The 54,354-nt window shown below is 71.7% G+C and carries 58 protein-coding genes and 2 riboswitches (1 of these 60 only partly in view); of the genes, 24 read left to right on the top strand and 34 right to left on the bottom strand.

The genetic code is table 11. The annotated features are described in order from the left end of the window. A protein-coding gene (locus ABD978_RS22935) for an RDD family protein (protein ID WP_345358034.1) crosses the window boundary here: on the top strand, positions 1–286 show its final stretch. It extends 458 nt beyond the left edge of the window; 286 of the gene's 744 nt are visible here — the last part of the coding sequence; its start codon lies beyond the left edge, outside the window; its stop codon occupies positions 284–286. A 33-nt stretch (positions 287–319) separates the two neighbouring features. Here the strand turns inward: ABD978_RS22935 and ABD978_RS22930 are convergent, their stop codons facing one another. The 6 genes from ABD978_RS22930 to ABD978_RS22905 form a co-directional block, all read right to left on the bottom strand. Continuing rightward, a complete protein-coding gene (locus tag ABD978_RS22930; RefSeq protein ID WP_345358031.1) occupies positions 320–1,027 on the bottom strand; it encodes an endonuclease/exonuclease/phosphatase family protein in 708 nt (235 codons plus the stop codon). A 25-nt stretch (positions 1,028–1,052) separates the two neighbouring features. Continuing rightward, positions 1,053–2,000, bottom strand: a complete 948-nt coding sequence (locus ABD978_RS22925) for an ROK family glucokinase (RefSeq protein ID WP_345358028.1) — start codon at positions 1,998–2,000, stop codon at positions 1,053–1,055. Positions 2,001–2,016: 16 nt separating this feature from the next. Beyond that, positions 2,017–2,367, bottom strand: coding sequence for a hypothetical protein (locus ABD978_RS22920; RefSeq protein WP_345358025.1), 351 nt, complete (start codon positions 2,365–2,367; stop codon positions 2,017–2,019). 118 nt (positions 2,368–2,485) lie between these two features. Beyond that, positions 2,486–2,920 (bottom strand): SRPBCC family protein, encoded by a 435-nt coding sequence (locus ABD978_RS22915; RefSeq protein ID WP_345358022.1) that lies wholly within the window; start codon positions 2,918–2,920, stop codon positions 2,486–2,488. A gap of 74 nt (positions 2,921–2,994) precedes the next feature. Next, a complete protein-coding gene (locus ABD978_RS22910; RefSeq protein ID WP_345358019.1) occupies positions 2,995–3,762 on the bottom strand; it encodes a metallophosphoesterase family protein in 768 nt (255 codons plus the stop codon). A gap of 110 nt (positions 3,763–3,872) precedes the next feature. Further along, positions 3,873–4,562, bottom strand: coding sequence for a copper homeostasis protein CutC (locus ABD978_RS22905; protein WP_345358016.1), 690 nt, complete (start codon positions 4,560–4,562; stop codon positions 3,873–3,875). Between the two features lie 290 nt (positions 4,563–4,852). Between ABD978_RS22905 and ABD978_RS22900 the strand changes: the two genes are divergently transcribed. Further along, entirely contained in the window at positions 4,853–6,613 is a 1,761-nt protein-coding gene (locus ABD978_RS22900; RefSeq protein ID WP_345358013.1) for an AMP-dependent synthetase/ligase, read from the top strand. A 21-nt stretch (positions 6,614–6,634) separates the two neighbouring features. Here the strand turns inward: ABD978_RS22900 and ABD978_RS22895 are convergent, their stop codons facing one another. Continuing rightward, positions 6,635–7,213 carry a TetR/AcrR family transcriptional regulator gene (locus ABD978_RS22895; protein WP_345358010.1) on the bottom strand — a complete coding sequence of 193 codons (579 nt, stop codon included), beginning with the start codon at positions 7,211–7,213 and terminating at the stop codon, positions 6,635–6,637. Positions 7,214–7,287: 74 nt separating this feature from the next. Here ABD978_RS22895 and ABD978_RS22890 point away from each other — a divergent pair, with 74 nt between their 5' ends. After that, positions 7,288–8,484, top strand: a complete 1,197-nt coding sequence (locus tag ABD978_RS22890; protein ID WP_345358007.1) for an MFS transporter — start codon at positions 7,288–7,290, stop codon at positions 8,482–8,484. A gap of 59 nt (positions 8,485–8,543) precedes the next feature. Here ABD978_RS22890 and ABD978_RS22885 read toward each other — a convergent pair whose 3' ends face one another. Continuing rightward, positions 8,544–9,512 (bottom strand): helix-turn-helix domain-containing protein, encoded by a 969-nt coding sequence (locus tag ABD978_RS22885; protein ID WP_345358004.1) that lies wholly within the window; start codon positions 9,510–9,512, stop codon positions 8,544–8,546. Positions 9,513–9,584: 72 nt separating this feature from the next. On the opposite strand from ABD978_RS22885, the gene ABD978_RS22880 reads away from it, so the two are divergent. After that, the gene (locus ABD978_RS22880; RefSeq protein WP_425550745.1) at positions 9,585–10,043 is read left to right on the top strand and encodes a rhodanese-like domain-containing protein; all 459 of its coding nucleotides are present in this window, start codon (positions 9,585–9,587) and stop codon (positions 10,041–10,043) included. On the opposite strand, the gene ABD978_RS22875 is transcribed toward ABD978_RS22880, so the two are convergent. Next, the gene (locus ABD978_RS22875; protein WP_345358001.1) at positions 10,040–11,170 is read right to left on the bottom strand and encodes a glycosyltransferase family 4 protein; all 1,131 of its coding nucleotides are present in this window, start codon (positions 11,168–11,170) and stop codon (positions 10,040–10,042) included. The genes ABD978_RS22880 and ABD978_RS22875 overlap by 4 nt on opposite strands. 179 nt (positions 11,171–11,349) lie before the next feature. Here ABD978_RS22875 and ABD978_RS22870 point away from each other — a divergent pair, with 179 nt between their 5' ends. Next, a complete protein-coding gene (locus tag ABD978_RS22870) occupies positions 11,350–12,009 on the top strand; it encodes an acetate uptake transporter (protein WP_345357998.1) in 660 nt (219 codons plus the stop codon). Between the two features lie 80 nt (positions 12,010–12,089). Here the strand turns inward: ABD978_RS22870 and ABD978_RS22865 are convergent, their stop codons facing one another. The 7 genes from ABD978_RS22865 to ABD978_RS22835 form a co-directional block, all read right to left on the bottom strand. After that, a complete protein-coding gene (locus ABD978_RS22865) occupies positions 12,090–13,484 on the bottom strand; it encodes a M48 family metallopeptidase (protein ID WP_345357995.1) in 1,395 nt (464 codons plus the stop codon). After that, positions 13,481–14,821 (bottom strand): gluzincin family metallopeptidase, encoded by a 1,341-nt coding sequence (locus tag ABD978_RS22860; RefSeq protein WP_345357992.1) that lies wholly within the window; start codon positions 14,819–14,821, stop codon positions 13,481–13,483. The genes ABD978_RS22865 and ABD978_RS22860 overlap by 4 nt, the downstream gene beginning before the upstream one ends. A gap of 126 nt (positions 14,822–14,947) precedes the next feature. After that, positions 14,948–15,451: a C40 family peptidase gene (locus ABD978_RS22855; protein ID WP_345357989.1), complete on the bottom strand. Its 504-nt coding sequence runs from the start codon at positions 15,449–15,451 to the stop codon at positions 14,948–14,950. 57 nt (positions 15,452–15,508) lie between these two features. After that, a riboswitch (cyclic di-AMP (ydaO/yuaA leader) is annotated at positions 15,509–15,678 on the bottom strand. 283 nt (positions 15,679–15,961) lie between these two features. Further along, a complete protein-coding gene (locus ABD978_RS22850; protein WP_345357986.1) occupies positions 15,962–16,939 on the bottom strand; it encodes a C40 family peptidase in 978 nt (325 codons plus the stop codon). Between the two features lie 33 nt (positions 16,940–16,972). Further along, positions 16,973–17,980 carry a C40 family peptidase gene (locus tag ABD978_RS22845; protein WP_345357983.1) on the bottom strand — a complete coding sequence of 336 codons (1,008 nt, stop codon included), beginning with the start codon at positions 17,978–17,980 and terminating at the stop codon, positions 16,973–16,975. Between the two features lie 58 nt (positions 17,981–18,038). Then, a riboswitch (cyclic di-AMP (ydaO/yuaA leader) is annotated at positions 18,039–18,170 on the bottom strand. A gap of 186 nt (positions 18,171–18,356) precedes the next feature. Next, on the bottom strand, positions 18,357–18,548 hold the full coding sequence (locus ABD978_RS22840; protein ID WP_345357980.1) for a hypothetical protein: 192 nt from the start codon (positions 18,546–18,548) through the stop codon (positions 18,357–18,359). 96 nt (positions 18,549–18,644) lie between these two features. Then, positions 18,645–19,922, bottom strand: coding sequence for an NYN domain-containing protein (locus ABD978_RS22835; RefSeq protein ID WP_345357977.1), 1,278 nt, complete (start codon positions 19,920–19,922; stop codon positions 18,645–18,647). A 277-nt stretch (positions 19,923–20,199) separates the two neighbouring features. Between ABD978_RS22835 and ABD978_RS22830 the strand changes: the two genes are divergently transcribed. The 3 genes from ABD978_RS22830 to ABD978_RS22820 all read left to right on the top strand — a co-directional run bounded on the left by ABD978_RS22830 (position 20,200) and on the right by ABD978_RS22820 (position 23,061). After that, complete coding sequence (locus ABD978_RS22830; RefSeq protein WP_345357974.1) at positions 20,200–21,951, top strand: DEDD exonuclease domain-containing protein; 1,752 nt, start codon at positions 20,200–20,202, stop codon at positions 21,949–21,951. A gap of 8 nt (positions 21,952–21,959) precedes the next feature. Next, positions 21,960–22,709 carry a rhomboid family intramembrane serine protease gene (locus tag ABD978_RS22825; RefSeq protein WP_345357971.1) on the top strand — a complete coding sequence of 250 codons (750 nt, stop codon included), beginning with the start codon at positions 21,960–21,962 and terminating at the stop codon, positions 22,707–22,709. 64 nt (positions 22,710–22,773) lie between these two features. Then, positions 22,774–23,061 carry an Lrp/AsnC family transcriptional regulator gene (locus ABD978_RS22820; protein ID WP_345357968.1) on the top strand — a complete coding sequence of 96 codons (288 nt, stop codon included), beginning with the start codon at positions 22,774–22,776 and terminating at the stop codon, positions 23,059–23,061. A 173-nt stretch (positions 23,062–23,234) separates the two neighbouring features. On the opposite strand, the gene qcrB is transcribed toward ABD978_RS22820, so the two are convergent. The 4 genes from qcrB to ctaE are packed head-to-tail and all read right to left on the bottom strand — an operon-like array spanning position 23,235 to position 27,512. Further along, the gene (gene qcrB / locus ABD978_RS22815; RefSeq protein WP_345357965.1) at positions 23,235–24,911 is read right to left on the bottom strand and encodes a cytochrome bc1 complex cytochrome b subunit; all 1,677 of its coding nucleotides are present in this window, start codon (positions 24,909–24,911) and stop codon (positions 23,235–23,237) included. A 49-nt stretch (positions 24,912–24,960) separates the two neighbouring features. Further along, positions 24,961–26,025: a cytochrome bc1 complex Rieske iron-sulfur subunit gene (gene qcrA, locus ABD978_RS22810; protein ID WP_345357962.1), complete on the bottom strand. Its 1,065-nt coding sequence runs from the start codon at positions 26,023–26,025 to the stop codon at positions 24,961–24,963. Then, the gene (gene qcrC, locus ABD978_RS22805; RefSeq protein ID WP_345357959.1) at positions 26,018–26,830 is read right to left on the bottom strand and encodes a cytochrome bc1 complex diheme cytochrome c subunit; all 813 of its coding nucleotides are present in this window, start codon (positions 26,828–26,830) and stop codon (positions 26,018–26,020) included. Before qcrC ends, qcrA begins: the two co-directional genes overlap by 8 nt. A 22-nt stretch (positions 26,831–26,852) precedes the next feature. Further along, positions 26,853–27,512: an aa3-type cytochrome oxidase subunit III gene (gene ctaE / locus ABD978_RS22800; RefSeq protein ID WP_345357956.1), complete on the bottom strand. Its 660-nt coding sequence runs from the start codon at positions 27,510–27,512 to the stop codon at positions 26,853–26,855. A gap of 166 nt (positions 27,513–27,678) precedes the next feature. Here ctaE and ABD978_RS22795 point away from each other — a divergent pair, with 166 nt between their 5' ends. Next, a complete protein-coding gene (locus tag ABD978_RS22795) occupies positions 27,679–28,116 on the top strand; it encodes a hypothetical protein (RefSeq protein ID WP_345357953.1) in 438 nt (145 codons plus the stop codon). 43 nt (positions 28,117–28,159) lie between these two features. Next, a complete protein-coding gene (trpD, locus tag ABD978_RS22790) occupies positions 28,160–29,209 on the top strand; it encodes an anthranilate phosphoribosyltransferase (protein WP_345357950.1) in 1,050 nt (349 codons plus the stop codon). Between the two features lie 286 nt (positions 29,210–29,495). Here trpD and ABD978_RS22785 read toward each other — a convergent pair whose 3' ends face one another. The 3 genes from ABD978_RS22785 to ctaC are packed head-to-tail and all read right to left on the bottom strand — an operon-like array spanning position 29,496 to position 32,369. Continuing rightward, positions 29,496–29,891, bottom strand: a complete 396-nt coding sequence (locus ABD978_RS22785) for a cytochrome c oxidase subunit 4 (RefSeq protein ID WP_345357947.1) — start codon at positions 29,889–29,891, stop codon at positions 29,496–29,498. 1 nt (position 29,892) lies between these two features. Further along, entirely contained in the window at positions 29,893–31,569 is a 1,677-nt protein-coding gene (gene ctaD / locus ABD978_RS22780) for an aa3-type cytochrome oxidase subunit I (protein WP_345357944.1), read from the bottom strand. Continuing rightward, positions 31,566–32,369 carry an aa3-type cytochrome oxidase subunit II gene (ctaC, locus tag ABD978_RS22775; protein WP_345357941.1) on the bottom strand — a complete coding sequence of 268 codons (804 nt, stop codon included), beginning with the start codon at positions 32,367–32,369 and terminating at the stop codon, positions 31,566–31,568. The genes ctaD and ctaC overlap by 4 nt, the downstream gene beginning before the upstream one ends. 153 nt (positions 32,370–32,522) lie before the next feature. Between ctaC and ABD978_RS22770 the strand changes: the two genes are divergently transcribed. Together ABD978_RS22770 and ABD978_RS22765 are read left to right on the top strand one after the other, a co-directional pair. Beyond that, complete coding sequence (locus ABD978_RS22770; RefSeq protein WP_345357938.1) at positions 32,523–33,659, top strand: cysteine desulfurase family protein; 1,137 nt, start codon at positions 32,523–32,525, stop codon at positions 33,657–33,659. A 61-nt stretch (positions 33,660–33,720) separates the two neighbouring features. Next, a complete protein-coding gene (locus tag ABD978_RS22765) occupies positions 33,721–33,972 on the top strand; it encodes a sulfurtransferase TusA family protein (RefSeq protein ID WP_345358423.1) in 252 nt (83 codons plus the stop codon). A gap of 105 nt (positions 33,973–34,077) precedes the next feature. Here ABD978_RS22765 and ABD978_RS22760 read toward each other — a convergent pair whose 3' ends face one another. Both ABD978_RS22760 and ABD978_RS22755 read right to left on the bottom strand, forming a co-directional pair. After that, positions 34,078–35,043 carry a carbohydrate kinase family protein gene (locus tag ABD978_RS22760; protein WP_345357935.1) on the bottom strand — a complete coding sequence of 322 codons (966 nt, stop codon included), beginning with the start codon at positions 35,041–35,043 and terminating at the stop codon, positions 34,078–34,080. Between the two features lie 166 nt (positions 35,044–35,209). Continuing rightward, positions 35,210–35,563 carry a HesB/IscA family protein gene (locus ABD978_RS22755; protein WP_345357932.1) on the bottom strand — a complete coding sequence of 118 codons (354 nt, stop codon included), beginning with the start codon at positions 35,561–35,563 and terminating at the stop codon, positions 35,210–35,212. Between the two features lie 196 nt (positions 35,564–35,759). Between ABD978_RS22755 and nadA the strand changes: the two genes are divergently transcribed. Further along, the gene (nadA, locus tag ABD978_RS22750) at positions 35,760–36,911 is read left to right on the top strand and encodes a quinolinate synthase NadA (RefSeq protein WP_345357928.1); all 1,152 of its coding nucleotides are present in this window, start codon (positions 35,760–35,762) and stop codon (positions 36,909–36,911) included. A gap of 63 nt (positions 36,912–36,974) precedes the next feature. On the opposite strand, the gene ABD978_RS22745 is transcribed toward nadA, so the two are convergent. The 8 genes from ABD978_RS22745 to ABD978_RS22710 form a co-directional block, all read right to left on the bottom strand. Further along, positions 36,975–37,550 (bottom strand): Fic/DOC family protein, encoded by a 576-nt coding sequence (locus tag ABD978_RS22745; RefSeq protein WP_345357925.1) that lies wholly within the window; start codon positions 37,548–37,550, stop codon positions 36,975–36,977. Beyond that, entirely contained in the window at positions 37,547–37,885 is a 339-nt protein-coding gene (locus ABD978_RS22740) for an antitoxin VbhA family protein (RefSeq protein ID WP_345357922.1), read from the bottom strand. The genes ABD978_RS22745 and ABD978_RS22740 overlap by 4 nt, the downstream gene beginning before the upstream one ends. Before the next feature lie 42 nt (positions 37,886–37,927). Beyond that, on the bottom strand, positions 37,928–38,695 hold the full coding sequence (locus ABD978_RS22735; RefSeq protein ID WP_345357919.1) for an ABC transporter permease: 768 nt from the start codon (positions 38,693–38,695) through the stop codon (positions 37,928–37,930). Positions 38,696–38,776: 81 nt separating this feature from the next. Beyond that, positions 38,777–39,448: an ABC transporter ATP-binding protein gene (locus tag ABD978_RS22730; protein ID WP_345357916.1), complete on the bottom strand. Its 672-nt coding sequence runs from the start codon at positions 39,446–39,448 to the stop codon at positions 38,777–38,779. Next, positions 39,445–40,014 carry a PspA-associated protein PspAB gene (gene pspAB, locus ABD978_RS22725; RefSeq protein ID WP_345357913.1) on the bottom strand — a complete coding sequence of 190 codons (570 nt, stop codon included), beginning with the start codon at positions 40,012–40,014 and terminating at the stop codon, positions 39,445–39,447. The genes ABD978_RS22730 and pspAB overlap by 4 nt, the downstream gene beginning before the upstream one ends. Positions 40,015–40,016: 2 nt before the next feature. Next, on the bottom strand, positions 40,017–40,943 hold the full coding sequence (gene htpX, locus ABD978_RS22720) for a zinc metalloprotease HtpX (RefSeq protein ID WP_345357910.1): 927 nt from the start codon (positions 40,941–40,943) through the stop codon (positions 40,017–40,019). 77 nt (positions 40,944–41,020) lie between these two features. Beyond that, entirely contained in the window at positions 41,021–41,299 is a 279-nt protein-coding gene (gene pspAA / locus ABD978_RS22715) for a PspA-associated protein PspAA (RefSeq protein ID WP_345357907.1), read from the bottom strand. Continuing rightward, positions 41,296–42,111 (bottom strand): PspA/IM30 family protein, encoded by an 816-nt coding sequence (locus tag ABD978_RS22710; protein ID WP_345357904.1) that lies wholly within the window; start codon positions 42,109–42,111, stop codon positions 41,296–41,298. Before ABD978_RS22710 ends, pspAA begins: the two co-directional genes overlap by 4 nt. Before the next feature lie 121 nt (positions 42,112–42,232). Between ABD978_RS22710 and ABD978_RS22705 the strand changes: the two genes are divergently transcribed. Together ABD978_RS22705 and ABD978_RS22700 are read left to right on the top strand one after the other, a co-directional pair. After that, positions 42,233–42,820, top strand: a complete 588-nt coding sequence (locus ABD978_RS22705) for a DUF3043 domain-containing protein (RefSeq protein WP_345357901.1) — start codon at positions 42,233–42,235, stop codon at positions 42,818–42,820. A 22-nt stretch (positions 42,821–42,842) separates the two neighbouring features. Then, positions 42,843–43,844, top strand: a complete 1,002-nt coding sequence (locus tag ABD978_RS22700; protein WP_345357898.1) for an aldo/keto reductase family protein — start codon at positions 42,843–42,845, stop codon at positions 43,842–43,844. Positions 43,845–44,020: 176 nt separating this feature from the next. Here the strand turns inward: ABD978_RS22700 and ABD978_RS22695 are convergent, their stop codons facing one another. Continuing rightward, positions 44,021–44,233: a hypothetical protein gene (locus ABD978_RS22695; protein WP_345357895.1), complete on the bottom strand. Its 213-nt coding sequence runs from the start codon at positions 44,231–44,233 to the stop codon at positions 44,021–44,023. Positions 44,234–44,603: 370 nt separating this feature from the next. On the opposite strand from ABD978_RS22695, the gene ABD978_RS22690 reads away from it, so the two are divergent. The 9 genes from ABD978_RS22690 to ABD978_RS22650 all read left to right on the top strand — a co-directional run. Continuing rightward, complete coding sequence (locus ABD978_RS22690) at positions 44,604–45,239, top strand: SCO2322 family protein (protein WP_345357892.1); 636 nt, start codon at positions 44,604–44,606, stop codon at positions 45,237–45,239. Continuing rightward, positions 45,236–46,288, top strand: coding sequence for an energy-coupling factor transporter transmembrane component T family protein (locus tag ABD978_RS22685; RefSeq protein ID WP_345357889.1), 1,053 nt, complete (start codon positions 45,236–45,238; stop codon positions 46,286–46,288). The genes ABD978_RS22690 and ABD978_RS22685 overlap by 4 nt, the downstream gene beginning before the upstream one ends. After that, the gene (locus ABD978_RS22680; RefSeq protein WP_345357886.1) at positions 46,285–47,886 is read left to right on the top strand and encodes an ABC transporter ATP-binding protein; all 1,602 of its coding nucleotides are present in this window, start codon (positions 46,285–46,287) and stop codon (positions 47,884–47,886) included. Before ABD978_RS22685 ends, ABD978_RS22680 begins: the two co-directional genes overlap by 4 nt. A 64-nt stretch (positions 47,887–47,950) precedes the next feature. Continuing rightward, positions 47,951–48,742, top strand: coding sequence for an ECF transporter S component (locus ABD978_RS22675; RefSeq protein WP_345357883.1), 792 nt, complete (start codon positions 47,951–47,953; stop codon positions 48,740–48,742). Positions 48,743–48,754: 12 nt separating this feature from the next. Continuing rightward, on the top strand, positions 48,755–49,699 hold the full coding sequence (locus ABD978_RS22670; RefSeq protein WP_345357880.1) for a bifunctional adenosylcobinamide kinase/adenosylcobinamide-phosphate guanylyltransferase: 945 nt from the start codon (positions 48,755–48,757) through the stop codon (positions 49,697–49,699). A 60-nt stretch (positions 49,700–49,759) separates the two neighbouring features. Further along, positions 49,760–50,542, top strand: a complete 783-nt coding sequence (gene cobS, locus ABD978_RS22665) for an adenosylcobinamide-GDP ribazoletransferase (protein ID WP_345357878.1) — start codon at positions 49,760–49,762, stop codon at positions 50,540–50,542. 281 nt (positions 50,543–50,823) lie between these two features. Continuing rightward, positions 50,824–52,308, top strand: a complete 1,485-nt coding sequence (locus tag ABD978_RS22660) for a leucyl aminopeptidase (RefSeq protein WP_345357875.1) — start codon at positions 50,824–50,826, stop codon at positions 52,306–52,308. Between the two features lie 219 nt (positions 52,309–52,527). Then, positions 52,528–53,901, top strand: coding sequence for a dihydrolipoyl dehydrogenase (lpdA, locus tag ABD978_RS22655; protein WP_345357872.1), 1,374 nt, complete (start codon positions 52,528–52,530; stop codon positions 53,899–53,901). 48 nt (positions 53,902–53,949) lie between these two features. Beyond that, a partial coding sequence (locus tag ABD978_RS22650; protein WP_345357869.1) for a biotin/lipoyl-containing protein occupies positions 53,950–54,354 on the top strand: 405 nt, incomplete at its 3' end.

The following is a 54,354-nucleotide window of genomic DNA, read 5'->3' as shown; positions in this document are numbered from 1 at the left end:
CGCCGCGTGGGGCAGGACCCTGGGCAAGCGATGGCTGGGCCTGCGCGTCGTGCGGGCGACGCCGCCCGGCGCCCCGCTGTCCACCGGGAAGGCGTACCTGCGCGCGGCGGTCTATCCGCCCGGATTCGCCGCCCTCCAGATCGTGCCGATGGTGGGCCTGCTGAGCATGCTCAACGTGCTGTGGCAGTTCTGGGACCCGCCCCTCCACCAGTGCCTGCACGACAAGATCGTCGGCACCGTGGTCATCGACGACCGGGCGGCGCGGCGCGCTCTCGCCGGCGGATGATCGGTCCGCGGCCGGTCCGGCGCGGAGCGGGCGTCAGCCGACGCGCAGTTCGGCGAGGACGGGACGGTGGTCGGTGGCGGCCGGGTAGTCGGTGAGCAGTTCGGGGTCGTCGGGTACGCCGCAGCGCAGGACCTCGATGCCGTGGTCGGCGAAGACGCCGTCGATCCGGCGCGTCGGGTTCGCGGCGCTGAACGTCTCCCGGAGCCCGTACGGCGCGGTCGCGCCCGCGTCCTGGAAGCGCTCGGCGAGCAGGTCCCAGGCCGCGCCCCCGGACTCCTCGTTGACGTCCCCGGCCACCACGACCGGCGCGCCGGTCTCCGCGCGGACGCGGTCGAGCTCCTCGATGATCTCCGCGGCGTGGCGGCGGCGCGGCTCGGCGGCGAGGTCGAGGTGGACGCTCGCTGCGACCAGCCGGACGCCGCCGACCTCGAACAGCGCCAGCGCGAGGCCACGCTGGTGCATGTCGGGTACGGGCGACAGCAGGCGGTGCCGTCCGTGCAGGGCGGTGGCCCGCGCTCCGGCGTACAGCTGCAGCCCGGCGACGCGGCCGCGCCGCAGCGCCACCGGGACGAGCGCGGCACGCCGGGCGAGCCACCTCCGCCGGTACCGCCAGAGCTGGAAGCGCGGAGCCTCCTGCACGCAGAGGATGTCCGGCCGCAGCCGCCGGACGACGCGGACGAGCGCCGCCCGGTCGTCCCGCATCGACCGGATGTTGTAGCTGACCAGTCGAACGGTGGGCATCCAGGAGGTCCGGTGGCTCGCTGTCCTAGCGGGAGCGCGCGAGGTCGGCGGCGCCGACGATGCCGGCGTCCGGGCCGAGCTCGGCGATCCTGATGTCGGCGAACGCGCGGTGGCCCCGGCCGGTGAGGGCGTTCTCGAAGGCCTCCCGCGTCGGCCCGAGCAGCAGGTCGCCCGCCTCCGACAGGCCGCCGCCGATGACGAACGCCCCGGGGTCGAGGATGGCCGCCAGGTCGGCGAGGCCCTGCCCGACCCAGCGGGCGATCGTGCGGAAGCACTCCAGCGCCGCGCTGTCGCCCTCGCGTGCCGCCTCGGTGATCTCCGGGCCGCTGATGCCCTCGGGCCTGCCGTCGCCCAGCTCGAGCAGCCGGCCGGCGAGCGCCGGGGACACCCGGGCGATCTCGCGGGCCTCGGCGACCAGGGCGTTGCCGGAGGCGTACTGCTCCCAGCAGCCGCGGTTGCCGCAGCCGCAGCGCCGGCCGTCGGGGACGACCCGGTAGTGCCCGAACTCCGCCCCGATGCCGAAGCGGCCGCGGTACAGCTCGCCGTTCAGGATCAGGCCGCCGCCGATGCCCGTGCCGAGGGCGACGAGGATCATGTGGTCCTCGCCGCGGCCGGCGCCGAACTTCGCCTCGCCCCAGGCGATGGCGTTCGCGTCGTTCTCCACGACGACCGGGAGGCCGACCTCGCCCTCGACCTTCTTCTTGATGGGCTCGTCGCGCCAGGCGAGGTTCGGGGCGAAGAGCACCGTGGCGCGACTCTCGTCCACGAACCCGGCGGCGCCGAGACCGACCGCCTCGACCTCGCCGAAGCGGCTCTTGAGGAGCTCGACGACCTCCGCGATCACCCGGGCCGTCTCGTGCGGGCTCGTGGACGGCGTCGGCCGACGCACCTTCTCCAGAATCCGCCCACGGTCGTCGACCACTCCGGCGGCGACCTTCGTACCGCCGACATCCACACCAATGGTCAGCGTCATGGACGCTTCTCCTCCGTCAACCCGTCGCCGTGCCGGCGCCCGCCGGGTCGTCGCCCGCCGCGCGGGGGCGCGGCCGCGTGCGCTCGAACCCTGCCATCGCCTCACGGACCGCCGAGTAGAGCTGCTCACCCGCCGCCATCACGTGGGAGAGGACCTCCGGACCGGACTCGCGAGACGCCGCGATCGCCCGGCACACCGGGCAGTAGCGGCACTCGGGCGCGCCGGTCGCGAAGTGGTCGCCCCACGCTTCGCTGGTGGCCTGGCTCCATACGTCGTCCTTCGACCCGCCGCCGGCGTTGAACCGCCGACGGAGCGTGTCGACGAGGCGCACGGCCTCGTACAGCACGGATGGTGGCTGCTCACTCATTGGTCATCATCTACCTATCGTCCGGCGTGAAACCGTACCGTCTCGGAGGGTGCGCGCGCGCCACGGGGTGGCCCGCGGCGGCCGGGGCCGCGCCCGCTCTCGGTGCCCGTCGCATCGGCTATCCCTCGACACGTCGTTTCAGCCCTTTGAGGGCCGTGTCGATGATGCGCTTCTCCGCCTTCCGCTTGACCATACCGATCATGGGAACGCGCACGTCCACGGCGAGCTCGTACGTCACCTCGGTGTCGCCGCCGCGCTCGGCGAGGCGGTAGGCGCCGGTCATGCCGGTGAGCATGGTGCCGCGCTCCGCGAGGTGCCAGTGCACCGCTTCGTCGTCGTCCCAGTCATAGGCCAGGACGTAGGTGTCCTTGATCGGCCCAGCCTCCAGCGTGATCCGCACCTGTTCGGCGCGGCCGTCGTCTCCGGCGGCGACGACCTCGGCCGCGGTGATCCCTTCCGCCCATTCAGGGTATTCCGCAAAATCGGCGATGACCGCCATGATCTCTGGCTTTTCAGCCTCGATGGTGATGCTGGAGCTCGTACGGTCCGCCATCGGCGTTTCCTTCTTTCAACTTTCTTCCGGGCGATAAATGGGTGCGGCGCTTCGCCTTGAGCGGAGCGTAGTCTCTAGAACTCCAGAACGTACGGAACCCCGCGTGCGCGGAAGTGACCGACGTTCACGCACTCGGTGCGGCCGATGCGGGTGCGGCGGACGAGCGGCTGGTGGACATGGCCGAACAGCGCGTATCTCGGCTGCGTCTCCTGGATGGCGCGCAGGACCGCCTCGCTGCCGCGTTCGAATCGCCGGGCGACCGTGTCGTACAGCAGTTCGGGAACGGCGGGCGGAATGTGGCAGCACAGCACGTCGACCGCGCCGATCGCCGCGACCTTGGCGGCGTAGACCTCGTCGTCGAGTTCGTACGGCGTGCGGTATTCGGTGCGCAGCCCGCCGCCGACGAACCCGAAGCGCAGGCCGCCGATCTCCACGACCTCCCCGTCGAGCACCCGCTGGCCGGGCCGCAGGCTCTCCGCCCACAGCCGGGGGATGTCGACGTTGCCGTAGGTGAGGTACGCGGGCGTGGGCATGGCGCCGAACAGTTCCTTGTACTGCCGGCGCACGGCGGCCTCGATGTACGGTCCGGCGTCGCCCTCCAGAGTCGCCCACATCGAGCGGGAGAACGCCCGTGCCTCGTCGAATCGCTTCTGGGTGCGCAGTTCGATGAAGGTCGAGGCGTGCTCCGCCCCGAACAGCTCGGCGAAGATGCCCTTGCCGTGGTCGTCGTAGTCGATGAACAGGATCAGATCCCCGAGGCAGATGAACGCGTCCGCCCCGTCACCGGCCAGGGCGAGCGCGTCCGCCCGTCCATGCACGTCGCTGACCACATGAACCCGCATGCGCCAACTGTAAGACCCGCCGACGGCACGGCACGTCGCCGCGGACCGGCGACCGCGGCCGGCACCCGGCCGCCGCCGGCGTTCCGCCGCGCTCGGCGTCTCGGCCGCGGTCAGTGGTCGGCGGCGGCGTCGACGAGGCTGCGCCACTCGCGGACGCGCGCGGCGTCGACCGGTGCCTGGGGCCCGCCGCCCACCGGCCGTACGGCGTCGCCGACCTGGAAGGCCCGGACCCCGGCCGCCACGAGGGCCGGGACGTGCCGGCGCCGCAGGCCGCCGCCGACGAGCATGAGCCGCGCGTCGTGGGCGGCCCGGCGCAGCAGTGCCTCCATGCCCGCCCCCACGCCGCCCGCCGCCCCCGCGCACAGGACGGAGTCGAGGCCGCGCAGCAGGCGGAGGGTCCGCCAGGCGGCCTCCGGCTCGGCGGCGTGGTCGATCGCGCGGTGGAACGTCCACGGCAGCGGCAGCACCGTGTCGGCGAGCCGGGCGGTCGCGGACAGGTCGACGGTGTGGTCGGCGTGCAGGAAGCCGAACACGAAGCCGTCCGCCCCGGCGTCGGCGTGGGCGGCCGCGGCGCGGCAGAGCCTGCCGAGCTCCGATTCGGTCGTCCGGAAGCCGTTCTTGGCCCGGAGCACCACCCGGATCGGCAGGGAGGTCGTCTTGCGCATCGCGGCCACGGTCTTGGGATCCGGGGTCAGGCCGCCGGCCTGCCGGTCGGCGACCGCCATGATGCGGTCGGCACCGCCCGTCTCGGCGGCCTCGGCGTCCACCTCGTTCATCGCGACCACCTCGAGCAACGACATCGCCTCCCCCGCACACCGGCGCCGCGATCCCCGCGGTGAGGCGTATTCTGGCCCGGCCCCTTCGCCACCGCCCCCGGACCTGACCTGCCTTTAGGCCGAACAGACGAGGTCGTTACCGCTTCGTTCCGCTATCGCGACCACGAGACCGGCCCGGGAACGCGCATCAACGAGGTCGTTACACGCGTGGTAAGAAGAAATGCGAGACGTGTCACCGCACCAAAGGCTACCGATCAGTATCTTGAGGCGATAGCGTCCGTGCGAATGCCCGCCGTATCAGCTGAGGAGAAGTCGTGCGCGAGTACACCGTTCCCGCACAAGTGACGATCGCCGACTCGGCGAACCTCACCGACACGCTCTTCTCCCGGGCCGCCGAGGAGCCCGACCGCGTCGTCATTCGGCGCAAGTCCGAATCCGGGTGGCGGGACGTCACCGCGCGCGAGTTCGCCGAGGAGATCGCCCGGGTCGCCAAGGGGCTGATCTCCGCCGGCGTCGAGCCGGGCGACCGCGTGGCGCTCATGTCCCGCACCCGCTACGAATGGACCGTCGCCGACTACGCGATCTGGGCGGCCGGCGGCGTGACCGTGCCGATCTACGAGACGTCCTCGGCCTCGCAGGTCGAGTGGATCGTCGGCGACTCCGGGGCCAAGGCCGTCTTCGTCGAGACGGACGAGCACGCCAAGGCGGTCGAGAGCGTCCGGGAGCGGCTGTCCGAGCTCGCGCAGGTCTGGCGGATGGACGACCTGCCGAGCGGCACGGGATCCGACCAGGACCTGACGGAGCGGCGCGAGTCGCGGTCCGTCGCCGACCTGGCCACGATCATCTACACGTCGGGCACGACCGGCCGCCCGAAGGGCTGCGAGATCACCCACGGCAACCTGCTCGCGACCGCGCGGAACGTCACCGAGGGCGCGCTGACGGAGGTGTTCGGCCTGAAGAGCGGCTCGACGCTGCTGTTCCTGCCGCTCGCTCACGTCTTCGCGCGGCTCATCGAGGTCGGCTGCGTCGAGGCGGGCGTGACGCTCGGCCACACGGCCGACATGGCGCACGTCGTCGACGACCTTGCCTCCTTCCAGCCGACCTTCCTGCTCGCGGTGCCCCGTGTCTTCGAGAAGGTCTACATCGGCGCCGAGCAGAAGGCCAATGCCGACGGCAAGGGCCGCATCTTCCGCGTCGCGGCCGACACCGCGATCGCCTACAGCCGCGCCGACTCCCCCGGGCTCGGGCTGCGGCTCAAGCACGCGCTGTTCGACCGGCTGGTGTACGGCAAGCTGCGTGCCGCGATCGGCGGCCGCGTCAGCCACGCCGTCTCGGGCGGCGCGGCGCTGGGCGAGCGGCTCGGCCACTTCTTCGACGGCGTCGGCATCACGATCCTCGAGGGCTACGGCCTCACCGAGACGACCGCCCCGGCGGCGGTCAACCTGCCCAGCGACAACCGCATCGGCACCGTCGGCAAGCCGATCCCCGGCAGCACGCTGCGCATCGGCGACGACGGCGAGGTGCTCGTCAAGGGACCGAACGTCTTCGCCGGCTACTGGCACAACGAGGAGGCGTCCAAGGCCGCCCTCGAGGACGGCTGGTTCCACACCGGCGACGTGGGCGAGCTCGACGAGGACGGCTACCTCCGGATCACCGGCCGCAAGAAGGAGATCATCGTCACCGCGGGCGGGAAGAACGTCGCGCCGGCGCCGCTGGAGGACCGGCTGCGCGCGCACCCGCTGATCAGCCAGTGCATGGTGGTCGGCGACGCCCGTAAGTTCATCGGCTGCCTGATCACCCTCGACCCCGAGGCGCTCGAGCCGTGGAAGGAGCAGCACGGCAAGACCGGGCTGTCCACCGCGGAGCTGGTGAAGGACCCGGATCTGGTGAAGGAGATCGACGCGGCGGTGGCCGACGCCAACACCACGGTGTCCCGGGCCGAGGCGATCAAGAAGTACCGGATCCTCGACGTGGACTTCACCGAGGAGTCCGGCCACCTCACCCCGACCCTGAAGGTCAAGCGCAACCTCGTCGAGAAGGACTTCGCCGACGAGATCGAGGCACTCTACGCCTGACCTTCCGAGGTCGCCGGGCGGTCAGGCCGGTGTCTCGCGGACGACGGCGGACCGCGCGAAGTCGATCAGGTGGGCGCGCATCGCGTCCCGGTCGTCGGCGTCCGGCCCCAGCACGAGCCGGGTGATCTGGGGTACCGCGTTCGGCCAGCCGGCCATGCCGCACAGCGTCACCAGGGCACGCCCGACGTCGACCGACGGCTCCGCCCCCAGGCGGCTCGCGAGCGCCTCCATCTTCTTGCGGTAGTGGGCGCGCCGGCCGTCGTCGTAGTCGCGCTGGTCGCCGTACTGCAGGGCCTCCCACAGCATCAGGCGGAGTAGTTCGGGATGCGCCCGGTGGTAGTCGTACATCCCGGCCACGTAGTCGCCCGGATCACTGAAGTCCTGCGCCACCATCTCGATGACCTCGTCGAGCACCTGGCTCATGACGGCGTCGAACAGCTTCTCCTTGTTGCCGAAGTGGCCGTAGATGCGCTCCTTGTTGACGCCCGCGCGCTCGGCGATGCGGTCCACCCGCGCTCCGGCGATGCCGTACGCGGCGAACTCCTCCCGCGCGGCACTGAGCAGGGCTTCCTTCGTGGCGGCGGCGGTGTCTCTGGGCATGCGACGAGCTTACCCGAAGGTCAATCCAACTAGTTGGTTGACACCCAACCGGTTGGTTGGATACCTTCCTCGGCATGACGACGTTGATCTCCGCCGGCCGTACCGGAACGACCGCCCGCCAGGCGGAGCCCGCCCACGCCCCCTTCGTGGCGACCCTGGTGACGTTCGTGGCGACGGCCCTGCTGGCCACCGGCCAGCTCTACGGCGTGATCCCCCTGCTGGGCGCGATGGGCCGGGAGTGGCACGCGCCGGCCTCCGCCCTGACGTGGATGGCCAGCGCGTTCGGTTTCGGGTACGCGGCCGGGTTCCTGGTGTTCGGGCCGTTGTCGGACCGGTTCGGCCGGCGCCGGATCATCGTGACGGGCATCGCCGCCACCGCGGTGACGACCGCCCTGGTGGCCCTGTCCTCCAGCCTCGGCATGGCGATCGGCCTTCGTGTCCTGCAAGGGGTGACCACCGCCGCGTTCGCTCCCGTCGCGTTCACCTACATCGCCGAACGCGCCGAGCCGCGGCACCGCCCCACCCTGTTGTCCGCGGTGATCGGCGCGTTCCTCGCGTCGGCGGTGTTCGGTCAGCTCGCCGCGCAGGGCATCGCGGCGGTGGCGGGCTGGCGCGCGGTGTTCGCCGTGTTCGCGGTCGCCTTCGCCCTCGTCGCCACCGCGCTGCGACGGGTGATGCTGCCCGGCCGTCCCGGCACCACGGGCTCCCCGCTCGACGCGTACCGCGCCATGCCGGGCCTCCTCGCCCACCGCCGCCTCATCCCGCTCTACCTGGCGAGCCCGGTGGTCCTCGGTTCGTTCGTCGCCCTCTACACCGGCCTGGCCCTCACCGGCGCGGCGGGCGGGGCGGCGGCGCTGCTCGCCCTGCGCGCGGCGGCGCTTCCGGCGATCCTCGCGGTCCCCTTCGTGACGCCCGTCCTGCAGCGCGTCCCCGGAGCGCGCCGCGCGACCGGGGCGCTGACGCTGTCCGCCGTGTCGGCCGCGCTGATCGGACTGACCCACCCGGGCACCCTGGGGCTCGCGATCCTGCTGAACGCCTTCGTCGCCGGTGTCGGCCTCACCGCCCCCGCCCTGATCGAGACCATCGGCGGCCACGCCGGTGCGGCGCGGGGCACGGCGGTCTCCCTGTTCACCTTCATCCTCTTCGTCGGCGCCAGCGTCGGCCCGCAGGTCGCCGGTGCGCTGAGCGCGCACGGCCTGCCCACGCTGGCGTACGTCCTCGCGGCCCTGCTCGCCCTCGGCGCGACGCTCACCCTGACCGCCCGCCGCTGACCGCCCCGGCGCACGGACCGTCGTCCCCTCGGAGCTCCGAGGGGACGACGGTCCGTGCGTCATGACGTCGCGGTGAAGGCGCGGCGGTACGCGGAGGGCGACGTCCGCATGACCCGCAGGAAGTGCGAGCGGAAGGTGACGGGACTGGCGAACCCGACCGCACGGGCGATCTCCTCGACCGGCGCGGAGGTCTTCTCCAGGAGCGTCAGACTGGCCTGGATCCGCTGGCCGATCAGCCACCGGGCGGGGCTGGTCCCCATGCAGCGCGCGAAGTGGCGCAAGAAGGTGCGGGCGGACATGTGCGCGCGGGCGGCGAGGACGTCGACCGTGATCTCCTCCCGCAGGTTGGCCAGCGCCCAGGTCGTCACCCGGGCGATCCGGTCGTCATCGGCGTCGACGGTCACGGGCGCCTCGATGAACTGCGCCTGGCCGCCGTCGCGATGCGGTGGGATCACCAGCCGCCGCGCCACCGCGTTGGCGACACTCGGCCCATGGTCACGGCGGACCAGATACAGGCACAGGTCCAGTCCCGCGGCGCTGCCGGCGCTGGTCAAGACGTCGCCGTCGTCGATGTAGAGGACGTCGGGGTTCACCTGGACGAGCGGGAACCGCCGGCGCAGCAGACCGGCGTACTGCCAGTGGGTGGTCGCCGGCCGGTGGTCCAGCAGTCCGGCGGCGGCCAGGGCGAACGCGCCGGAGCAGATCGACACGACGCGGGCGCCCCGCTCGTGGGCCAGGCGCAGGGCCGCGACCAGCTCCGGGGAGCACTCACCGCGTACGTCGGGGACGCCGGGGACGATGACGGTGTCGGCCGAGGCGAAGGTGTCCAGGCCGTGCTCGGTGTGGATGGCGGCACCGCCGATGATCGGGACCGGACCGGGTCGCTCGGCGCACACGGCCAGGTCGTACCACGGCACGTCCAGCTCCGGCCTGACCAGCCCGAACACCTCGGTGACGATGCCCGTCTCGAACGGCGACATGCCCTCATAGGCGAGCACCGCGACCGCCGACCCCGCTCTCGATCGCATGGCGGGATCCTAGCGGTGGGTGACGTTGACGCCACTGTTCCCCCGGAGACGCCGTCGACCACGATGACCGGTATGTCCAATATCCTCAGCGCCGCGCCGGCTCCTCCCGAGGAGGCCGCCCGTCACTTCGCCGCCCGCCTGGCCTTCGAAACCGACGTGTCCGACGTCCACGCCGACCTGGAGGCCGGCGTGCCCGGCCTGGTCGTCGTCGACTCTCGCGGCGTCGAGGCGTGGGAGCAGTGCCACCTCCCCGGCGCCCTGCATCTGCCCACCGCGCTGATCGGGGAACGGGCCCCCGCCCTCGTCTCTCCGGACACGACGGTCGTCACCTACTGCTGGGGTCCGGGGTGCAACGGCGCGACCCGCGCCGCGCTGGCCTTCGCCCGGCTGGGCTACCGGGTGAAGGAGATGATCGGTGGCTACGAGTACTGGGCACGCGAGGGGTTCCCGGTCGAGACCGCGGCCGGGCGCCGCAGCAGGCCGGTCGACGAACTGACCGCCCCGGTGGCGAGCCCCTACTGCGGCTGCTAGCGCGGTCCGAGGAGGGCGGCGAAGCGGGCGGCCTGGACCTCCCAGCGCCACTCGCGCTCGACCCACGAACGCCCCTGCTTGCCCATCGCCTGCGCCGCGGACGGGTCGCGCAGCAGGCCGGTGACGGCGCCGGCGACCGCGCCCACCGAGTGGCCGTCGACCACGACGCCGGTCTCACCGTCGAGGACGGCGTCGGGGGCGCCGCCGGAGTCGCCCGCCACCACCGGCAGGGCGGTGGCGGACGCCTCGAGGTAGACGATCCCCAGGCCCTCGACGTCGAGCCCGCGATGGCGGGTCCGGCAGGGCATGGCGAACACGTCACCGGCGTCGTAGTGCGCGGGAAGCTCCTCCCAGGGGACCGTGCCGGTCAGGCGCACGGCGTCCGCCACGTCCAGCTCGACGCGGAGCCGGTCGAGCGTGGTGCGGTACGGGCCGCCGCCGACGATCAGGAGGGCGGCGTCCGGGACGGCCCGCAGCACCTGCGGCCAGGCGCGGATCAGCACGTCCTGCCCCTTGCGCGGGACCAGCCGGGAGACGCAGACCACGACCGGGCGGTCCGCCAGGCCGTACCGGGCCCGGATCTCCTCTCCCCCGGCGCCGGGGTGGAACACCGTCTCGTCGACGCCGGGGGCCAGCCGCCGCATCCGCGCCGCCGCCGCGGGCGACAGCGCGCGGACCATCCGGCTGCGGGTGTACTCGCCCAGATAGGTGAGCACGTCGACCTGGTCCCCGATCCGGCGCAGCAACCGGCGCGACCCGGGCAGCGCCGCCCACCCCGCCTCGTGACCGTGCGTGATCCCGACGAACCGCTCGACGCCGGACCGCCGAAGGCGCGGGGCCAGCAGCCCGAGCGGCGCCGCCGCGCCGAAGACCACCGAGTCACAGCCCTCCGCGCGGACGATCTCGGCGGCGCGCCGCAGCACGGACGGGACCGGGAGCATCAGCGGCCTGGGGTGCCGGACCACCGGGAACGGCTGTGCGGCGTCGAACTCCGGAGCGCCCTCCCACGTGGGGGCGTACACGATGAGGGAGCCCGGCGGCCGGCGGACCGCCAGGTTGTGCACGAACGCCTGGATCCCGCCCGGCCGGGGCGGGAAGTCGTTGGTCAGGACGAGCGTCTTCCCCATCGTTGTCAGCATCGCATGTGTTCTGTGATCACCTTTACGCGCCCCCGTGACCAGAGCGAAACAGGGAGTTAATGTGGTTACGCGCGTCCTGGCCGCCCGGTCCCCGCCCGGCCTGCGAAGTGTGCATGGCGGACCCGACGAGGCACGGCGGTGAGCTTCACGACGAGGAGGAGCCACCCATGACCGAGACCCCCCGACCCCCGACCCCCCTCTCCACGATCGCCGATCCCGCCCCGCTCGGGCTGGCGGCGTTCGCGCTGACCACCTTCCTTCTCTCGGCGAAGAACGCCGGGTGGACCGACGGCACGGACGCCTGGCTCGGCTACGCGTTCGCGTACGGCGGCCTGATCCAGCTGCTGGCCGGCATGTGGGAGTTCCGCAACCGGAACGTCTTCGGCGCGACCGCGTTCGCCTCCTACGGCGGGTTCTGGATCGGCCTCGGGCTGTACGTCCGCTGGGTCGCGCCCACGGCCGCGGCGACGGCGGCGGCCACGAAGGCGAACCCGGAGCACCTCATCCAGAACGACCTCGGCTGGATCCTGCTGGCGTTCGCGATCTTCAACACGTACATGCTCCTGTGGAGCACCCAGGTGACGGCGGCGGTCTTCGGGGTGTTCCTGACCCTGGAGCTCACCGAGATCATCCTGTTCATCGGCAACCTGTCGCACAGCAGCGGCGTGATCAAGTTCGGCGGCTGGGTGGGAGTCCTCACCGCCCTGGTCGCCTGGTACGCGTCCGCGGCCGGCGTGGTCAACGGGATGGGCGGCCGGTACGCGCTGCCGGTCGGCGGACCGCTCGGCGGGCCCCGCGCCGTGGAGACGGCCCCGGTCACGCAGTAACCGCCGCGCTCACCATCCGTACGCCCTCGCCCACGGCCGGCCGTGGGCGGGGGCGTACGCGGTGAGAGGCGCGGGCCCGGTCAGGGACGGACACTCGGCGGGGGCACCGCGACGTGGTGCAGGCGGGCCCACGCGCGGCCCATCGCGATGCGCTCCGGCCCGGAGGGGTGGGTGTTCCAGAGCGCGTAGGCGAACGGGCTCGGGGACAGGTCGTCGAGGTTGCGGAGGCTGAGCGACCGCTGCATCGCCGCGAACGTCGCCGGGTCCCGCGTCAGCTCGAGGGAGTGCACGTCGGCCCGGGCCTCGATGTGGCGGCTGACGAGGTTCTGCGCGGGCGCCGCCGCCTGGGCGAGAACGGTGACCGCGGCCAGCAGCAGCGCGGTCGACCGCGGGTCGGCCGCCGACCGTACGCCGGCCCGGCGCAGCAGGCGCGGCGAGGTCATCACCAGGTAGAGGACGCAGGCGCCGGTCGCGACCCCGAGGCCGCCGACGAGGGTGCCGGTCAGCACGTCGTTCCGCTTGGCGTGGCCGAGCTCGTGCGCGACGACGAGCTCGACCTCCTTCGGCGACTGGGACGCCAGGAGCGTGTCGTAGACGACGATACGCCGGGTCGAGCCGAACCCCGAGACGTAGGCGTTCAGCTCCGTCGTGCGCTTCGACGCGTCGGCGACGAGCACGTCGCTCACCGGTACGCCGTCCGCGCGCGCCATCCGGAGCAGGTCCGTGCGCAACGGCCCGGCGGGCATCGAGGTGAAGGAGTTGAACAGCGGCTCGACCACCACCGGGTAGGCGTACGAGACGGCGGTGACGAGCAGGAAGCCGCCGACGGCCGCGCCCGCCCACCAGTGCCGCGGAAAGCGGCGGATGAGCAGGTGCAGGCCGAGCAGCGCGACGATCCAGATGACGAGGCTCACCCCGAACCCGGTGAGCCGGTCGCCGAACCACGATCCCCAGCCCTGGGTCGACAGGCCGTACCGTCGCAGCACCGACTCCGACCACGCGCCGAACGGCAGCGCGACCAGCTGGGTCAGCGCGGACAGCACCAGCGCGACGGCGATCAGCCGCAGGCCCCACCGCCACGGCGCGGGCCTGGTGTCCGACGGGGACGGCCGCCTGACGACCCTGCCGAGCAGCCGGGCGCCCCAGGGCGTCAGGCCGAGGACGAGGACCACCACCAGGCCGGCGGCGAGCCCGGCGTACGCCGGACCGTCCATGGCCGCGCTGAACCTCTCGTTGCGCGCGATCTGCTCCCGCGTGAAGTCGAGCGCCGGATCCGCGGCGGCCCGCCCGCCGGACAGCGGATGCCAGGGGGTCACCGCCGCCACGACGACGACCAGCAGCGCGCCCAGCACCGCGGCGGCGACGGCCGCGGCGCGCCGGGGCGCCCCGCGCGGCTCCACTCGGGGAGCGGACCCGAGATCGGCCTCGGTGCGCACGGGCGACCCGGCGCCCTCCTGCTCGCCGGCCTCCGTCAAGTGAGCTCCTTCCGCAGGTAGGCCCGCCACTGCGCGGCGAACCGGCTCGCGTCGACGCCGAGCACGTCACGCAGGGCGCGGTCCTCGATGCGCGGGTCGCCGGCGTCGCCGGGTACGGCCTCGGCGGTCCGGTACACCCGGACCAGCCTGCCCTCACCGTAGCGCTCCGCGATCATCCGGCAGGCCAGCCACGCCTCCTCGTACGCGGCGGACAGGCGTTCGCCCGACCCGGTGAAGGCGCTCCGACCCGGCGGCGCCGCCGGCAGGCCGTCGGAGGAGATCAGACCGGCCAGCTCGCGCGCCGCCGCCCGCGTCGAGACACCGGCGTCCTTGTAGCCGACGTAGTCGGCCAGCCCTTCGACCAGCCACATGGGCGTGTGGCCGTCGCGGGCGCCGCCCATCGCGACGTGGACGAGTTCGTGGGTGAGGACGACGTGCCGGCCGAGGCCGTTCAGCCGGCCGAAGGCGGTGGGGGTGATGACCACGCGGTCCACGCCGCCGTCGGCCTCGCCCGCGCCGCCGCTGACGGTCGCGAGCGCGGCGATGTCGCCGAGGTTCCGGACGTCCCCGACGAGCTCCTCGGCCTGCTGCTCCGTCGCGGGCGCGAGCGCCACGACGCGCCGTGCCCAGCGGTCGCCCACGACCTTCGAGACCAGGCCGACCCCGGTGTCCAGCCGCCGGGCGATGTCGCGGAGTTCGGCGGTCCGCGTCTCCGCGCCCTCGGTGACTCCGGTGCCGTCTCCGACCCCCGTGCCGCCCTCGCCGAGGACCAGGCTGCGTTTGCCACGGATGACGGTCAGGTCCGGTCCGTCCCAGATCTGCGGATCGTCGCGCAGGCCGTGCGTGGAGCCGTCGCCGGACACGACCCAGCCGGTGCCCTGGTGCCGCTGGAAGGTGAGGTACTGGGTGTAGGCGGCGTCCTTCGTGTCGAAGCCGCGCAGCCGGTAGGTGAGCGTCAGCCGCGCCGTCCAGCCGTCGTCGGCGGCCGCCGCGGCGCGGGTGTCCGCGAGCGACTCGCGCCACGCCGCCAGGGGGACCTTCGCCAGGTTGTCGAACAGCGTCTCCTGCCCGGCGCGGAACGCCTGCGCCGACGGGTCGACGGTGGCGAGGAAGGCCGTGCGGTCATGAGTGAGGACGGCGCGGGAGCGGCGTTGCAGCAGCGTCGTCACCGTCGCCGGGCTCGGCGCGGGCACCGTGGCCGCGCTCCGCAACGAGGCGGCCGCGTGCCCCGTCTCGCGGTGCAGGGCCGCGTAGCCGACCGCGGTGACCAGTTGCAGCGCGATCGCCACCCCGGTCAGCGCGGCGACCCGTCCCTGCCAGGTGCCCGCCGATGACATGCGCGTGATGGTAGCGGGCGAAACTGAGAACGCCGGGGCCGTCCGTGCGGACGACCCCGGCGATGATCAGCGGACTCGGCACCGGATGGCGCGCCATCGCGGTGCCGGCCCGGCGGACGGTCCGGCTCAGTACGGCCGGGCCGCGCCGTAGAACGCGTGCTTGTAGTAGCTGTTGTTGTCGATCCGGATCTGCTTGATCCGCGTGCCGGTGTGCGACGCGTGGATCATGTAGATCTTGTGGCCGACGACCTTGGAGATGATCCCGGTGTGCTGGTTGCCGTTGAAGTACACCAGGTCACCGGCCGCGAGGTTCTTCCAGCGAATGTGCCGCTTGATGTGACGGTGCTGCTGGCCCGCGGTGCGCGGCAGCCGGACGCCGGCCTTGCGGTAGGAGTACTGCACCAGACCGGAGCAGTCGAACGTCTTGGGCCCGGCGCCCCCGTAGCGGTACCACTTGCCGATCTGCTTGCGGGCGATCGAGACCGCCTCCAGACCGACCTTGTGCCGCTGGCTCCAGGACTTGTGCTTCGTCGTCGCCTTGGCAACGGTGACGGCCGTCTGGGGGGTCGCGGCGTGCGCGGCGGTGGCCGTCAGGGCGACGGGTGCGAGGACCGCACCCGCGGCGACCATGCCTCCGGCGAGGCGGAGGCGCAGGGACGAAGCGGTCGAGGGGTTGCGAGACAGAGGTCTCTCCTTCCACTACGCCTACCGGGTTAGCTGTCGGGTTCGGGCTGGAAGCCGCCCTACGGCATGCCTGCGGGAGAACAGGCGCCCCGATTCACCCCCGTGAAAGCCGCGCCTTTCGGCGCGGTCGGTTCCCCGGCCCCGTGTGCCCACGGATTAGGCGTGCACGGCCACCCGCGGCCCGGTCGGGCCACTTCGGTGATGACCGTGTCTCTGCATCTCTGACAGACCGGAAGCGGCGTGTCCGCACGGCGCGTGTCGAACCGCACCCCGCTGACCGAGGCCCCCTCCGGCCGAGCGGCACATGGCGTGCGCCGCGATCCGCACCGTCGGTGCGGAAGATTCGAAAGGTGTCGACGCCGGCAGGCCGACCGGATCCGGTCCGCGCCTCGGTGCGCCGGCCGGGAGTCCGTCCCCCCGGCCTGTCGGCGTCCGTTGTTCAGTTGTCGGTCGGTCTCAGATGAGCCGGCCGCCGCCCATGAAGGTCGAGGTGTACCAGGCGTCGCTGAGGTTGGAGATCTTCACGACGTCGCCGGTGTGCGGGGCGTGCAGGAACTTGCCGTTGCCCAGGTAGAACCCGACGTGCCCGAGGTCATGGAAGAAGACGAGGTCACCGGGCTGCAGGTCGGCCTTGGAGATCCGGCGGCTGGCGTCCCACTGGTCCGGTACCCAGTGGTTGAGCTTGATGCCGACCTTGCGGTAGGCGACCATCGTGATCCCGGAGCAGTCCCAGGTGCTCGGGCCCGAGCCGCCGAAGACGTACGGCTTGCCGAGCTGGGCGCAGGCGAACTTCAGCACGGTCTCCGCCTTGCCCGAGGCGAGGACCGAGCAGTTCTCCTTGGAACTGCCCGGATCGATGCCGGCGCCGAGCTTGCGGACCAGCTTGAGCTGCCGCTGGATGGCCGCGTTGGCCTGCTTGCGCTGCGTCTCGAGCTGGTTCTTCTTGGCCGTGAGCTGCTGGGCGGCCTGGACGCGCAGCGCCTGCTCACGCTCCAGCCGCTGCGCGGAGGCGAGGTACTGCTGGAACTCCGCCGACCGGTTGTGCGCGATCTGGTTGAACGCCGACATCTGCGAGAGCACGGCGTCCGGGTCCTTGGAGCTCACCAGCTCGGGGATCGAGCCGTTGTCCCCGGTCTTGTAGGCGTCGACGGCGAGCTGCGCGACCCGCAGCCGCAGCTGCTGGAAGGTCTTGCGCTCGGCCTGCACCGACTTGCTCAGCGCGTTGACCCGGCTCTGGGCCGCCTTCCAGTCCGCCTTGGTCTGGTTGTACTGGTTGCTCAGCTGGTCGACCTTGTCGTTCAGCTGCGCGAGCTCCTTCTTCGCCGCGCTCAGCGAAGAGCCGGGGTCCGCGTGCGCGGGAACCCCCGGCAGGGCGAGCCCCGCGACGGCGACGAACCCGACGGTCGTCAGGAACCGGCGGCCGGTCCTGGGCATGATCGTACGCTCCTTGGCCATGATGATCCGTTCCTAGAGCGCGCCCGCGCCGACGTAATGCGAGCTGTACCAGGGGTTGCTCAGGCTGTCGATCTTGACGTACGAGCCCGTGTGCGGCGAGTGGATGAACTTGCCGCCGCCCACGTAGATGCCGACGTGCCCGAGGTTGTCGAAGAAGACCAGGTCGCCGGGGGACAGGGCGGACTGGGGAGTGACCCTGGTGGTGGCGTCGTACTGGTCCGGGACGACGCGGGGAATGGTCCTCCCCGCCGCCGCGTAGGCCTTCATCGTGAAGCCGGAGCAGTCGTACCGCGGGCCGGTGCCGCCGTAGAGGTACGGCGTACCGCACTTGCTGTAGGCCCACTCGAGTACGGTCCGCGCCTTGCCGGTCGCCGAGCCGTGGTAGCCACCGCCGCAGTTGCTCGCCACGGGACCGCTGTCACCGCCGCCGGAGTCCGCCGCCGGGCCCAGCTTCTTGACCAGGGCCTTCTGCTGCTCGACCGACTTCTCGATGGTCTTCTTCTTGGCGAGGAGAGCGTTCTTCTTCTGCACCAGGTCGGTGGTGCCCTGCTCGGCCTGCGCCTGCTGCCGCTGCAGCAACTGGGCGGCGTTGAGGAACTGGGCGAGCTCGGTGGAGCGGTTCTTGGACAGCTGCGCGAAGGCCGACATCTGGTCGAGCACCGTCTGCGGGTCCTTGGCCGAGACCAGGGCGGGGATGTCGGCGCCGTTCGAGCCGTTCTTGTACGCGGACGCGGCCATCTGCGCGACGCGGACGCGGAGCTCGGCCCACGACTGGCGCTGCTGCTTGACCGAGGCCTTGAGCGCCTTCAGCTTCTTGTCGGCCGCCGCCCACTGCTCTTTGGCCTTGTTGTAGTCGTTGTCCAGGTGGTCGACCTGGGAGTTCAGCTTGGCCAGTTTGGCCTTCGCCTGACTCAGCGTCTCCTTGGGCTTCGCCTCGGCCGTACCGGCCGGCAGAGCCAGCGCCGCTGAGGCGGCGACGCACAGGGTGGCCAACGTGCGACCGCGGATCCAGCCGCTCATCGGCCGTCCGACGGCTGAACCGTCGGCACTGCGCTCTGTTGCCACGATTTGCGGCACGCCCCTCTCCCACTGTCCGCCTACCGGGTTAGCTGACGGATTCGGGCGTGGAAGTCGCCCTACGGAGCGCGCAGCGCTCCGATTCACCCCTGAAACCTGGTTCCCCGGCTCGTCGTGCCGGTGAGGATCCTACGGCCCGGAACCCGGGCGTCCTCACCGAACGTGACGACTCGGCGGAAGCCGTCGCCGTCGCCTGGGGGGCGACGAACCAGCGACCGGCTCAGCGCGTGAGACTAGTCAAGTCTCACGCTGGTAACAACCGCTTCTCCGGGAATTCGAGCAATTCACGTCATTTGAGCAACAGGGCGCGCGCGGATGGTCACGATGCGCGGTCGATGGAGATCGTCATTCGCAGGGGCGGGATCAGCCCCTCCGCGGCGAGAATGCCCAGCGCGCGGCGCTCGAGTGGATCAAGGTCCAGGCCGGACTCGGGGATGGCGGGCATCATGGTGACGACGCAGTCGGCACAGCCGACGTTGCGTAGCTCACACTTGTCGCAGTCGATGAGCACGAATTCCTCCTCGTGTCGTCGTCATTGCCAGACGTTACGAGGACCCACCGACAATTCCCCGCGCAATATCGCGCGGGCCAGGGCGGGAACGGACGGTCAGGTGCGGCCGAGACGGCGGAGGAGGAGCGACGACGGCGCCGGCCGGGCGTCGGCCCGCCGGGCCGAGTCGCAGACCTCCTGGTCGGAGGAGATGACCACCACGGCGCGCCCGCTCGGCTCGGCGCGGACCAGGTGGCCGATCAGCTCGTCGGCCGTCTGACCGGGTTCGCTGAACAGCACGCGCACACCGCGCGGCGCCTGCACGGCGACGGGGGCGTTCAGCTCCGCGCCGTCGAAGACCACCGTCACCTCCGCCTTGGTCTGCGCGTGCAGCACGCCCAGGCCCGAGACGAGGCGGGACCGCTGGTCGGCGAGCGGCAGGTCGCCGTACCCGGTCTTGGTGACGTTGTAGCCGTCGACGATGAGGTGGACCTGCGGGAGGGTGAGCAACTGGTCCAGGAGCGCCGGGTCGCTGTCGGCCAGCGCCCGGCCGGGCAGCGTGCGGTGCCCGGGGCGGCTGGGCGTGATGCCGCCGACGCTGTCGGCCGGCCGGGTGATGCCGGGCGGCAGCGCGATCTCGTCGCGGAGCCCCTTGGCGGCGTCGGTGAGGGCGTCGAGGAGGACGCGCAGCCGGGCCTCGTCGACGTTGCGGCCCTCGCGGGCGGCGCGCCGGGCGCTCTCGGCGGCGGCCTCGGCGTGTGACAGGCGGCTGCGCAGCCGGCGCAGGTCCGCCTCGGCGGCGGCCGCCGCGACGGAGGACGCGGCGCGCTCCTCCCCCAGCCGCCGGTCGAGCTCCTCCGCCCGCGCGTGCTCCCGCTTCGCCTTGCCCCGCGCCTCGTGCAGCCGCTTGCGCAGCTCGGCGTTCTCGGTGCGCAGCTCACGCAGCTCGGCGCGGAGCTTCTCGGTCTCCTCCGACCGGGTGGCCTTCACCGCGGCGATCTGGTCCCGGAGCTCGGCGACCTGGCGCATGACCTTGGCGTCCTCGGCGGCCACCGCCGACCGCTCCAGGTCCCGGCGCGCGGTCTCGATCCGCTCGGCCCAGTCCGGCGGGCGCAGCAGGTACGCGAGGGCGGCAACGGTCACCGGGTCCGCGGCGGGCGGCACGGCGCCCGAGCCGACCGCCTCGGCCAGCACCGGCTCGCTCTCCCGTACGACGTCGGCGACACGCTCGCGGAACCCGCTGTCGTCCTCGAGCTGGGCGGCGATCAGCGTCGCGGCCAGCCGGGCGCGGCGCCGGGGCTCGAACCGGGCGACCCGCCGGAGCGGCGCCGGGACCTCGTCGGGGCGCAGCCCGCCGATGACGCCGGCCGCGGCCTCGACGACACGCTGGCGCACCGCTTCGGGGAGCGGCTGATCGAGGTGTTCGCCCGGGCCGGTGTCGATGGTCTGCTCCTCATGGTCGCGGGGCGGTGCGCCGGGACGCGTGCGCCGGGCTCCGTGTCGCCGTCGCTGCCCAGCGTAGACGCCTCGGCGACCTGCGGTCCGCAATCCCTCCGACGAATACCACAAGGTATCCGCGCGCCGGGCCGCCGCGCCGAATGTGGATACCGCGAGGTAGCCCCCGCACCCGGCCGCCGGAACGATTGTCGGTCTTCCCGCGTACGGTTCCGGCATGGCCTCCGTCGGCCCTGCGGTGCAGGGCACCCTCGATGACCTCGGCACCCCGCTGGCCGGCGTCACCTTCGTCGTCGTCGACCTCGAGACCACCGGAGGGTCGGCCAAGGAGGACGCGATCACCGAGATCGGCGCCGTCAAGGTGTGCGGCGGCGAGATCGTGGGTGAGTTCGCCACCCTCGTCGATCCCGGGATGGCGATCCCTCCCTTCATCTCGGTGATCACCGGCATCACGCAGCAGATGGTCGTGGCGGCTCCCCGCATCGGCGAGGTCCTGCCGTCGTTCCTGGAGTTCGCCAGGGGCGCGGTCCTGGTCGCGCACAACGCGCCGTTCGACATGGGCTTCCTGAAGGCCGCCTGCGCCGCGCAGGAGCGGCCCTGGCCGGCGCCGCCGGTGGTGGACACCGCCGACCTCGCGCGCCGCGTCCTCACCCGTGACGAGGTCCCCAACTGCAAGCTCGCCACCCTCGCCCGCTTCTTCCGCGCCCGTGTCGAGCCCTGTCACCGCGCGCTCACCGACGCCCGCGCGACCGTCGACGTCCTGCACGGTCTGCTGGAGCGCGCCGGGGCGTTCGGCGTGGAGTCCCTGGAGGAGCTCACCGGCTTCCAGCGCGCGCCGACGCCGGAGCAGCGGAGCAAACGCCACCTGGCCGACGGTGTGCCCGCCGCGCCGGGCGTCTACCTCTTCGAGGACGCGCGCGGCGAGGTGCTCTACGTCGGCAAGAGCGGCCGGCTGCGCAGCCGCGTCACCTCCTACTTCACCGCCTCGGAGACCCGCCGGCACGTCCGCGAGATGATCGGCATCGCCGAGCGGGTCCGCACCATCGTGTGCGCGAGCCCACTCGAGGCCGAGGTCCGCGAGCTGCGGCTCATCGCGGCGCACAAGCCGCGCTACAACCGCCGGTCGCGCCACCCGGAGCGGGCGGTCTGGCTGAAGCTCACCGCCGAGTCCTTCCCCCGGCTGTCGATCGTCCGGGAGGTGCGCGACGACGGCGCCGCCTACCTCGGCCCGTTCGGCAGCACCCGCACGGCCGAGGAGGCGCGCGCCGCCGTGCACGACGCCGTCCCCCTGCGCCAGTGCACCCAGCGGCTCACCCTGCGGCTGATCGAGACCCGCCGGGCCGCCACCTGCGCGCTCGCCGAGCTCGGCCGCTGCGGTGCCCCGTGCGAGGGCCGGCAGGCGCCGGAGGACTACTCCCGCCACGCCTCCCTGGCCCGGCGGATCCTGGAGGGCGACGTCCGCCCGGTCGTCGCCGCCGCGCGGGCCCGCATCGACCGGCTCGCCGGCGAGCTGCGGTACGAGGAGGCGGCGGTGCAGCGCGACCGGCTCGCCGCCTTCGTCCGCGGCGCGGCGCGCTGCCAGCGCCTGTCCGCCCTGGCCGGGCTCGCTCAGCTGGTCGCGGCCCGGCCGGCCTTCGACGGCGGCTGGGAGCTGCACGTCGTCCGCCACGGGCGCCTCGCCGCCGCCGGCACCGTCCCACCGCACGCCCACCCCGTCCCGTACGTCGAGGCGCTGGTCGCCACCGCCGAGACCGTACGGCCCGGCATCGGGGCCACCCCCCGGGCCTCCGCCGAGGAGATGGAGTGCGTGCTGCGCTGGCTCGACTCCCCCGGCGTGCGCCTCGTCGAGGTCGACGGCACATGGACCTGTCCGCCGCACGGCGCCGAGAGCGTGCGTCAGTGGATCGAGAGCGCCGCCGCACGCCCCGATTCCCGTAAGGTTGACCGCGCCGGTCGGCCGATGCGATAGGAGCAGGTGTGGCGCTGCCGCTGTACGACAACCAGCCGACGCGGCGCGCGCCTCTGGTCACCTACCTGCTGATCGCCGCCAACGTGGTCATCTTTCTGCTGTCGCCGATCGCCTCGATCGGCCACCACGACGAAGGCGTCGAACAGCGCCGGTGCGAGCAGGTGACGTTCCTGCTGAAGTACGGCGCCGTCCCGAAGGAGATGGTCTCGAACCGGCAGAGTCCGGTGCCGGAGGAGGTCGCCCACGTCTGCGCCCCGAAGCCGTTCCACAAGCGGCCGTGGCTGTCCGCGCTGTCGTCGATGTTCCTGCACGGCGGCGTCGCCCACATCCTCGGCAACATGGTGTACCTCTTCATCTTCGGCGCGGCGACCGAGGACCGCCTCGGACGGCTCCGGTTCCTGGTCTTCTACCTCCTGGTCGGCTACATCGCGGCGTACGGTTTCGCGATCACGTACCCCGGCTCCGACACCCCCCTGGTCGGCGCGTCGGGCGCCATCGCGGGCGTGCTCGGCTCCCACCTCGTGCTCTATCCGCGGTCGCGGACGATCGCGCTGATCCTGTCGATCTTCCCGTTCCGGCTGCCGTCCTGGACGCTGCTCGCCCAGTTCTTCGTGTTCCAGTGGCTCAGCCTCGGCGACAGCCAGAGCCAGACCGCGTACGTCGCGCACATCTACGGCTTCGTCGCCGGGGTGATCGTCGGCCTGCTCGTCCGGCGCGGCACCGTGGCCCGCAAGTCGGCCGCCCTCAGCTGGACCTAACCCCTCCACTAGGCTTTGCGACGGGCGATCCGACATCGCGCGCAACCCACGCAGGAGGCATTCCGTGATCACCGCCATCGTGCTCATCAAGGCCGACGTCTCGCGCATCCCGGAGGTCGCCGAGATCATCGCCGGCCTCGACGGCGTGAGCGAGGTCTACTCGGTGACCGGGGAGTTCGACCTGGTCGCGCTGGTGCGCGTGCGGCAGTACGAGCAGATCGCGGATGTCATCCCCGGCGGCCTGAACAAGGTCGCCGGCGTGACGCACACCGAGACCCACATCGCCTTCCGCACGTACTCCCAGCACGACCTGGAGGCCGCCTTCGCCCTCGGCCTGCCGGACGGGGACTGACCAGGCCGGGGCGAGCGGCGCCGGCGAGTCCGCCCGTGCCCGCCCCGGCGATCACGCTGCGGCCCGCGTAGGCGAGTCGCCCCTCGTGCTCGGCGCCTCTCCTTCCAGAACACGCGGAACGGCCCGCCACCCGGGATCGGGTGGCGGGCCGTACTCGTGTGCGGGTGGCGGTGTCAGTGGTGGCTGATCGCCCTGCTGCCGCCGGTGCCGCCGGGCTCGACGCCGCCCGCCTGGAGGTCCTCCTCCGCGTGCGGGCTGGTGTCGTCGTGCCCCTCGTCGTGACCGTCCGCCGGGACGTCGTCGGCGGTGAAGGCGCGGTTGAGGTTCTTGCGCAGCTTGCCCAGCGGGCCACGCGCGGACGGCGCCGGAACGCCGTTCTCGTCCTCGTCCTCGATCGCCAGCTCCGGCAGCGGCTTCTTGCCGGTGAGCACCGCCTTGTCCTCGTCGCGCGCCGGCTCGTGCACCTCGATGAACTCGCCGCTCGGCAGCCGCATGATGACGCCGGACTCGACACCGTGGTGCAGGATGTCCTGATCCTTGCGCTGCAGGCCGAGGCAGAGCCGCTTGGTGACGAAGTACGCGATGGCGGGGCCGATGAAGACGGCGAACCGGAAGAACCACGTCGTCGCGTACAGGGACACGTGGAACTTGTCGGCGAGGACGTCGTTACCGCCGGCCAGCCACAGCAGACCGTAGAACGTGACCGCGGTCATGCCGACGGCGGTACGGAACGGGGCGTTCCGCGGCCGGTCGGCGATGTGGTGGATCCGCTTGTCGCCGGTGGCCCACTGCTCGATGAACGGCCACAGGGCCGCGCCGGTCATGACGAGCCCCAGCGGCACGAGCGCGGGAACCAGGACGTTCCACGAGACCGTGTGACCCCACAGGTTGGTCTCCCAGTTGGGCATGATGCGCAGCGCGCCCTCGAGGAAGCCCATGTAGAAGTCGGGCTGCGAGCCCGCCGTGATCGAGTCGGGCGTGTACGGGCCGAACAGCCAGATCGGGTTGATCTGGGCGAACGTCGCGAGCAGCGCGATCACCGCGAAGGTGAACATGAAGAAGGCACCGGCCTTGATCATGAACACCGGGAAGAACGGCTTGCCGATGACGTTCTTCTCCGCGCGGTTCTTGCCCGGGAACTGGGTGTGCCCCTGGTGCCACAGGATCATGAAGTGCGCGCCGACCAGCGCCAGCAGGATGCCGGGGATCAGCAGAACGTGCACCGTGTACAGGCGCGGGATGAAGTCGTGGCCCGGGAAGTCACCGCCGAAGGCGAAGTAGAACAGGTACGTCCCGACCAGCGGGATCGACTGCATGACGCCCTGGGTGATCCGCAGACCGGTGCCGGAGAGCAGGTCGTCCGGCAGCGAGTAGCCGAACAGGCCCTCCAGCAGCGCCAGCGTGAACAGGCCCAGGCCGATCAGCCAGTTGACCTCGCGCGGCTTGCGGTACGCGCCGGTGAAGAAGACGCGCAGCATGTGCACCGTGAGCGAGGCCACGAACATGATCGCGGCCCAGTGGTGGATCTGCCGCATGAGCAGACCGCCGCGCACGTCGAAGCTGATGTTCAGCGTCGAGCTGTACGCCTCGCTCATGTGCACGCCGACGAGCTTGGTGTAATGCCCGTTGTACACGACCTCGGACATGCTGGGCTTGAACCACAGCGTCAGGAACGTGCCCGTCGCGAGCAGGATGATGAAGGAGTAGAGCGCGATCTCCCCGAGCATGAACGACCAGTGGTCGGGGAAGACCTTCTTCATCTTGCCGCGGAGGAATCCCGCGGTGCCGAAGCGCTCGTCGAGGAAGCCGATCGCGCCGTCGACCGCCTTCGGGGGTGCTTGCGTCGTCATTGGTCGCTCACCGATCCTCGCTCATCGAATCGGTCGCCGATGAGGGTTGTCATGCCTTGGGCCTCCCCCGCTCCCAGAAACTGGGTCCGACCGGCTCGTGGAAGTCGCTCGTCGCGATGAGGTAGCCCTCGGAGTCGACGCCGATGGGCAGCTGCGGCAGCGGCCGGGCCGCCGGACCGAAGATGACCTTGGCGGCGTCGAGCGCGTCGAACGTCGACTGGTGGCAGGGGCACAGGATGTGGTGCGTCGTCTGCTCGTACAGCGCGGCCGGGCAGCCGACGTGCGTGCAGATCTTGGAGTAGGCGATGATGCCGCCGACGTTCCAGTTCTCCCGGCCCTTCTTGACCTTGAGCTGGTCCTCCGGAACGTTGATCAGCAGCACCGTGGCCTTGGCGAGCTCGTCGAGGTTGTCCTCGGCGCCCTCCGGGATGACGGTGATGATGCCGCCCGGGGAGTTGAAGTCGGACGGCTTCAGCGGCTGGCCGGTGCCGTCGACGACGAGCCGGGTGCCCTTCTTCCACGAGGTGTGGCGGAGCTTCTTCTCCGGCAGCGGGCCCAGGTCGCGCAGCAGGATCAGCGGGAGCAGACCCAGCGGCGCGGAGGCCAGCAGCAGCGAGCGGCGCAGCAGCGGCCGCTTGGTGATGCCGCTCTCCTCGGCGCCCTGGAGGAAGTACTCGTTGAAGACCTGCCGGTCCTCGGCCGGGGACTCCAGGTCGTGCCGCTCCTGGATGATCTCCTTGGTCGCCATCAGGTGACGAACCCAGATCGTCATGCCGACGGCCATGCCGAGGAAGATCACCGTGAGCGCGCTGCCCAGGGCGTAGTTCGAGTGCATCGCGCGGACGATGTCGTCGTTGCCGACGTGGCCGGGCCACACGGCGTAGAAGACGATGAACGCGACGCCCGCGAGGAAGGTCAGGAAGAAGAAGAACGCCGCCGCACGCTCGGCCTTGCGCGCCTTCACCGGGTCGAGCTTGTACCCGGTGCTCTCCCCGCCGTCACCCTCGGACGGCAGCAGGTCATGGCTCTGCACCTGCGGCGGAGTGCCGATGACGCGCTTGGGCGCCCGCTCCTCTTCGGAGGGCGCTCCGTGAGTCTCGTTGGTCTCAGACATTGTGCTTCTTCTTGGGCTTCCTGGCGGTGATCCACATCGCCGCGATGACGATCAGTCCGAGTCCGACCAGCCAGCCGGCCAGGCCCTCGGCCACCGGGCCGACCCGGCCGAGACCGTTGCCGCCGGGGTTCGGCTCGCTGCGGGTCTGGGTGACGTACGCGATGACCGCCCGCTTCTGCGCCGGCGTCAGCGTGGTGTCGTTGAAGACCGGCATGGCCTGCGGACCGGTGAGCATGGCCTCGTAGATCTGCTCGGGCGTCGCCTTGTCCAGCGGCGGAGCGTACTTGCCTCCGGTCAGTGCCCCACCGGAGCCGGCGAAGTTGTGGCACTGCGCGCAGTTCGCCCGGAAGAGCTTGCCGCCCATGGCCGCGTCGCCGCTCGCCGGGTCGACCTGGTCCTTCGACGGGATCGCGGGGCCGCCGCCGAGAGAGGCGATGTACGCGGCGATCTGACGCGTCTGCTCCTCGTTGAAGACCGGCTTCTTGCGCGGAATCTGCGCGCCGAGGTTCATGGCGGGCATCCGCCCGGTGCTGACCTGGAAGTCGACCGAGGCCGCGCCGACGCCGAGCAGGCTGGGGGCGTTCTTCGTACCCTCGGCGTTGGCTCCGTGGCAGCTCGAGCAGGCCTGGTTGAACAGCTGCTTGCCCTTGGCCACGTCCTGGTCCGACGCCGCCGCGGCGGCCGCCTGTGCTCGGTCAGTGCGCGGCGAAACACCGGCGTAGGCGACGCCGATGATCGCGAGCGCGGCCAGCACAACGGCGTAGCCCGCCCACGGGCGCCGTCGCCATGCGGTGATCCATTTCACGGAAGAGATCCCTCGTTCTGGGTCAGGTGAAGATCTTGTCGATCCCGTAGATGGTGAAGAACAGCCCCACCCAGACCGCATCGACAAAGTGCCAGTAGTAGGACACGACGATGGCGCTCGTCGCCTGCTCATGTGTCCAGCGCTTCGCGGCGTACGTGCGTCCCAGCATGAAGATGAACGCGATCAGTCCACCGGTCACGTGCAGGCCGTGGAAGCCCGTGGTCAGGTAGAAGACCGAGCCGTACGCGCTGCTGGAGATCGTCGTGCCCTCGTGAATGAGACTGCGGTACTCATTCAGCTGGCCGGCCACGAAGACCGCGCCCATGAGGAAGGACAGGACGTACCACTCGCGCAGACCCCAGCGCTTGAGGTTGAAGATCGACCCCAGGCGCCTGACCTGACCCCGTTCCGCGGCGAACACGCCCATCTGGCAGGTCACACTGGACATCAGCAGGATGAAGGTGTTGGCCGAGGCGTACGGGATGTCCAAGTGGGCCTGGGGCCACGCGCCGCCGTCCCCCTTGGTCACCGACCGGATGGTGAAGTACATCGCGAACAGCGCCGCGAAGAACATGAGCTCAGACGACAGCCACACGATCGTGCCCACGCTTACGAGGTTGGGCCGGTTGGCGTGGGACCGGGGTGCCGTTTCTGTCGCGGTTGCTGTTGCCACGGGCAGCATTATTGCGGCACCTGCCCGCGCTCCGTGCAGGACCCCCCTGTAGAGGCGATTCGCCTCCTCACAGCACGTCGCCCGCGCCCCGGACGGACGGCCCTACCCGCCGCCGCGCCATCTCCCGGTAGCATCGAGCACGTATCACGCGACCACGTAACCCATGGATGAGCCGATGAGCACCGAAGAGACCATGAAGGTCCTCGTATTCAGCGACGACGCGAACACCCGCAACGAGGTGCGACTCGCGATCGGCCGCCGCCCCGCGCCCGGCCTGCCGAAGGTCGAGTTCGTCGAGGTCGCGACGGAGCCCGCGGTTTTCGTCCACCTCGACAGGGGCGACATCGACGTGGTGATCCTCGACGGCGAGGCGCGCCCGGCCGGCGGCATGGGCATCTGCCGGCAGGCCAAGGACGAGATCTACCACTGCCCGCCGATCATGGTCATCATCGCCCGCCGCGACGACGGCTGGCTGGCGACCTGGTCCCGCGCCGACGCCGTGGCCTCCCAGCCGATCGACCCGGTCGCGCTGGCCGAGGGCGTCGCCGACCTGATGCGCCGCCGCCTGGAGGGGCGCGTCGGCGACTCCGAGCCCCGCCTGTCCGTCCAGTAGCCGTCCGCCGCCGCGGACGCCGGCGTACCCCGAAGAGGCACCCATGGACCCGCGTACGACGTGGCCCGCGCTCCTCAACGCGCTGATCGACGGCGAGTCGCTGTCATCGGACGAGACCGCCTGGGCGATGAACGAGATCATGTCCGGTCAGGCGACCGACGTGCAGATCGCCGGTTTCGCGGTCGCGCTGCGGGCCAAGGGCGAGACCGTCGCCGAGGTCGCGGGGCTCGCCGAGGGGATGCTCGGGCACGCGCGGCCCATCACCGTGCCCGGCCGCGCGGTCGACCTCGTCGGCACCGGCGGGGACCGCGCGCACACCGTCAACGTCTCCACCATGGGCGCGATCGTCGCCGCCTCCGTCGGCGCGCGCATGGTCAAGCACGGCAACCGTGCCGCGTCGTCGTCCTGCGGCGCCGCGGACCTGCTCGAGGAGCTCGGCGTCGTCATCGACCTGCCGCCGGAGGCGACGGCCCGGGTCGCCGACGAGGTCGGCATCACGTTCCTCTTCGCGCCGCTCTACCACTCCGCGCTCAAGTACGCCTCGAAGACGCGCGCCGAGCTGCGGGTGCCGACGGTGTTCAACTTCCTCGGGCCGCTCACCAACCCGGCCCGGCCCTCCGCTCAGGCGGTGGGCGTGTTCCACCCGCGCATGGCGGGGATCATGGCCGGAGTGTTCGCCGAGCGCGGCTGCTCGTCGCTGGTGTTCCGCGGCGACGACGGGCTCGACGAGCTGACCACCACCTCCACGTCGGTCATCTGGGTGGTCCGCGACGGCACCGCCACCGAGACCGTCTTCGACCCGGCCGACCTCGGCATCCCCCGAGCCACCCCGGACGACCTGCGCGGCGCCGACGCCGCGCACAACGCCCGCGTGGCCCACGCGGTGCTGGGCGGGGAGCGCGGCCCGGTGCGCGACATCGTGGCCCTCAACGCCGCGGCGGCGCTCGTGGTGGCGGAGGGCGCCCCTCAGGCCGACGCGCTGACCGAGACGCTCGCGGCGGCGTACGCCCGCGCCCTGGAGGCCATCGACTCCGGTGCGGCCGCCGCCCTGCTGGACCGCTGGATCGCCGCCACCCGCCGCCACGCGGCCTGAGCCCCACCGCGCCGCCTGAATTCCGCGGCGCGCCACGACGCACGCCGTCGGCCGCTCCCGTCGGCGCCCAGCCTGCCGCGACCCTCACCCGGCCTTGAGGCGCGGGTGCGGACTCTCGGTGCCTGCGCGGAATGCTCGGTGAACGTCGCGCGCCCGACCGCGCACGTGGGGCGAAGCCGGCTGAGCCGGGCGGGCCGCTGTGGTGTTCGCCGAGACTTCTGTACGGCCCATGACATACGGAAGGCCGGCACCGCCTGCGCGGTGCCGGCCTTCCGTTGCCTCTGCCTCAGTGCGAGAAGTGGCCTCGGTAGTACTCGAAGACGAACCCGATCGCCGCGAGGACGACCCCGAGCATCCCGATGAGCAGCAGCCACCAGCCGAACACGGCGCCGAGCGCGGCCGTCGCGGCGGCGAGCGCCGTGAACAGCGGCCACCAGCTGTGCGGGCTGAAGAACCCGAGCTCACCGGCGCCCTCGGCGATGTCGGCGTCCTTGTCGTCCTCCGGCCGCGGGTCGATCCGCCGGCCGGTGAACAGCAGGTAGAAACCGGTGAGGCCCGCCAGGCCGATGGTCAGCGCCAGCGCCGTCGTACCGGTCGGGTCGTGCGACCACAGCCAGTAGATGGCGTCCATCACCGCGAAGAACAGGGCGCAGAAGACGAACAGGTAACCCTCGATCTTCATGTCAGTCCTCCTTCCCGGCTCCGGCCGTCACCGCGGCCTGGTCCGTGTGCGGGTAGTGCAGATCGAACGCCGGGCGCTCCGACCGGATCCGCGGAATCGAGGTGAAGTTGTGCCGCGGCGGCGGGCAGGACGTCGCCCACTCGAGCGAGTTGCCGAAGCCCCACGGGTCGTCGACGTTCACCCGCTTGCCGCTCTTCGCCGTGATGAAGACGTTCCACAGGAACGGGATCATCGACACTGCGAGGATGAACGCGCCGATGGTCGAGACGACGTTCAGCGCGGTGAACTGCTTGGCGTAGTCCGGGACACGCCGCTGCATGCCCTCCGCGCCGAGCCAGTGCTGGACCAGGAAGGTGGTGTGGAAGCCGATGAACAGCAGCCAGAAGTGGATCTTCCCGAGGGTCTCGTTGAGCATCTTCCCCGTCATCTTGGGCCACCAGAAGTAGAAGCCCGCGAACATCGCGAAGACCACGGTGCCGAACAGCACGTAGTGGAAGTGCGCGACGACGAAGTAGGAGTCGTTGAGCTGGAAGTCCAGCGGCGGCGAGGCCAGGATGATGCCGGTCAGGCCGCCGAACAGGAACGTCACCAGGAAGCCGATCGACCAGAGCATCGGCGTCTCGAACGTCAGGTGCCCGCGCCAGATCGTGCCGACCCAGTTGAAGAACTTCACACCGGTCGGGACCGCGATCAGGAACGTCATGAACGAGAAGAACGGCAGCAGCACCTGGCCGGTGGGGAACATGTGGTGCGCCCACACGGTCACGGACAGGCCCGCGATCGCGATGGTGGCGCCGACCAGGCCGATGTAACCGAACACCGGCTTGCGGCTGAACACCGGCAGGATCTCGGTGATGATGCCGAAGAACGGCAGCGCGACGATGTAGACCTCTGGGTGGCCGAAGAACCAGAACAGGTGCTGCCAGAGCATCGCACCGCCGGTGGCCGGGTCGAACACGTGCGCGCCGAGCTTACGGTCGGCCTCCAGGGCCAGCAGCGCGGCGGCGAGCACCGGGAACGCCATCAGCACGAGGATCGAGGTCAGCAGGATGTTCCACGTGAAGATCGGCATCCGGAACATCGTCATGCCGGGCGCCCGCATGCAGAAGATCGTCGTGATGAAGTTGACGCCACCGAGGATCGTGCCGAGGCCGGAGAGCGTCAGACCCATGATCCACAGGTCGCCGCCGACCTCCGGGGACCGGACGATGTCCGAGAGCGGGGTGTAGGCGTACCAGCCGAAGCTGGCGGCGCCGCCCGGCGTGAGGAATCCGATGAGCGTGATGCTGCTGCCGAACAGGAAGAAGTAGAAGCTCAGCATGTTCATGCGCGGGAACGCCACGTCCGGCGATCCGATCTGCAACGGCATGATGACGTTGCCGAAGCCGATGAACAGCGGCGTCGCGAACATCAGCAGCATGATCGTGCCGTGCATGGTGAACAGCTGGTTGAACTGCTCGTTGCTCAGGAACTGCAGGCCCGGCTTGGCCAGCTCGCTGCGCATGAGCAGCGCCATGATGCCGCCGATGCCGAAGAACACGAACGACGTGATCAGGTACATGTACCCGATCACCTTGTGGTCCGTGGACGTGAGCCACGACACGAGGACGCGGCCCTTGCTCGGCCGCGGCCGGAACGCCGGCGCGGAGGGGGTGGAATGAGTGATGGTCGTGGTCACTGAGCGCTCCCGCTCGCCTGGTGGCTCGAGATGAACTGCTGGAACTCCTGCGGCGTGACGATCTTCACCTGGAAGAGCATCCGGCTGTGGTCGACGCCGCAGAACTCAGCGCAGCGTCCCTCGAACGTCCCCGTCTTGGTCGGGGTGACCTCGAAGTCCTGTCCGCTGCGGGCACCGGGAAGGATGTCCCGCTTGAAAATGAACGAGGGGACCCAGAAGGAGTGGATGACGTCCGTCGAGACCAGGTGGAAGCGTACCCGCTGCCCGACCGGGATGACGAGGACGGGCTTGTTGGTGGCGTCGGGGCTCGTGGGCTGACCGACGATCGGCTTCGTGTGGTACTGCGGGTAGTCGAACTGCCAGCTCCACTGGAAGGCGGTCACGTTGACCTGCGTGACCTGGCCCGGATCGTTCGTCTTGCTGACCTTGTTGAGATACGTCTCGTCGCGCGCGGTGAAGTAGAACAGCACCGCGATGATGATGAACGGCACGACGGTGTAGAGCATCTCGATCGGCAGGTTGTACCGGACCTGCGGCGGCAGCTGGTCAGAACGCTTGCGGTGGAACAGCACCGCCCAGATGATCAGCCCCCACACGAGCGCACCGACGACGAACGCCGCGATCCATGACCCCTGCCACAGGGTCACGACGCGCTTGGCCTGCTCGGTCACCGGTGTCGGCAGACCGAGACGCTTGCCTTGGCCTGAGCACGCCGTCGTGGCGAGCGCCAACATGGAGAGCACCACGGCGCCCTGCAGCATGCGTCGCCGCGGGCTCGGCGCTCCAGTGCGCACGTGCATGTGCCGCTTCCTACGGCGGGTCGGACTCACGGATTGCCTTCCCACGATGAAGCCCGAATCTCCGGGCGATCAGTTCGATGTTCACGCTTGTCGACCAAACATTAGCGTGAGGGTCGCGGACACCCACTTGGGACCCCCATTAGTGTCTTCTTCGTGGCCTACTTCGATGCGGCGTCCACCGAATCCCTGCATCCGGCGGCCCGGGACGCCCTTGTCTCCGCGCTGGACGGCGGCTGGGCCGACCCGCAGCGGCTCTACGGCGACGCGCGGCGCGCCCGGCTGCTGCTCGACCAGGCGAGAGCCAAGGTCGCCGTCGCGTTCGGCGTGCGCCCCGACGAGACGTACTTCACCTCCTCCGGCACCCAGGCGGTGCACCTGGCGATGCTGGGCACCCTGTCGGCCCGCCGCCGGACCGGCCGCCACCTGGTGGTCGGCGCCGTCGAGCACTCCAGCGTCCTGCACACCGCGGCGCTGCACGAGCGCGAGGGCGGGAAGGTGACCACGGTCGGCGTGGACCGTACGGGCCGGGTCGACCCGGAGGAGTTCGCGGCGGCGCTGCGCCCCGACACGGCACTGGCCTGCCTGCAGTCCGCGAACCACGAGGTCGGCACGCTGCAGCCGGTCGCGGAGGTGGCCGAGGCGTGCCGCGCGGCGCGCGTCCCGTTGTTCGTCGACGCCGCGCAGTCCGCCGGCCGGATCGAGGTGCCCACCGGCTGGTCGCTGCTCGCCGCCAGCGCCCACAAGTGGGGCGGTCCGCCGGGCGTCGGCGTCCTCGTCATCCGGAAGAACACCCGGTGGCGGTCGCCGCTCCCGGAGGACGAGCGTGAGGGCCGCCGGGTCCCCGGGTTCGAGAACGTTCCCGGAGCCGTCGCCGCTGCCGCGGCGCTGGAGGCGTACGCGGCCGAGCTGGAACGCGACGGCCCACGGCTGTCCGCACTGGTCGACCGGATCCGCGACCGCGTGCCGCAGCTCGTCGAGGACGTCGAGGTCATCGGCGACCCCGTACGCCGCCTGCCGCACCTGGTGACGTTCTCCTGTCTGTACGTCGAGGGCGAGGCGCTCCTCACCGAACTAGACCGGCTCGGTTTCGCCGTTTCTTCCGGCAGCTCCTGTACGGCCGATACGCTGCGTCCCAGCCACGTCCTGGAGGCAATGGGGGTGATTACCCACGGGAACGTCCGGGTATCGCTCCCTCGCGGAACCAGCGCGACCGACGTCGACCGTTTCCTCGCGGTTCTTCCCGGAGCCGTGGCCAGACTCCGCCGTACGGCGGGGGTGACCAGTCAGTGAGTAGGGAGATGCGATGGGGCTGAGGCGCCGCCGGGCCGAGCGGGAGACGCCGCAGGAGGCGATGCCCCCGGCGTATCACGGACCGCTGCCGGTCCTGACCATCGACGCGCTCGGCCGTAAGTGCCCCATCCCGATCATCATGCTCGCCGAGCGCATCGGCGAGGTGCCGGTCGGCCAGATCATCGCGGTGCAGGCCGACGACGTCGCCGCGCGCACCGACGTGCCCGCGTGGTGCCGGATGAAGTCCCAGGACTTCGTCCGCGAGGAGACCCTCCCCCGCGGCTGGGCCTTCCACGTACGCCGCACGTATTGAATTGCGCTCGCTCCGCGAGCGCGGTTCGCCGGTGCCTGATGCACCGTCTAACGGGTGAGCGCTCGCTCCGGCGGATGGCGGCGGAGCGAGCGCTTCGGGTACTGGTCAGAGGTGGTGGGCGACCTCGGCGGCGGCCTGCTCGCCGTACGCGTCGGCGAACCGCTCGACGAAGCGCTCGCCGTGGAGGGTGTACTCCTGCGGGCCGGCGACCTCCAGCGCGTGCGCCGCGATGAGGTTCCCGGTCTGCGCGGCGCGTTCGAGGGACAGTCCCCAGGCCAGCGCGGTCAGGAACCCGGCGCGGAACGCGTCACCGACGCCCGTCGGCTCGACCTTCTGAACCTCCGGGGCCGCTTCGACGTGCAGGCTCGGCTCGCCGACGCGGTCGATGCGCACGCCCTTCGGGCCGAGCGTGGTGACGCGGACGCCGACGCGGGAGAGGATCTCCTCGCTCGACCAGCCGCTCTTCTGCTCGCACAGCGACGCCTCGTACTCGTTGGTGAACAGGTACGCGGCGCCGTCGATGAGCTCCCGCACGTCGTCCATCCGGGCGAGCTGCTGCGACGGGTCCGCGGCGAACGGGATCCCCCGGGTGCGGCACTCCTCCGTGTGACGGATCATCGCCTCGGGGTCGTCGGCGCCGATGAGGACCAGGTCGATGCCGCCGAGCCGCTCGGCGATCGGCTGCAGCTCGATCTGGCGGGCGTCGCTCATCGCGCCCGCGTAGAAGGAGGCGATCTGGTTGTGGTCCTGGTCGGTCGTGCACAGGAACCGGGCGGTGTGGTGCAGGTCGGAGACGTGCACCGCGGACGTGTCCACGCCGTGCCGCTCCAGCCAGGAGCGGTAGTCGGCGAAGTCGTCGCCGACCGCGCCGACGAGGACCGGGCGCTGGCCGAGCAGGCCCATGCCGTAACAGATGTTGGCCGCCACGCCGCCGCGCCGGATCTCCAGCTCGTCGACGAGGAAGGACAGGGACACGGTGTGCAGCTGGTCGGGGATGAGCTGGTCCGCGAACCGGCCCGGGAAACTCATCAGATGGTCGGTTGCGATGGAGCCGGCTACAGCGATGCGCACGACGTCGATCTCCTCGTCGGTTCGGCGGCCCCGTCATCACCGCGAGGCCGTCTCGAATGGCGGTCCAAACCCGGCAAGGGTACTGCGTCACCGGCCGCTGAAACGCCCGATGCCCGTGCCCGGGGTGGACCCGGTCACGGGCATCGTCGCGTGAAGCCCTAAAGGCTCAGTGGAACGAGTCGCCGCAGGCGCAGGAGCCGCTGGCGTTCGGGTTGTCGATCGTGAAGCCCTGCTTCTCGATGCTGTCGACGAAGTCGATCGTGGCGCCGGTGAGGTAGGGGACGCTCTTCCGCTCGACGCGCACGGCGAGGCCGTTGAAGTCCTGAACGAGGTCACCGTCCAGCTGGCGGTCATCGAAGTAAAGCTGGTAGATCAGGCCCGAGCACCCACCCGGCTGGACCTGCACACGCAGTGCGAGACCTTCTTCGCCCTGCTGGTCGAGCAGGCTCTTGGCCTTCTCCGCCGCGGCGTCCGTGAGGACGACGCCCTGCTGCGTGCCGGTCTCGGCTGGAACCGTCATGTGCTGACTCCCGATTGGCTCGGTCGCCTTGTGGCGGCCGTGGTGTTGTCGCTTGCCTCTCCGCACAACGTACCCGCTGCCCGGGGGCATTCCCCAATGGACCGGTTCTTTCACAGCCGCTCCCGGCGGCTTGACCGACGCCGCGTACGATGACGTATCGTCAAAGAGACGATAAGCCTGTCAAGGGAGCCTCCCAGTGACCATCGACATCGGCAGCCCCCTGCTGCTCCTCGGCCGCGGCGCCGACCCGGCGAGCGAGCGCGGGGTCTCCTGCCCGGGCGACCTGCCGCCCGCCTCCGACCCGGCCCTGGTCGAGCGGGCCCATGCCGCCAAGGCCGCCCTGGGCGAACGGCTGTTCGTGCTGGGCCACCACTACCAGCGCGACGAGGTCATCCAGTTCGCGGACGTCACGGGCGACTCCTTCAAGCTCGCCCAGGAGGCCGCGGCCCGGCCGCAGGCGCCGTACGTCGTCTTCTGCGGTGTGCACTTCATGGCCGAGTCCGCCGACATCCTGACCCGCGCGGACCAGCGGGTCGTCCTGCCGGACCTGGCCGCCGGCTGCTCGATGGCCGACATGGCGACCTACGACCAGGTCGAGGAGTGCTGGGAGGTCCTGGAGGACGCGGGGATCGCCGACGACGTCGTGCCGATCACGTACATGAACTCCTCGGCCGACATCAAGGCGTTCGTCGGCCGGCACGGCGGCACCGTCTGCACGTCCTCCAATGCCCGCCGCGCCCTCGAGTGGGCGTTCTCCAAGGGCTCGAAGGTGCTGTTCCTGCCCGACCAGCACCTGGGCCGCAACACCGCCGTGCTGGAGATGGGCCTGGGACTGGACGACTGCGTGGTCTACAACCCGCACCGGCCGGACGGCGGGCTCGGCGCGGACGAACTGCGGGCCGCCACGATGATCCTGTGGCGCGGGCACTGCTCGGTGCACGGGCGGTTCAGCAAGGAGTCCGTCGACGACGTACGGGCGCGCATCCCCGGCGTCAACGTGCTCGTGCACCCCGAGTGCCGTCACGAGGTCGTCAAGGAGGCCGACCACATCGGGTCGACGGAGTACATCATCCGCATGCTCGACCAGGCCCCGGCCGGGTCGGCGTGGGCCGTCGGCACGGAGCTCAACCTCGTGAAGCGACTCGCCGACCGGCACCCCGACAAGACGATCGTCTTCCTGGACAAGACCGTCTGCTTCTGCTCGACGATGAACCGCATCGACCTGCCGCACCTGGTCTGGTCGCTGGAGTCCCTGGCCCGAGGCGAGGTCGTCAACCAGATCACGGTCGACGAGGAGACGGCGCACTACGCCCGCGCCGCCCTCGACCAGATGCTCGCCCTCCCGTAGCCATCCGATCCCTGGCGGTCGCCATCCCGGCGGCGGCCAGGGATTCCGCTGTAGGTCGGCTTGTCAAGCCGGCTCGACGAGCTCGTTCAGCAGCCGGAGCATCGGTTCAGGATCGCCCAGCATGCTGGCGATCGATGCCTCCCTATTACGGTCCGCGTCGAGTCCATGCCAGTTGATGGTGAACCCTGCATCTCGGGCAAGTTGCCCGAAAAAAGCCCGTTGGGTACGGCCGTTGCCTTCCCGGAAGGGATGGATGGCGTTGACCTCGCCCAAATAGAAGGTGAGCCTTTCGACGAACTCGTGTCGTTCGAGTCTCCTGAGGTAGCGCTCGCGGAACAGGTTCCGGAAGATCTCGTCCGAGATCGACTGGATGTATTGAGGCAGGCAGAAGTGCCGGCCTTTGGCGATCACCACGGTTCTTAACTCACCGGCCCAGGGGTAGATGTCACCGAAGATCGCCTTGTGGAACGCCTGCAAGTGAGCAAGATCGTATTTCCCCGGCAGCGAGCGGGTCTCAAGCCGGGCGAGCATCAGGTAGGTCAGATCGGCCTCAGCCTGCGACAGCTCATCCGAGTCGCTGATGCCGAGCCTGTTGATGAGGACTCCGGTTGACGGATCTGTGTAGGGGCCGTTACTCACAGACGCCGATACTGCCGCAGAGTCTCCTCGTACATGTCCGTTTCGCTGATCTCACCTCTGGCCCAGCGCTCCGCTCGTGCGACTGCTTCCGCTGAGGGAACCAGACCCTCAGCGCGAATCGATCCCTCGGCCAGATCGAGCGCGCGACGCCGCCGCTTGTACTCCACGAACTCTTCGTACGCCGCATACGGCAACAGAACGGCCTCGGGCTTGCGCTGGGATCCGAAGACCACAGGCTCTGCGGACGCCCCCTCGCGGCGGAATCGCGCGACCGTCTCGGAAAGACGCCGGCGCACCTCGGACAACGGGTGCACGGAAAGCGCGAAGGACGTCATGTCTCTAAGAATACTTGCTACTTGTACAACTCGCTGTACAACTTAGACGCGGAGGCGGTGGGCCTCGTCGAACAGAGACGCCTCGGCGAGGCGGGTCGTGATGTACGCGCTGACGGCCGCGGCCGCGAGCTGCATGTACATCACGACGATCTGGTAACGGATCGCGGTGAGCGGGTCGACGCCGCCGAGGATCAGACCGGTCATCGCGCCGGGCAGGGTGATCAGCCCGACGACCTTCGTGGAGTCGATGACGGGCAGCAGGGCGGTGTGCAGCGCGTCACGGGTGTGCGGGGCGAACGCCTCCCGGGCGGTGAGGCCGAGCGTCAAGCGGGCCTCGATCGCGGCCCTGCCGGAGGTGACCGCGTCGCGTACGCGCCGCAGAGCCAGGCCCACGGCCTGCATCGAGGCACCGATGATCATCCCGGCGACGGGGACGACGACGCGCGCCTGAGCGGGGATGACGTCGAGCAGCACGAGGGCCAGCAGCGTCGTGCCGCCGCCCGCGGCCAGGCCCGCGGTGGCCGCCACCCGCGACCGGGGTACCCCGGAGCCGCGCCGCCCGGCGACCTGCCCGGCGATCACCACCATGACCGCCGCCCAGGCGAACGCCCCCGGCAGCCCGGCGTACCTGAAGATGGCGAGCAGCAGGGCGCCGACGGCGACGAGTTGCACGCCCGCGCGGACGGCCGCGATGACGAGGTCGCGGCTGATCCGCAGGCGCGCCCGCGCGACGATGCCGAGCGCCAGAGCGACCAGTGCGAGCGAGGCCACGACGCCCGGCCACGAGGGGACGTGCACCTCGTGAGTCACGCGGCCTCCTTCGTCGGAGGGGCGACCAGAGACACTGCACTCACGGCTCGCTCGCTCCGCTCACTCACGCGGCCGCCTCGCTCACGACGCCACGGCCCGCAGGTACTCGATCTCCTCGGGAGGGCCGTGTTCGGTGAGCCGTCCGGCGCGCAGGACGATGACGTCGTCGGCGAGGCGCCGGGCCTGTGCGGTGTCGTGGCTGACCAGGACGGCGGTGCCGCCGGCCGCCCGCAGGTCCTTGACGACCTGTTCGATGGCCTCGGCGCTGGCGCGGTCGAGGGCGGAGGTGGGCTCGTCGAGCAGGAGCACCTCGGGGCGGAGCGCCAGCGTACGGGCCAGGCAGACGCGCTGGGCCTCTCCCCCGGACAGCCCGGCGGTCGGGCGGTCGGCGAAGGTGGGGGGCAGCCCGGTCTCGACGAGGAGCGAACGTGCGTCCTCCTCCGTGAGGTCGGGACAGCCGACCCGCAGATCGTCCAGGACGGTGTCGGTCAGCAGGGTCGGCTGCTGGGCGACGAGGCCGACGCGGCGGCGCAGCGCGAGGACGTCGAGCGCGGGCAGCGGCGTGCCGTCGAGCAGGACGCGGCCGCTCGTCGGCTCCAGCATCCGGTTGAGCAGGCGCAGCAGCGTCGACTTGCCCGCCCCGCTGGGCCCGGCGATCGCCGTACAGCGGCCGGATCGGATGGTGGCGCCGACGTCCTCGAGGATGACCGCGTCGCCGCGGCGGACGCGGACGCTCTCCAGAACGAGGGTCACAGCCCGGGAGCGCCCCATACCGGGAACCACCGGCTCAGGTCGCCCTCGACCGGCAGGTCTGCGCCGACCGCGCCGCGGACCTGCAGCTCCACGGCGTTGTCCCGCTTCTCTCCCGGCAGTGGGGCGAAGGGGTAGAAGGTGCCCCGCTTGTAGAGGTAGACGAGGCCGAAGCGTTTGCCGTCCGGTCCGGTGAAGGCGACCAGCGAGCACAGCAGCTGCGGGCCGAACCCGCCGGCCTCCAAGGCGGCGTTGACCGCGTGCAGGTCCGTGACCAGGCCCACGAGGTCGGTCGGGGCGTGCCGGGCGACCAGCCAGGTGTAGCCGTACGTGTCGGTGCTCAGCTCGACCTTCGGTCCGTCGCCGGCGTCCAGGAGCTCGCGCACGTCCTTCTCGATCTGCGCGAAGGCCGCGCCCTCGGCCGCCCGGAAGCAGACCGCGCCGACGCCCGTCGGCGTCAGGCCGGCCGCGGCCTCGAGTGTCACGGCCGCGGTCGGCAGCGCGAACAACCGGTCGAGGTCGGGTTTCTTGGGCTTCGACCGGCCCAGCAGCGTGTCGAGGAACCCCATGGTCACACTCCCCTGCCGAGCTGGGCGGAGATCTTGGCGAGCTGCTCGAGCCGCTGGTCCAGCGACGGGTGGGTGGAGAAGAGCGTGGAGATGCTGATGCCCTTGGTGAAGGCCGGCGCGAAATAGAAGGCGTTGAACGGCTCGGCCGCCCGCAGGTCCTTGGTCGGGATGCGGGACATCTCTCCGGTGACCTTGGTGAGCGCGGCCGCCAGCGCGGAGGGCCGCCCCGTGAGCAGCGCCGCGGCGCGGTCGGCCGACAGCTCGCGGTACCGCGACAGGGCGCGGGTCAGCAGGAAGCTGATGGCGTAGACGGCGGCGCTGACGCCGATGACGACCAGCAGCACCATCGCGGTGCTCTGGTCGTTGTTGTTGCGATTACGGTCGTTGAAGCCGCCCCACAGGCCCCACTCGAGGCCGAACCGCGTGAGCAGGCCGGCCAGGATGCCGAGGAACGACGCGATCGTCATCACCGCGACGTCGCGGTGGGCGACGTGCGACAGCTCGTGGGCCAGCACGGCCTCCAGCTCGACCGGGTCGAGCCGCCGGAGCAGGCCCGTGGTGACGCACACCACGGCGTTCTGCTGGTTGCGTCCGGTGGCGAAGGCGTTCGGCACGTCGGTGTCGGCGATCGCCACCCTGGGCTTCGGCATGTCGGACATGGCGCAGATCCGGTCGATCACGCCGTGCAGCTCCGGTGCCTCTTCCGCCGACACCACGCGCCCGTGCATGGCGAACAGCGCGAGGCGGTCGGAGAAGAAGTACTGGGCGAGGAGGAAGGCCACGGCGATGACCAGGACGACCAGCCATAGCCGTGGCACGAACACGAAGAAGAACCCGACGAAGACGACGTACAGCAACCCCAGCAGGAACATCGTCAGCAGCATGCGCGATGTGAGTCCTCGGTCGGGCGCGAAGCGCGAGCGCTCCATTGTGTTGTCCCCTTCCTCCCCGTCCGACGCTTTCTACTGGTGAAACGCGCGAACAGGCCCGCTTGTGCCGTAACGGGTCAGTCGGGGATGAGCCCTTCGTCACCCAGCATCGCGCGGACCTCCTCCATCGTGGCGTCCGCGGGAGGAAGGATCAGATCCGACGGCTCGAGGTCCTCGGGCGGCAGCGGCTTGCCGACCGTGCGCACCCGCTCGAGCAGCGCGTGCAGCGCGCCGCGGAACTGGTCCTCGTCGCCGGACTCGATCGCCTTCTCGAGCTCCGCGTCGAGGTCGTTCAGCGCGGACAGATCGCCGTCGGCGACGTCGAGCTGTCCCTCGCCCATCAGCCGGACGATCACTGGCCCTCCCCCGGCTGATGGGGCCGCTGGATCTGCGGCTGGGCCTGCTGGTGCGGCGCGGCCTGGTGCCCCTGCGGCTGGCCCGGCGCGGCGTCGATCTGCTTCGGCGCGGTGCCCATGCCCAGCTCGGCCTTCATCTGCTCGAGCTCGAGGTCGACGCCCGGGCCGCTGCCCATGCGGTCCAGCTCGGCCTGGATGTCGTCGCGCGGGCCGGAGTAGTCCTCCAGGGCGCCGGAGGCGAGCAACTCGTCGATGGCGCCGGCGCGCGCCTTCATGTTCTCGGTCTTCTCCTCGGCGCGCTGGATCGCCAGGCCGACGTCGCCCATCTCCTCGGAGATGCCGGAGAACGCCTCGTTGATCTTGGTCTGCGCCTCGGCCGCCGTGTAGGTGGCCTTGATCGTCTCCTTGCGCGTACGGAAGGAGTCGACCTTGGCCTGCAGGCGCTGGGAGGCGAGCGTGAGCTTCTCCTCCTCGCCCTGCAGCTGCTGGTACTGCGCACGCAGATCGTTCAGCTGGCCGTCCAGACCCGCCCGGCGGGTCAGCGCCTCGCGGGCGAGGTCCTCCCGGCCGACCTGCAGGGCCTTCTTGCCCTGCTCGGTCAGCTTGTTCTGCTGCTGCTCGAGCTGGTTGATCTGGAGCTCGAGACGCTTGCGGGAGGTGGCGACGTCCGCGACGCCCCGGCGGACCTTCTGCAGCATCTCAAGCTGGCGCTGGTAGGAATAGTCAAGGGTTTCACGAGGATCTTCCATCCGGTCCAGTGCCTTGTTGGCCTTGGATTTGAAGATCATCGACATACGCTTCATCACGCTCATCGCGCGTGGCCGGTCCCTTCTGCTGGTGCCTCACAACGCTGCTGGGGTTCGCTGACCACCCTACGCGTTAACGTCCAAGACAGTCATTATGTTCGCCGCGAGCGCCGGTAGGCTGATCTGCGTGTTCCGACGCCGTACCGATACCGACACGCAGGAGCCCTCGACCACCCCCGAGATCGTCAAACCGGGGGGGAAGGGCCGTCCCACGCCCAAGCGCCGCGAGGCGGAGAGGCGCAACCGCCAGCCGATCACCGCGCCCAAGTCGCGCAAGGAGGCCTACCAGCAGGCCCGTGACCGGCAGACCCGCGACCGCCAGAAGGTCAAGGAGGGCATGGCCCGCGGCGACGACCGCTACCTGCCCAAACGCGACCAGGGGCCGGCCCGCCGGCTCGCCCGCGACTTCGTCGACTCCCGGCGGACGTTCGGTGAGTACTTCATGTACCTCACCCTGCTGATCCTGCTGCTGGCGATGGTCGCGCCGCTGACCGTCAAGGCGTACGTCTACCAGTTCGGCTGGCCGGTCATGCTGGTGTTGATCATCGGCGAGTCGCTCCTCCTCGGCAGGCGGGTCAAGAAGCTCGCCCAGGAGCGCTTCCCCGACGACAATCTCCGCGGTCTCGGCTTCTACGTCGCGACCCGGTCGATGCAGATCCGCCGGTTCCGCATGCCGCAGCCGCGCCTCAAGCCGGGGCAGAAGGACCAGGTCTGACCCTTCGTCTTAGGGTGCGGTCATGGAGTTCCGTCATTTGGGCCGCAGCGGCCTCATGGTCAGCGAAATCTCGTACGGCAACTGGATCACGCACGGCTCCCAGGTGGAGGAGGACGCCGCCAAGGCGTGCGTCCAGGCGGCCCTCGAGGAGGGCATCACCACCTTCGACACGGCGGACGTCTATGCCGGCACCCGCGCGGAGGAGGTCCTGGGCCGCGCCCTGAAGGGTCAGCGCCGGGAGTCCCTGGAGATCTTCACCAAGGTCTACTGGCCCACCGGCTCCGGTCCCAACGACCGCGGCCTGTCCCGCAAGCACATCTTCGAGTCGATCCACGGCTCGCTGCGGCGCCTGCAGACCGACTACATCGACCTGTACCAGGCGCACCGGTTCGACCACGAGACGCCGCTCGAGGAGACCCTCAAGGCCTTCGACGATCTCGTACGCCAGGGCAAGGTGCTCTACATCGGCGTGTCGGAGTGGCGCGCCGAGGAGATCGCCCGTGCGCTGAAGATCGCCGACGAGATGGGCCTGGACCGGATCGTCTCGAACCAGCCGCAGTACAACATGATCTGGCGGGTCATCGAGTCCGAGGTCGTGCCGCTGTGCGAGAAGGAGGGCGTCGGGCAGATCGTCTGGTCGCCCATCGCCCAAGGGGTGCTGACCGGCAAGTACGCGCCGGGCGCCGCCCCGCCCGCGGGTTCCCGCGCCACCGACGAGAAGAGCGGCGCGGCGTTCATCCAGCGGCTCCTGGACGACGAGGTCCTGACCCGCGTGCAGCGGCTCAAGCCGCTCGCCGATGAGGCGGGCCTGTCGATGGCGCAGCTCGCCATCGCGTGGGTCCTGCAGAACCCGAACGTCTCCTCGGCCATCATCGGCGCCAGCCGCCCCGAGCAGGTGCGGGACAACGTGAAGGCCGCCGGCGTCAAGCTCGAGGCCGAACTGCTGCAGCGCGTCGACGAGATCCTCACGCCGGTCGTCGAGCGCGACCCGGCCAAGACCGTCAGCCCGTCGCGGCGCCCGTAACGGGACCGCGTCCGCCGGCTCTCCCTCCAGGAGAGCCCGGCGGACGCCGACCGCGGCGTTCGGGCCCCGCCGCCCGGGCGCGCCGATCGCGGACGAGGCCGCCCGGCCGGCCCACCCACCGGCCCGGCCGTGTCGCGGACCGCCCGCCGTCCGGATCGTGTCGCGAAGCGCGCCGGTCAGCCGCCCTGCGGGTGGAGGCTCATCGGGCCGTACTCCACGCGCCCGTCCTCCAGGAGGGACACCTGGTCGACGCCCGCCTCCAGGAGGCCGCGCCAGTTCTCCCCCACCCAGGACTCCGCGTCGGCCTGAGTGGTCCAGGTCTCCTCGCCGAAGCCGGGCGCCTCCACCGGTGTCCCGTCGGACTTCTCGTACCGCCAGCTCCAGGGCATCGCTCTCCTCATCTCCGTGCGGCTCGCCCGGCCGCTTCGACCGGGTGCCGCGGCAGCCTCCGAGGTCGGCGTCGCACTCGGACCCACCTCATGATCCGCAGGTTACCGGGGTCGGTCGTTTTGACGCGGTTCACCGCCCCGTGGTCAACTCATCGGCAGCAGCACACGCGCCACGTGGGGGAAGCCGGTCGAAGTCCGGCGCTGACCCGCAACCGTAGGCCTGCGGGCACCCCGCCCGCGGCGAGCCGGAATGCCCGCGCCGGCGCGAGCGGCTCCGTCGTTCCGTCGTGGTCTGCGGATGGAGTCCGGGCGCGTGCCGCGTTCGGCGCGCCCGCTTCACCGGGGACCGCCTTCCCCCAGAAAGGCGCCCATGCGCAAGATCGCAGCCGGTGTCCTCGCCGCCGCCCTGCTGTTCGCCCCCATGCCCGAGGCGCACGCCGACCCCATGACGTTCTGGGGGTACTGGCAGGCCAAGGGCGACACGTGGGCCTTCGCCAGCACGGGCCCGGCCCAGGCCCATCCCAAGGACGGCGCGGTGGAGGGCTGGCGGTTCGCCAGGTCCAGCGGGAACACCGGCACCCCGCCCCGCGCCAAGCCGGACTTCGCCACGATCTGCGGATCCACGGCCGCGGCTCCGGCGGGCAAGAAGCGCGTCGCCGTCGTCATCGACTACGGCGACCCGGCCGACGCCCCGAAGGATCAGGTCCCGCCGGCCGCCAGGCAGTACTGCGCGACCGTCCCGCAGAACGCCACCGGCTCTGACGTCCTCGCGGCGGCGGACCGGCCGGTGCAGACGGACAAGAGCGGGCTGATCTGCGCGATCCACGCCTTCGGCCCGTGCGGCGTCCCGGGCCTCGCGGGCCGCGTGTCCCCGTCGCCGGGCGTGCTGTCCAAGAAGGTCGAGAAGGACTCCGGTACGCCGGTCGGGCTGTACGCCGGGATCGGGCTGATCGTGCTCGTCGCCGCGGGCGGCGGGCTGGTCGCGGTGCGCCGGTCGCGTCGATGACTCGACGGCTGCACCCGGGCGCGTGGTGGCTGTGGGCGCTGGGACTCGCGACGGCGGCCACGCGGACCACCGATCCGCTGCTCCTCCTGCTGGTGGGCACGGTGACCGGAACGGTCGTGGCGGTGCGCCGCACCGATGACCCCTGGGCGCGGGCGTACGGGATGTTCCTGCGGATCGGCTTCGTCGTGGTCGTGGTGCGGCTGCTGTTCGGGGCGGTGTTCGTGGCGCAGACCCCGGGCACCACGCTGGTCACGCTGCCGTCGGTGACCCTGCCGTCCTGGATGGCGGGGCTGCGGGTCGGCGGGCCGGTGACCGCCGAGGGCCTGGCCGTCGCCGGGTACGACGCGCTGCGGCTCGCGACCGTCCTGGTCTGCGTCGGCGCGGCGAACGCGCTGGCCGCCCCGAGCCGCCTGCTGAAGTCGGTGCCCGGAGCGCTGTACGAGGTGGGCGTCGCGGTCGTGGTCGCGATGACGTTCGCGCCGCAGGCGGTCGCGCACGTACGGCGGGTGCGCGACGCGCAGCGCCTGCGCGGCCGCTCCGACCGGGGGATCCGGTCGCTGCGGCGGCTCGCCATGCCGGTGCTCGAGGGCGCGCTGGACCGGTCGGTGCAGCTGGCCGCCGCGATGGACGCGCGCGGGTACGGCCGTACCGCCGCCGTGCCGCGCGCCCGGCGGCGGGCCACCGCGGCGCTGGTCCTGGGCGGGCTCCTCGCGGTGTGCGCCGGGCTGTACGGGCTCCTGGACGGGCAGGCGCAGGCGGCGCTGGGAACGCCGCTGCTGGTCGCGGGGGCGGTCGCCGCCGCGGCCGGCCTGTGGCTCGGGGGCCGCCGGTCGCCGCGGACCCGGTACCGCCCGGATCCGTGGGCGCTGCCGGAGTGGGTCACCGGCGGTTCGGGCGTGCTGGCCGCCGCCGCGATGACCGTCGCCGGCCTCATCGGCACGGACGGCCTGCGGCCCATGCCAGGGACCGCGCCCGGTCTGCCCGTCCTCCCGGCCGCCGGGGTGCTGCTCGCCCTCGCCCCGGTGCTCCTGCGGGGGATCCGGACATGATCCGTTTCGACCGGGTCGGCTTCCACTACGGCGGCGCGCCGGTGCTCACGGACGTCGACCTGAGGATCGAGGAGGGCGAGCTGTGCCTGGTCGCCGGGCGTACGGGCACGGGCAAGTCGACGCTGCTGCGCGCGGTGAACGGCCTGGTCCCCCACTTCACCGGCGGGGTGCTGACCGGCCGGGTGACCGTCGCGGGGCGGGACACCCGCGACCACCCGCCGCGTGAGCTCGCCGACCTCGTCGGCTACGTCGGCCAGGACCCGCGGGCCGGGTTCGTCTCCGACGTGGTCGAGGAGGAGCTGGCGTACGGCATGGAATCCCTGGGCCTGCCGCCGGACGTCATGCGGCGGCGTGTCGAGGAGACCCTGGACCTGCTCGGTCTGGCCGGGCTGCGGGACCGCCCCCTCGGCACGCTGTCCGGCGGGCAGGCGCAGCGGGTCGCGATCGGCTCGGTGCTCACCACCCATCCGAGGGTCCTCGTCCTGGACGAGCCGACGTCCGCGCTGGACCCTGTGGGCGCCGAGGACGTCCTGGCCACGCTGCAGCGCCTCGTGCACGACCTCGGCCTGACCGTCCTCCTCGCCGAACACCGCCTGGAGCGGGTCGTCCACCTGGCCGACACGATGGTGCTGCTGCCCGGCGACGGGCGGCCGCCCGCGTACGGCCCGACCGGCGTGATCATGGTGGACTCCCCGGTGGCGCCGCCGGTCGTCCAGCTCGGCCGGCTGGCGGGCTGGTCGCCGCTCCCCCTGTCCGTGCGGGACGCCCGGCGCGCCGCCGCTCCGCTGCGGGAGCGCCTCGCCGCGGCGCCGCCGCCCGCCCCGTCCCCGGGGCCCGGCGACGGCCGGACGCTCGCGTCGGTACGCGGCCTGGAGGTCCGGTACGGCCCCGTGCCGGCGCTGCGCGGCGTCGACCTGTCCGTCGCCTCGGGCGAGGTGATCGCGCTGATGGGGCGGAACGGCGCCGGGAAGTCCTCGCTGCTGCGCGCCCTGGTCGGTCTCGTACGCCCGTCGGGCGGACGGGTGCGGGTCGGCGACGCGGTGCCGCACGAGACGCCGCCGCGCGTCATGGTCCGGAACGCGGGCCTCGTCCCGCAGGACGCCGCCGACCTGCTGTACGCCGAGACGGTCGCGGCCGAGTGCGCCGCCGCGGACCGCGACCTGGCCGCGGAGCGGGGCACCTGCCGCGCCCTCTTCGAGCGCCTCGCGCCCGGCGTGGACGACGCGCTGCACCCGCGTGACCTGTCGGAGGGACAGCGGCTGGCCCTCGCGCTGGCCGTGATCCTGACCGGGCGGCCGCCGCTGGTCCTGCTGGACGAGCCGACGCGCGGCCTGGACTACACCGCCAAGGAACGCCTGGTGGAGATCGTCCGTGACCTGGCCGCCGACGGGCACGCGGTGGTCCTGGCCACCCACGACGTCGAACTGGTCGCCGAGGTCGCGACGCGCACCGTGGTCGTCGCCGAGGGCGAGGTCGTCGCCGACGGTCCGACCGCCGAGGTCGTGGTGTCCTCGCCCGCGTTCGCCCCGCAGGTCGGCAAGATCCTCGCTCCGGCGCCGGTCCTCACGGTGGGCCAGGCAAGGGAGGTGCTGCCATGACCGGGCGAAGCGAGGGAATCAATAGGCACAGCACCTTGGTCATGAGGACGACGAAGGAGGTCCCATGACCGCGGTCCGGCTGCGCGCGCGCTCCGGAACGGCGCTGCTGCTGGTGTCGCTGGCGGGGCTGGCCGCGTTCTGCTGGCCGCTGTTCGTCACGCCCGGGGCGCGGATCGGCCAGTCGACCTTCGCCCCCTGGATGTTCGTGCTGCTCCTTCCGCTGCTGCTCGCCGTGGCGCTCGCCGAAATCGCCGAGGGCGGGATCGACGCAAAGGCGATCGCGCTGCTGGGCGTGCTCGGCGCGGTCGGCGCGGCACTCCGGCCGCTCGGCACGAACGTCGCGGGGTTCGAGCCGATGTTCTTCGTGCTGGTGTACGGCGGGCGGGTGCTGGGGCGCGGGTTCGGCTACCTGCTGGGGTCGGTGGCGATGTTCGCGAGCGCCCTGATCACGGCGGGCGTCGGTCCCTGGCTGCCGTACCAGATCCTCGGCGCGGCGTGGGTGGGGTTCTTCGCCGGATGCCTGCCGCGACGGCCACGGGGCCGGGCGGAGATCGCGATGCTCGCGGCGTACGGCGCGGCCGCCGCGTTCCTCTACGGCTGGTTGCAGAACCTGGGGTCGTGGCCCTTCGTCGGGGGAATGTCGAGTTCGATCTCCTTCCACCCGGGCGCCCCGCTCGCCGACAATCTCGGGAGGTTCGTCGCGTACAGCTTCGCCACCTCCCTCGGGTTCGACGTGCCGCGAGCGATCTTCACCGCGATCCTGGTGACCGTCACCGGCCGCCCGGTGCTCCTCGCCCTGCGCCGCGCCGCCCGCCGGGCGGCGTTCGAGGCCCCGGCCGACGGCCGCGGCGACTGACGGGCGGCGCGGATGGAGATCGATCTGCTCGGCACGGCGGGGCCACGCGGCTGGCCCGAGGCCGGCTGCCGCTGCGCATCCTGCACCCGGATGCGCGCCGCGCGCCGCGGCCTCGAGACGACCCGCGTCCTTCTCGACGGCGTCCCGCTCGACCAGTGCCGCCGGCGGGAGGTGCCCGGCGGTTACGACGTCCGCACGCCGCGCGGGCACCGGGTCCTGTTCGCGGCCGGGCCGGGCGCGCGGCCCGAACCGGCCGGCCCCGAGCCGTACGACGCCGTGCTCCTCGACCTCATCGGCGACCCGTCGCACCTGGGACGGCTGCGGCGCGCCGGCGCGGTGACCGACGGGACGCGGATCGAGGCCGTCCACGTCGACCACCGCGTCGCGTCCCCGGCCGAACTGGACCGCCGGCTGGGCTTCTGGGCCCGTCCCGCGTCCGGGCCGTGGCGGTCGCTGGTCCTGGGCGGCTCCCGGTCCGGCAAGTCCGAGGAGGCCGAGCTGCGGGTGATGGCGCACCCGGAGGTCACGTACGTCGCGACCGGGATCATGCACGCCGACGACCCGGAGTGGCGCGACCGGATCACCGCACACCGGCGACGCCGCCCCGGCTGGTGGGACACGGCCGAGACGATCGACCTGGCGGGTCTGCTGCGCGACGCGACGGGCACCCTCCTCATCGACGGGATGGGCACCTGGCTGACGGCGGTGTTCGACGCCCTGGGCGCCTGGGAGCGACCGCAGGCGGTGGTGCCGCGCCTGGACGAACTGGTCGGCGCGTGGCGGTCCACCCGGGCTCACATCGTCGCGGTCAGCGACGAGGTCGGCCTGTCGATCGTCCCCGCCACCGCGAGCGGGCGGGCGTTCCGTGACACTCTGGGACGGCTCAACCAGCGCCTGGCGGCCGAGTCCGAGGAGACCGCCCTGGTCGTCGCCGGCCGGGTCGTCGACCTGCCGTGACCGCCGGGAGCCGGGCGCCCCGGCGGGAGACGTTCGACACAGATCGGCCCGGAGGACGTCGTGAAGCATGAGAACGAGCGGATCCCCGGTTCCGAGGGGCTGCGCCTGGCGGTGTCGCTGCTCACCGTCGTACCGGTGCGGTGCGGCCGGGTGGACCGGGAGATCGCCCGCCGGGCGATGACGCTCGCCCCGGTCGCCGGGCTCCTGGTCGGCGGGGCCGCCGCCGTGGTCGTGACGGTCGCGGGGCGGCTCGGCGCCGGGCCGCTGCTCGGCGCCGCCGTGGCGGTCGGGGCGATGGCGCTGCTCACCCGCGGCCTGCACCTGGACGGCCTGGCCGACCTCGCCGACGGGCTGGGCAGCGGACGCCCCGCCGAGGACGCTCTGTCGATCATGAAGCGGTCCGACATCGGGCCGTTCGGGGTCATCACGCTGGTGTTCACCCTGCTGATCCAGGTCGCCGCCCTCGCGCAGGCCCCGCACCGGGCGGTCGCCGTGACCGTCGCGGCGGTGACCGGGCGGCTCGCGGTCACATGGGCCTGCCGCGCCGGGGTCCCCGCCGCCCGCCCGGAGGGCCTGGGCGCCCTGGTCGCCGGGACCGTACGGCTCCGGGACGGGGTGGCCGCGACGGCGGCCGTCGTGGTCGCCGCGGCGGTCGCGGGCCTGCTCGCCGGGGGCGCGCGCCCGGCCGTGCTCGCCCCGGTGGCCACGGCGGCCGGGCTCCTGGTCGCGGCGGCGCTGCTGCGACACGCCGTCCGGCGCCTGGGCGGCGTCACCGGCGACGTCCTCGGCGCCCTGGTGGAGACATCGACGACCGCGGCGATCGTCGTGTTGTCGGTGGCCTAGAAGGCGCGGGAGCGTCCCGAGAGTGAAGCTCCCGCGCCGGTCACGGAACGCGCCCTGGCCATGGCGCATGCGAGGCGTCCCGCTGACCGCCGTCCGGAGGCTGCCGCCGCTGCCCGCTTCCCCTCGGCCAGAGGCGGCCTTGGAACGCCCAGGACGACGGGGCCAGTCGAGGAATGGTAATCGACCAGGCGAGGGCGAAGGCCCGCGCGACGCGCGCCGAAGATCCCCCAAGTCCGTGGACCCGAACAAAGAACCGCGAGGCAGGACTACCATCGGGCTGTGTGACGAACCTCAAACTTGCCAACGCTCAATCCGCATCCCTTGACGTAGACGCCGTCGTGATCGGCGTCGTGACCGATGACTCCGGACCGGTCCTGGCGCCCGGCGCCGCGGGGATCGACGAGGCGTTCCAGGGGCGCCTCGTCGACGCGCTGAGCGGGTTGGGCGCCGGCGGCAAGGCGGGCGAGGTCACCAAGGTGCCGACGTTCGGCAGCCTGGCCGCCCCGCTGGTGGTGGCCGTCGGGCTGGGCGAGTCGTACGACGCCGAGGCCCTGCGCCGGGCGGCCGGCGTCGCGCTGCGCTCCCTCGCGGGCTCCGGCTCGGTCGCGGTCCGGCTGCCCGCCGCGACCGCGGACGAGGTGGCCGCCGTCGCGACCGGCGCGCTGCTCGGCAACTACGCCTACCTGAACTACCGGACCGGCGACGGGGACAAGCGCCCGGTCTCGGAGATCACGGTGGTGACCGAGACCGACGACGAGGTCGAGAGCGCCCTCGAGCGCGCCAGGACGATCGCCGAGGCCGTCACGCTGGTCCGCGACCTGGTCAACGCCCCGCCGTCCGACCTGAACCCCGAGGTGCTCGCGGAGACCGCGCGCGAGGTCGGTGAGGAGGCCGGGCTGTCGGTCGAGGTCCTCGACGAGAAGGCCCTGGTCGAGGGCGGTTACGGCGGGATCGTCGGGGTCGGCCAGGGTTCGGTCAACCCGCCGCGCCTCGTCCGTCTCGCCTATGAGCACCCCGAGGCGGACAAGACGGTCGCGTTCGTCGGCAAGGGCATCACGTTCGATTCCGGCGGCCTGTCGCTCAAGCCCAGCGAGGCCATGGACTGGATGAAGTCCGACATGGGCGGCGCCGGCGCGGTGCTCGGCGCGCTCAAGGCGATCGCCGCCCTGCGGCCGAAGGTCAAGGTCGTCGGCTACCTCGCCATCGCGGAGAACATGCCGAGCGGCACCGCGCAGCGCCCCTCCGACGTGCTCACCATCTACGGCGGCAAGACCGTCGAGGTGCTCAACACCGACGCCGAGGGCCGCCTCGTCATGGCCGACGCGATCGTCCGGGCCGGCGAGGACGAGCCCGACCTGATCGTCGACGTCGCCACCCTGACCGGCGCCCAGCTCGTCGCGCTCGGCACCCGGACGACCGGGATCATGGCCAACGACGACGACGTGCGCGAGAAGGTCGCCGGCGCGGCCGGCCGCGCCGGCGAGTCCGCCTGGCCGATGCCGCTGCCGGAGGAGCTGCGCAAGGGCCTGGACTCGGCCATCGCCGACATCGCCAACATCAGCGGTGAGCGCTGGGGCGGCATGCTGGTGGCCGGGATCTTCCTGAAGGAGTTCGTGCCGGACGGCGTGCGCTGGGCCCACCTCGACATCGCCGGCCCGTCCTTCAACCAGGGCCAGCCGTACGGCTACACGCCGAAGGGCGGCACCGGCGCCGCCGTCCGCACGCTCGTGCAGATCGCCGAGGACGCCGCCGCCGGCGCCCTGTGACCGAGGTGAGCACGGAAAGTCCGGCGCGCGGCGCGCGCCGGGCGATACCGGGCGGGCCGCGCGCGGGGACGGGACGTCCCCGGCGCGGCGCACCGGCCGAGTGGACGGCGCGAACGGGAGGCGCTGTCCCGGCCCGGCGGCCGGAAGTGGAAAGATGCGTGCGGGAACAGAAATCGCTCCGGGCCGGAGGCGCCCGAGCGGGCATCGAAGGAGCGTCCTGTGTCGAATAGCCCCTACGACATCGTCGTCCTAGGTGGCGGCAGCGGCGGATACGCGTGCGCGCTGCGCGCGGTCGAGCTGGGTCTGAGCGTCGTACTGATCGAGAAGGACAAGCTCGGCGGCACCTGCCTCAACCGCGGCTGCATCCCGACCAAGGCGCTGCTGCACGCGGCCGAGGTGGCCGACCAGACGCGCGAGTCGGCCACGTTCGGGGTCAAGGCCCGGTTCGAGGGCATCGACCTGCCGGGTGTGCACGCCTACAAGGACAAGGTCGTCAGCACCACGGTGAAGGGCCTGACCGGGCTGATCAAGTCCAAGGGCATCACGATCGTCGAGGGCGAGGGCCGGGTGACCGGTCCCACCACCGTCCAGGTCGGCGACACGACGTACGAGGGCCGGCACATCGTGCTGGCCACCGGCTCGGTGCCCAGGTCGCTGCCCGGCCTGGAGATCGACGGTGAGCGCGTCATCTCCAGCGACCACGCCCTCGTGCTCGACCGGATCCCGCAGTCCGTGGTCGTCCTCGGCGGCGGGGTCATCGGCGTCGAGTTCGCCAGCGTGTGGCGGTCCTTCGGGGCCGAGGTCACGATCGTCGAGGCGCTGCCGCACCTGCTGCCGCTGGAGGAGGAGTCCAGTTCCAAGCGGCTGGAGCGGGCCTTCCGCAAGCGCGGCATCAAGTTCGAGCTCGGCGCGCGGTTCGAGAGCGTCAAGCACACCGAGTCGGGCGTCATCGTCACCCTCGCGGGCGGCAAGACCCTCGACGCCGACCTCCTGCTCGTCGCCGTGGGCCGCGGCCCGGTCTCGGAAGGTCTGGGCCTGGAAGAGGTCGGGGTCGAGACCGAGCGCGGCTTCGTGAAGGTCGACCAGTACTGCCGCACGAACGTCCCGACCATCTCGGCGGTCGGCGACCTGATCCCGACGCTTCAGCTGGCGCACGTCGGCTTCGCCGAGGGCATCCTCGTCGCCGAGCGGCTGGGCGGCCTGGACCCCGCGCCGATCGACTACGACGGCGTCCCGCGCATCACCTACTCCGAGCCCGAGGTGGCGTCGGTGGGCGTCACCTCCGAGGTGGCCCGGGAGCGCGGTCACGACATCGTCGAGGTCACCTACGACCTGGCCGGCAACCCCCGGAGCAAGATCCTGGGCACGCAGGGCGAGGTCAAGGTGATCGCGGCCAAGGACGGCCCCGTGCTGGGCGTGCACATCGTCGGCAGCCGCGTCGGCGAGCTCATCACCGAGGGCCAGCTGATCTACAACTGGGAGGCCCTGCCGTCCGAGGTCGCCCAGCTCATCCACCCGCACCCGACCCAGTCCGAGGCGATCGGCGAGGCTCATCTCGCGCTCGCCGGCAAGCCGCTGCACGTCCACGGCTGATCCCGCCCGTACCAAGACACGACGCATCAAGAGGAGTCGCAGAGAACCATGCCGGTCTCCGTAACCATGCCCCAGCTCGGCGAGAGCGTGACCGAGGGCACCGTCACCCGCTGGCTCAAGAAGGAGGGTGAGCGCGTCGAGGCCGACGAGCCGCTTCTCGAGGTGTCGACGGACAAGGTCGACACCGAGATTCCGTCGCCGGCCGCGGGTGTCCTGAGCAGCATCACCGTCGCCGAGGACGAGACCGTGGAGGTCGGCGCCGAGCTGGCCGTCATCGCCCAGGAGGGTGAGGCGACCGCCGACGCCGCTCCGCAGCAGGAGCAGGCCCAGCCCGAGCCCGCCCAGCAGGAGGCGCCGGCGCCGCAGCCGTCCGCCCCGGCGCAGCCGGAGCCGCAGCCGCCGTCCGCGCCGTCCTGGCCGCCCGCCCCGGCCGCCCAGCCGGCCGGGCTGACG

It is taken from the genome of Actinoallomurus liliacearum, assembly GCF_039542035.1.
Classification (GTDB): domain Bacteria; phylum Actinomycetota; class Actinomycetes; order Streptosporangiales; family Streptosporangiaceae; genus Actinoallomurus; species Actinoallomurus liliacearum.
Note: the sequence above shows the minus strand (reverse complement) of the source record. Positions and strands in the feature narration are given on the sequence as shown.

Excerpts from the sequence above, each read along its gene's own strand:
- ABD978_RS22930 (WP_345358031.1), bottom strand. The coding sequence starts at position 1,027 with ATGCCCACCGTTCGACTGGTCAGCTACAACATCCGGTCGATGCGGGAC.
- ABD978_RS22925 (WP_345358028.1), bottom strand. The coding sequence starts at position 2,000 with ATGACGCTGACCATTGGTGTGGATGTCGGCGGTACGAAGGTCGCCGCC.
- ABD978_RS22920 (WP_345358025.1), bottom strand. The coding sequence starts at position 2,367 with ATGAGTGAGCAGCCACCATCCGTGCTGTACGAGGCCGTGCGCCTCGTC.
- ABD978_RS22915 (WP_345358022.1), bottom strand. The coding sequence starts at position 2,920 with ATGGCGGACCGTACGAGCTCCAGCATCACCATCGAGGCTGAAAAGCCA.
- ABD978_RS22910 (WP_345358019.1), bottom strand. The coding sequence starts at position 3,762 with ATGCGGGTTCATGTGGTCAGCGACGTGCATGGACGGGCGGACGCGCTC.
- ABD978_RS22905 (WP_345358016.1), bottom strand. The coding sequence starts at position 4,562 with ATGTCGTTGCTCGAGGTGGTCGCGATGAACGAGGTGGACGCCGAGGCC.
- ABD978_RS22895 (WP_345358010.1), bottom strand. The coding sequence starts at position 7,213 with ATGCCCAGAGACACCGCCGCCGCCACGAAGGAAGCCCTGCTCAGTGCC.
- ABD978_RS22890 (WP_345358007.1), top strand. The coding sequence starts at position 7,288 with ATGACGACGTTGATCTCCGCCGGCCGTACCGGAACGACCGCCCGCCAG.
- ABD978_RS22885 (WP_345358004.1), bottom strand. The coding sequence starts at position 9,512 with ATGCGATCGAGAGCGGGGTCGGCGGTCGCGGTGCTCGCCTATGAGGGC.
- ABD978_RS22880 (WP_425550745.1), top strand. The coding sequence starts at position 9,585 with ATGTCCAATATCCTCAGCGCCGCGCCGGCTCCTCCCGAGGAGGCCGCC.
- ABD978_RS22875 (WP_345358001.1), bottom strand. The coding sequence starts at position 11,170 with ATGGGGAAGACGCTCGTCCTGACCAACGACTTCCCGCCCCGGCCGGGC.
- ABD978_RS22870 (WP_345357998.1), top strand. The coding sequence starts at position 11,350 with ATGACCGAGACCCCCCGACCCCCGACCCCCCTCTCCACGATCGCCGAT.
- ABD978_RS22860 (WP_345357992.1), bottom strand. The coding sequence starts at position 14,821 with ATGTCATCGGCGGGCACCTGGCAGGGACGGGTCGCCGCGCTGACCGGG.
- ABD978_RS22855 (WP_345357989.1), bottom strand. The coding sequence starts at position 15,451 with ATGGTCGCCGCGGGTGCGGTCCTCGCACCCGTCGCCCTGACGGCCACC.
- ABD978_RS22850 (WP_345357986.1), bottom strand. The coding sequence starts at position 16,939 with ATGCCCAGGACCGGCCGCCGGTTCCTGACGACCGTCGGGTTCGTCGCC.
- ABD978_RS22845 (WP_345357983.1), bottom strand. The coding sequence starts at position 17,980 with ATGAGCGGCTGGATCCGCGGTCGCACGTTGGCCACCCTGTGCGTCGCC.
- ABD978_RS22830 (WP_345357974.1), top strand. The coding sequence starts at position 20,200 with ATGGCCTCCGTCGGCCCTGCGGTGCAGGGCACCCTCGATGACCTCGGC.
- qcrB (WP_345357965.1), bottom strand. The coding sequence starts at position 24,911 with ATGACGACGCAAGCACCCCCGAAGGCGGTCGACGGCGCGATCGGCTTC.
- qcrA (WP_345357962.1), bottom strand. The coding sequence starts at position 26,025 with ATGTCTGAGACCAACGAGACTCACGGAGCGCCCTCCGAAGAGGAGCGG.
- ctaE (WP_345357956.1), bottom strand. The coding sequence starts at position 27,512 with ATGCTGCCCGTGGCAACAGCAACCGCGACAGAAACGGCACCCCGGTCC.
- ABD978_RS22795 (WP_345357953.1), top strand. The coding sequence starts at position 27,679 with ATGAGCACCGAAGAGACCATGAAGGTCCTCGTATTCAGCGACGACGCG.
- trpD (WP_345357950.1), top strand. The coding sequence starts at position 28,160 with ATGGACCCGCGTACGACGTGGCCCGCGCTCCTCAACGCGCTGATCGAC.
- ABD978_RS22785 (WP_345357947.1), bottom strand. The coding sequence starts at position 29,891 with ATGAAGATCGAGGGTTACCTGTTCGTCTTCTGCGCCCTGTTCTTCGCG.
- ctaC (WP_345357941.1), bottom strand. The coding sequence starts at position 32,369 with ATGCACGTGCGCACTGGAGCGCCGAGCCCGCGGCGACGCATGCTGCAG.
- ABD978_RS22765 (WP_345358423.1), top strand. The coding sequence starts at position 33,721 with ATGCCCCCGGCGTATCACGGACCGCTGCCGGTCCTGACCATCGACGCG.
- ABD978_RS22755 (WP_345357932.1), bottom strand. The coding sequence starts at position 35,563 with ATGACGGTTCCAGCCGAGACCGGCACGCAGCAGGGCGTCGTCCTCACG.
- ABD978_RS22740 (WP_345357922.1), bottom strand. The coding sequence starts at position 37,885 with ATGACGTCCTTCGCGCTTTCCGTGCACCCGTTGTCCGAGGTGCGCCGG.
- pspAB (WP_345357913.1), bottom strand. The coding sequence starts at position 40,014 with ATGGGGTTCCTCGACACGCTGCTGGGCCGGTCGAAGCCCAAGAAACCC.
- htpX (WP_345357910.1), bottom strand. The coding sequence starts at position 40,943 with ATGGAGCGCTCGCGCTTCGCGCCCGACCGAGGACTCACATCGCGCATG.
- ABD978_RS22710 (WP_345357904.1), bottom strand. The coding sequence starts at position 42,111 with ATGAGCGTGATGAAGCGTATGTCGATGATCTTCAAATCCAAGGCCAAC.
- ABD978_RS22700 (WP_345357898.1), top strand. The coding sequence starts at position 42,843 with ATGGAGTTCCGTCATTTGGGCCGCAGCGGCCTCATGGTCAGCGAAATC.
- ABD978_RS22695 (WP_345357895.1), bottom strand. The coding sequence starts at position 44,233 with ATGCCCTGGAGCTGGCGGTACGAGAAGTCCGACGGGACACCGGTGGAG.
- ABD978_RS22690 (WP_345357892.1), top strand. The coding sequence starts at position 44,604 with ATGCGCAAGATCGCAGCCGGTGTCCTCGCCGCCGCCCTGCTGTTCGCC.
- ABD978_RS22685 (WP_345357889.1), top strand. The coding sequence starts at position 45,236 with ATGACTCGACGGCTGCACCCGGGCGCGTGGTGGCTGTGGGCGCTGGGA.
- ABD978_RS22680 (WP_345357886.1), top strand. The coding sequence starts at position 46,285 with ATGATCCGTTTCGACCGGGTCGGCTTCCACTACGGCGGCGCGCCGGTG.
- ABD978_RS22675 (WP_345357883.1), top strand. The coding sequence starts at position 47,951 with ATGACCGCGGTCCGGCTGCGCGCGCGCTCCGGAACGGCGCTGCTGCTG.
- ABD978_RS22670 (WP_345357880.1), top strand. The coding sequence starts at position 48,755 with ATGGAGATCGATCTGCTCGGCACGGCGGGGCCACGCGGCTGGCCCGAG.